This window comes from Novosphingobium organovorum (assembly GCF_022832435.1).
Taxonomy (GTDB): Bacteria; Pseudomonadota; Alphaproteobacteria; order Sphingomonadales; family Sphingomonadaceae; genus Novosphingobium; species Novosphingobium organovorum.
In genome coordinates this window covers 1-47,624 of the sequence record NZ_JALHLF010000022.1, presented here as the reverse complement: position 1 = coordinate 47,624, position 47,624 = coordinate 1, and the positions used below count along the sequence as shown (strand labels likewise).

At 66.5% G+C, this 47,624-nt stretch carries 45 protein-coding genes, 1 tRNA gene and 2 pseudogenes; 20 read left to right on the top strand and 28 right to left on the bottom strand.

What is annotated here, in order from left to right:
* Nucleotides 1-233 precede the first annotated feature (233 nt).
* The 6 genes from MTR62_RS08230 to MTR62_RS08205 all read right to left on the bottom strand — a co-directional run bounded on the left by MTR62_RS08230 (nt 234) and on the right by MTR62_RS08205 (nt 7,839).
* Nucleotides 234-566, bottom strand: coding sequence for a hypothetical protein (locus tag MTR62_RS08230; protein WP_244018842.1), 333 nt, complete (start codon nt 564-566; stop codon nt 234-236).
* Between the two features lie 395 nt (nt 567-961).
* On the bottom strand, nt 962-2,719 hold the full coding sequence (gene ggt, locus MTR62_RS08225; protein ID WP_244018840.1) for a gamma-glutamyltransferase: 1,758 nt from the start codon (nt 2,717-2,719) through the stop codon (nt 962-964).
* A 29-nt stretch (nt 2,720-2,748) separates the two neighbouring features.
* Entirely contained in the window at nt 2,749-3,402 is a 654-nt protein-coding gene (locus MTR62_RS08220) for a hypothetical protein (RefSeq protein ID WP_244018837.1), read from the bottom strand.
* A 3-nt stretch (nt 3,403-3,405) separates the two neighbouring features.
* The gene (locus tag MTR62_RS08215) at nt 3,406-6,309 is read right to left on the bottom strand and encodes an FAD-dependent oxidoreductase (RefSeq protein WP_244018835.1); all 2,904 of its coding nucleotides are present in this window, start codon (nt 6,307-6,309) and stop codon (nt 3,406-3,408) included.
* Nucleotides 6,306-6,590, bottom strand: a complete 285-nt coding sequence (locus MTR62_RS08210) for a sarcosine oxidase subunit delta (protein WP_244018833.1) — start codon at nt 6,588-6,590, stop codon at nt 6,306-6,308. The genes MTR62_RS08215 and MTR62_RS08210 overlap by 4 nt, the downstream gene beginning before the upstream one ends.
* Nucleotides 6,591-6,603: 13 nt before the next feature.
* Entirely contained in the window at nt 6,604-7,839 is a 1,236-nt protein-coding gene (locus MTR62_RS08205; protein WP_244018831.1) for an FAD-dependent oxidoreductase, read from the bottom strand.
* Between the two features lie 256 nt (nt 7,840-8,095).
* Here MTR62_RS08205 and MTR62_RS08200 point away from each other — a divergent pair, with 256 nt between their 5' ends.
* On the top strand, nt 8,096-9,055 hold the full coding sequence (locus MTR62_RS08200) for a LysR family transcriptional regulator (protein WP_244018829.1): 960 nt from the start codon (nt 8,096-8,098) through the stop codon (nt 9,053-9,055).
* A 78-nt stretch (nt 9,056-9,133) separates the two neighbouring features.
* Here MTR62_RS08200 and MTR62_RS08195 read toward each other — a convergent pair whose 3' ends face one another.
* Nucleotides 9,134-11,776: a TonB-dependent receptor plug domain-containing protein gene (locus MTR62_RS08195; RefSeq protein WP_244018827.1), complete on the bottom strand. Its 2,643-nt coding sequence runs from the start codon at nt 11,774-11,776 to the stop codon at nt 9,134-9,136.
* 362 nt (nt 11,777-12,138) lie between these two features.
* Here MTR62_RS08195 and MTR62_RS08190 point away from each other — a divergent pair, with 362 nt between their 5' ends.
* From MTR62_RS08190 to MTR62_RS08170, 5 genes are all read left to right on the top strand, one after another.
* The gene (locus tag MTR62_RS08190; protein ID WP_244018825.1) at nt 12,139-13,479 is read left to right on the top strand and encodes a sodium/glutamate symporter; all 1,341 of its coding nucleotides are present in this window, start codon (nt 12,139-12,141) and stop codon (nt 13,477-13,479) included.
* 69 nt (nt 13,480-13,548) lie between these two features.
* A complete protein-coding gene (locus MTR62_RS08185; protein WP_244018823.1) occupies nt 13,549-14,184 on the top strand; it encodes a hypothetical protein in 636 nt (211 codons plus the stop codon).
* Between the two features lie 202 nt (nt 14,185-14,386).
* On the top strand, nt 14,387-15,190 hold the full coding sequence (locus tag MTR62_RS08180) for a nucleoside/nucleotide kinase family protein (protein ID WP_244018821.1): 804 nt from the start codon (nt 14,387-14,389) through the stop codon (nt 15,188-15,190).
* 9 nt (nt 15,191-15,199) lie between these two features.
* Nucleotides 15,200-16,000 (top strand): nucleoside/nucleotide kinase family protein, encoded by an 801-nt coding sequence (locus tag MTR62_RS08175; RefSeq protein ID WP_244018819.1) that lies wholly within the window; start codon nt 15,200-15,202, stop codon nt 15,998-16,000.
* 14 nt (nt 16,001-16,014) lie between these two features.
* Nucleotides 16,015-17,352, top strand: a complete 1,338-nt coding sequence (locus MTR62_RS08170; RefSeq protein WP_244018817.1) for a lipopolysaccharide biosynthesis protein — start codon at nt 16,015-16,017, stop codon at nt 17,350-17,352.
* 58 nt (nt 17,353-17,410) lie between these two features.
* Here MTR62_RS08170 and MTR62_RS08165 read toward each other — a convergent pair whose 3' ends face one another.
* Nucleotides 17,411-17,707, bottom strand: a complete 297-nt coding sequence (locus tag MTR62_RS08165) for a helix-turn-helix domain-containing protein (RefSeq protein ID WP_244018815.1) — start codon at nt 17,705-17,707, stop codon at nt 17,411-17,413.
* 152 nt (nt 17,708-17,859) lie between these two features.
* Nucleotides 17,860-18,171: an NUDIX domain-containing protein gene (locus MTR62_RS08160; protein ID WP_244018813.1), complete on the bottom strand. Its 312-nt coding sequence runs from the start codon at nt 18,169-18,171 to the stop codon at nt 17,860-17,862.
* Between the two features lie 330 nt (nt 18,172-18,501).
* On the opposite strand from MTR62_RS08160, the pseudogene MTR62_RS08155 reads away from it, so the two are divergent.
* A pseudogene (locus tag MTR62_RS08155) lies at nt 18,502-18,786 on the top strand (Tn3 family transposase); the annotation flags it as partial.
* Between the two features lie 154 nt (nt 18,787-18,940).
* Complete coding sequence (locus MTR62_RS21470; RefSeq protein ID WP_327194392.1) at nt 18,941-19,066, top strand: hypothetical protein; 126 nt, start codon at nt 18,941-18,943, stop codon at nt 19,064-19,066.
* Nucleotides 19,067-19,246: 180 nt separating this feature from the next.
* Here the strand turns inward: MTR62_RS21470 and MTR62_RS21465 are convergent.
* From MTR62_RS21465 to MTR62_RS08135, 4 genes and pseudogenes are all read right to left on the bottom strand, one after another.
* Nucleotides 19,247-19,471, bottom strand: a pseudogene (locus tag MTR62_RS21465) (ArdC-like ssDNA-binding domain-containing protein); the annotation flags it as partial.
* A 522-nt stretch (nt 19,472-19,993) separates the two neighbouring features.
* Nucleotides 19,994-20,248 (bottom strand): site-specific integrase, encoded by a 255-nt coding sequence (locus MTR62_RS08145; RefSeq protein ID WP_244018811.1) that lies wholly within the window; start codon nt 20,246-20,248, stop codon nt 19,994-19,996.
* Nucleotides 20,249-20,269: 21 nt separating this feature from the next.
* Complete coding sequence (locus MTR62_RS08140) at nt 20,270-20,845, bottom strand: tyrosine-type recombinase/integrase (protein ID WP_407672646.1); 576 nt, start codon at nt 20,843-20,845, stop codon at nt 20,270-20,272.
* A 217-nt stretch (nt 20,846-21,062) separates the two neighbouring features.
* Nucleotides 21,063-21,149 (bottom strand) — tRNA-Leu (locus tag MTR62_RS08135).
* 281 nt (nt 21,150-21,430) lie between these two features.
* Between MTR62_RS08135 and MTR62_RS08130 the strand changes: the two genes are divergently transcribed.
* Nucleotides 21,431-22,060: a c-type cytochrome gene (locus MTR62_RS08130; protein ID WP_244018807.1), complete on the top strand. Its 630-nt coding sequence runs from the start codon at nt 21,431-21,433 to the stop codon at nt 22,058-22,060.
* 185 nt (nt 22,061-22,245) lie between these two features.
* On the opposite strand, the gene MTR62_RS08125 is transcribed toward MTR62_RS08130, so the two are convergent.
* Both MTR62_RS08125 and MTR62_RS08120 read right to left on the bottom strand, forming a co-directional pair.
* On the bottom strand, nt 22,246-22,539 hold the full coding sequence (locus MTR62_RS08125) for an EthD domain-containing protein (protein ID WP_244018805.1): 294 nt from the start codon (nt 22,537-22,539) through the stop codon (nt 22,246-22,248).
* A 43-nt stretch (nt 22,540-22,582) separates the two neighbouring features.
* The gene (locus MTR62_RS08120; RefSeq protein WP_244018803.1) at nt 22,583-23,092 is read right to left on the bottom strand and encodes a rhodanese-like domain-containing protein; all 510 of its coding nucleotides are present in this window, start codon (nt 23,090-23,092) and stop codon (nt 22,583-22,585) included.
* 234 nt (nt 23,093-23,326) lie between these two features.
* Here MTR62_RS08120 and MTR62_RS08115 point away from each other — a divergent pair, with 234 nt between their 5' ends.
* Together MTR62_RS08115 and MTR62_RS08110 are read left to right on the top strand one after the other, a co-directional pair.
* Nucleotides 23,327-24,151, top strand: coding sequence for a quinoprotein dehydrogenase-associated SoxYZ-like carrier (locus tag MTR62_RS08115; protein WP_407672645.1), 825 nt, complete (start codon nt 23,327-23,329; stop codon nt 24,149-24,151).
* Nucleotides 24,148-25,107: a quinoprotein relay system zinc metallohydrolase 1 gene (locus MTR62_RS08110; RefSeq protein WP_244018801.1), complete on the top strand. Its 960-nt coding sequence runs from the start codon at nt 24,148-24,150 to the stop codon at nt 25,105-25,107. The genes MTR62_RS08115 and MTR62_RS08110 overlap by 4 nt, the downstream gene beginning before the upstream one ends.
* 54 nt (nt 25,108-25,161) lie before the next feature.
* On the opposite strand, the gene MTR62_RS08105 is transcribed toward MTR62_RS08110, so the two are convergent.
* The 4 genes from MTR62_RS08105 to MTR62_RS08090 form a co-directional block, all read right to left on the bottom strand.
* Nucleotides 25,162-25,680 carry a cytochrome b gene (locus MTR62_RS08105; RefSeq protein ID WP_244018799.1) on the bottom strand — a complete coding sequence of 173 codons (519 nt, stop codon included), beginning with the start codon at nt 25,678-25,680 and terminating at the stop codon, nt 25,162-25,164.
* 6 nt (nt 25,681-25,686) lie between these two features.
* Nucleotides 25,687-27,747 carry a TonB-dependent receptor gene (locus MTR62_RS08100; protein ID WP_244018797.1) on the bottom strand — a complete coding sequence of 687 codons (2,061 nt, stop codon included), beginning with the start codon at nt 27,745-27,747 and terminating at the stop codon, nt 25,687-25,689.
* Between the two features lie 159 nt (nt 27,748-27,906).
* Nucleotides 27,907-29,340: a porin gene (locus tag MTR62_RS08095; RefSeq protein WP_244018795.1), complete on the bottom strand. Its 1,434-nt coding sequence runs from the start codon at nt 29,338-29,340 to the stop codon at nt 27,907-27,909.
* A 146-nt stretch (nt 29,341-29,486) separates the two neighbouring features.
* Nucleotides 29,487-30,476 (bottom strand): PQQ-dependent catabolism-associated beta-propeller protein, encoded by a 990-nt coding sequence (locus MTR62_RS08090; RefSeq protein WP_244018793.1) that lies wholly within the window; start codon nt 30,474-30,476, stop codon nt 29,487-29,489.
* 156 nt (nt 30,477-30,632) lie between these two features.
* Here MTR62_RS08090 and pedF point away from each other — a divergent pair, with 156 nt between their 5' ends.
* The 5 genes from pedF to MTR62_RS08065 all read left to right on the top strand — a co-directional run bounded on the left by pedF (nt 30,633) and on the right by MTR62_RS08065 (nt 36,540).
* On the top strand, nt 30,633-31,091 hold the full coding sequence (gene pedF / locus MTR62_RS08085; RefSeq protein ID WP_244018792.1) for a cytochrome c-550 PedF: 459 nt from the start codon (nt 30,633-30,635) through the stop codon (nt 31,089-31,091).
* 5 nt (nt 31,092-31,096) lie between these two features.
* Nucleotides 31,097-31,984 carry a substrate-binding periplasmic protein gene (locus tag MTR62_RS08080; RefSeq protein WP_244018790.1) on the top strand — a complete coding sequence of 296 codons (888 nt, stop codon included), beginning with the start codon at nt 31,097-31,099 and terminating at the stop codon, nt 31,982-31,984.
* A gap of 265 nt (nt 31,985-32,249) precedes the next feature.
* Nucleotides 32,250-33,998: a methanol/ethanol family PQQ-dependent dehydrogenase gene (locus tag MTR62_RS08075; protein ID WP_244018788.1), complete on the top strand. Its 1,749-nt coding sequence runs from the start codon at nt 32,250-32,252 to the stop codon at nt 33,996-33,998.
* Between the two features lie 128 nt (nt 33,999-34,126).
* A complete protein-coding gene (locus MTR62_RS08070; protein WP_244018786.1) occupies nt 34,127-34,798 on the top strand; it encodes a response regulator transcription factor in 672 nt (223 codons plus the stop codon).
* Nucleotides 34,799-35,025: 227 nt separating this feature from the next.
* The gene (locus MTR62_RS08065; protein ID WP_244018784.1) at nt 35,026-36,540 is read left to right on the top strand and encodes a hypothetical protein; all 1,515 of its coding nucleotides are present in this window, start codon (nt 35,026-35,028) and stop codon (nt 36,538-36,540) included.
* Between the two features lie 63 nt (nt 36,541-36,603).
* On the opposite strand, the gene MTR62_RS08060 is transcribed toward MTR62_RS08065, so the two are convergent.
* From MTR62_RS08060 to adh, 6 genes are all read right to left on the bottom strand, one after another.
* Nucleotides 36,604-38,823 (bottom strand): hybrid sensor histidine kinase/response regulator, encoded by a 2,220-nt coding sequence (locus MTR62_RS08060; protein WP_244018844.1) that lies wholly within the window; start codon nt 38,821-38,823, stop codon nt 36,604-36,606.
* Nucleotides 38,824-38,927: 104 nt separating this feature from the next.
* Complete coding sequence (locus tag MTR62_RS21460) at nt 38,928-39,425, bottom strand: FIST C-terminal domain-containing protein (RefSeq protein ID WP_327194391.1); 498 nt, start codon at nt 39,423-39,425, stop codon at nt 38,928-38,930.
* On the bottom strand, nt 39,341-40,171 hold the full coding sequence (locus MTR62_RS08055; protein WP_327194390.1) for an FIST N-terminal domain-containing protein: 831 nt from the start codon (nt 40,169-40,171) through the stop codon (nt 39,341-39,343). The genes MTR62_RS21460 and MTR62_RS08055 overlap by 85 nt, the downstream gene beginning before the upstream one ends.
* A 216-nt stretch (nt 40,172-40,387) precedes the next feature.
* Nucleotides 40,388-40,789 carry a DUF779 domain-containing protein gene (locus MTR62_RS08050; RefSeq protein ID WP_244018782.1) on the bottom strand — a complete coding sequence of 134 codons (402 nt, stop codon included), beginning with the start codon at nt 40,787-40,789 and terminating at the stop codon, nt 40,388-40,390.
* The gene (locus tag MTR62_RS08045) at nt 40,786-41,094 is read right to left on the bottom strand and encodes an EthD family reductase (RefSeq protein ID WP_244018780.1); all 309 of its coding nucleotides are present in this window, start codon (nt 41,092-41,094) and stop codon (nt 40,786-40,788) included. The genes MTR62_RS08050 and MTR62_RS08045 overlap by 4 nt, the downstream gene beginning before the upstream one ends.
* A 207-nt stretch (nt 41,095-41,301) precedes the next feature.
* Nucleotides 41,302-42,822 carry an aldehyde dehydrogenase gene (adh, locus tag MTR62_RS08040; protein ID WP_244018778.1) on the bottom strand — a complete coding sequence of 507 codons (1,521 nt, stop codon included), beginning with the start codon at nt 42,820-42,822 and terminating at the stop codon, nt 41,302-41,304.
* A gap of 203 nt (nt 42,823-43,025) precedes the next feature.
* Between adh and MTR62_RS08035 the strand changes: the two genes are divergently transcribed.
* The 4 genes from MTR62_RS08035 to MTR62_RS08020 all read left to right on the top strand — a co-directional run bounded on the left by MTR62_RS08035 (nt 43,026) and on the right by MTR62_RS08020 (nt 45,462).
* Nucleotides 43,026-44,492 carry a helicase HerA domain-containing protein gene (locus MTR62_RS08035; RefSeq protein WP_244018776.1) on the top strand — a complete coding sequence of 489 codons (1,467 nt, stop codon included), beginning with the start codon at nt 43,026-43,028 and terminating at the stop codon, nt 44,490-44,492.
* A gap of 12 nt (nt 44,493-44,504) precedes the next feature.
* Nucleotides 44,505-44,720 (top strand): DUF4169 family protein, encoded by a 216-nt coding sequence (locus tag MTR62_RS08030; protein WP_244018774.1) that lies wholly within the window; start codon nt 44,505-44,507, stop codon nt 44,718-44,720.
* Nucleotides 44,720-44,923, top strand: a complete 204-nt coding sequence (locus MTR62_RS08025) for a hypothetical protein (protein ID WP_244018772.1) — start codon at nt 44,720-44,722, stop codon at nt 44,921-44,923. The genes MTR62_RS08030 and MTR62_RS08025 overlap by 1 nt, the downstream gene beginning before the upstream one ends.
* 86 nt (nt 44,924-45,009) lie before the next feature.
* The gene (locus MTR62_RS08020; RefSeq protein WP_244018770.1) at nt 45,010-45,462 is read left to right on the top strand and encodes a hypothetical protein; all 453 of its coding nucleotides are present in this window, start codon (nt 45,010-45,012) and stop codon (nt 45,460-45,462) included.
* Nucleotides 45,463-45,485: 23 nt separating this feature from the next.
* On the opposite strand, the gene MTR62_RS08015 is transcribed toward MTR62_RS08020, so the two are convergent.
* The 3 genes from MTR62_RS08015 to MTR62_RS08005 form a co-directional block, all read right to left on the bottom strand.
* The gene (locus tag MTR62_RS08015) at nt 45,486-45,983 is read right to left on the bottom strand and encodes an autotransporter outer membrane beta-barrel domain-containing protein (protein ID WP_244018768.1); all 498 of its coding nucleotides are present in this window, start codon (nt 45,981-45,983) and stop codon (nt 45,486-45,488) included.
* A gap of 186 nt (nt 45,984-46,169) precedes the next feature.
* Complete coding sequence (locus MTR62_RS08010) at nt 46,170-46,820, bottom strand: SDR family oxidoreductase (protein WP_244018765.1); 651 nt, start codon at nt 46,818-46,820, stop codon at nt 46,170-46,172.
* Between the two features lie 98 nt (nt 46,821-46,918).
* Nucleotides 46,919-47,624, bottom strand: a 706-nt coding sequence (locus MTR62_RS08005; RefSeq protein ID WP_244018763.1) for an ATP-binding protein, incomplete at its 5' end; no start/stop codon positions are given.

Here is a 47,624-nt window from a genome sequence, read left to right as displayed (position 1 = left end):
TCGGCGGCCTGTGCCGCCGGGGCCGATCCGCCCGCCGCCGCGACCGCCTGGTCGAGCGTCAAAACGCCCGCAGGGGCCTGCGCCATGGCCACGTGCGGCGCGTACGCCACGGCGGCGCACGACGAGGCAGCCAGCAAGGCTGCAAATAATCGCTGCATGAAAAATCGTCCTGAACAAAGGGCATGGAAGGCCGTCCGCCGCAAAAGGGCGAAAAACGGCCGTCTATGGCTTTGTCAGGCGATCGGCGGGCGCAAATCCGGGCCTACGGCCGACAGCGCCGTCCCCGGCGCATCGAACGCACGGTTCACCAGCCGGACCGGACGCAGCACCAGCAGGTCGTCGGTGCTGTGCGGTGCGGGGCCAAAGCTGGTGTGGCAGCTGGTGTGATGGTGCGGCGCGGCCCTGTCGGCATCGCCCTGCGTTTCATCGCTGTCGCCTTCGCTATGCACGAAGCCCGAACAGTCGACCGTCTCGCTACCGGGGAATTCCTGCGCATGGAGCGCCGACGTCGTCATCAGCGACGCCGCCAGAAGCCACAAGAGGAAAAGATGCCCGATCGCACGCATGGATCGCCCCTAGGGCAAAACCCGATAGAAGTCACGGCGCTATCGGCCAGCCCCCCAGTGCCGGGGCGATCACCTGCGCCAGCACCTGGGGCCAGCCAGAACAGTCCAGGCCGCGTGGACGAATTTGGCGGTGATCGCAGCGCGAGAATTGGGTCGGTTCCCGCCCACCCCGTCCGGCTAGGGCCCATCGGTCCCAAGCCTTCCGGCCCTCCCGCTTGCGCGAGGGGCAGCGAGACTTGGGGAGCGTCGCGAACCTAGTCGCAGCGGGGTGGGCGCACCACCACGCCCGCAAAAGGGTAAAACCGGACGTTTGAATTTGCCCACGCCGCCTGACATTCCTATCCGGGCCTTGCCTATCCGGGCCTTGCCTGTCCGGGCCTTGCGTATCGGGGCCTTCAGTACCCGGCCGCCAGGGCTCCGGGGCGCCGCGGGTCGGCCGCGCCGTAAAGGACACCGCCCGATTTCATGATGCTCTGCGTGCTGCCGATGGTCATCGAGGATTCCTCGAGCCGATAGCCCATGCGCTTGAGGATGGCGATCGTGTCCGGGCTGAAACCGTTGGGTTCCAGATAGACTTCGTCGGGCAGCCACTGCTCGTGGAAGCGCGCCGCGTCGGTCGCATCGGCGATGTTCATGTCGTAGTCCATCACGTTCATCAGCACCTGCATGACCGCGGTGATGATCCGGCTGCCGCCCGGACTGCCGGTCACGACATAGGGTTTGCCATCCTTGAAGATCATCGCCGGGGTCATCGAACTGAGCGAGCGCTTGTGCGGCTCGATCGCGTTGCGCTCGCCCCCGACGAGGCCATAGCCGTTGGGCACGCCCGGCCGCGCCGAAAAGTCGTCCATGCCGTTGTTCATCAGGATGCCGGTGCCGGGAACGACCACGCCGTTGCCGAACGAATAGTTGAGCGAATAGGTGTTCGAGACGACGTTGCCCTGCGCATCCCAGATCGAATAGTGCGTGGTGTTCGGGCTTTCGGCCATCGGAGCAAGGCCAGGGGCCACGTCGCGGGACAGGCGCGCCTTGTCGCCCGAGATCGCGGCGCGGGTCTGCCGGGCGTAAGCCTCGCCATCGAGCCAGTCGATCGGGATCTTGCTGAAGTCGGGATCACCCAGGTACTTGCTGCGATCGGCATAGGCCTGGCGCATGGCCTCGATGGTCAGATGCATGGCCGCCGCCGAATTGTGCCCCATGCCCTTGAGATCGAACCCTTCGAGCGCCTTGAGCATCTGGATGATGTGGACGCCGCCCGAACTCGGCGGGGGCATCAGCACCAGTTCGTAACCGCGGTAGGTGGCGCGCAGCGGTTCACGGATCACCGCCTTGTAATCGGCCATGTCGCGCATCGTGAGATAGCCGCCCTGGGCCTGCTGGTCGGCGACCATGCGCCGCGCGATCTCGCCGGTGTAGAAGGCCCTGGCGCCGCCTTTGACGATCTGTTCGATCGACCAGGCGAGGTCGGGCTGGCGGATCACCTCACCGGGCTGGTACTCGCTGCCGTCGGGCTTGAAGAAGGCTTTGGCCGCAGCCGGATTGCGCGCCAGCTTGTCGTGCGCGAAGTGGATCGAATCGGCGTAGTCGGGCGTGACGACGATACCCTTGCGCGCCAGCTCGATCGCTGGCGCGGCGACTTGCCCCATCGTCATCGTGCCATAAGTCTTGAGCGCCAGCTCGAACGCGGCCACCGTCCCCGGCACGCCCGAGGCCGAGCGCTTTTCGCGCGCGGCGGCGAGGTCCACCTTGCCGTCCGGAGTGAGGAACATGGTCCGGCTGGCGGCGTAGGGCGCCAGCTCCTTGTAGTCGATGGTGATCGTCTTGCCGCTCTTGGCGTCATAGATCATCATGAACCCGCCGCCCGCCAGGTTGCCCGCCTTGGGCAAGGTGACGGCGAGTGCGAAGCCCACCGCGACCGCCGCGTCCACCGCGTTACCGCCACGCTCCAGAATGCCGCGCCCGACCTCGCTGGCGATCGCTTCCTGGCTCACCACCATGCCGTGGCGCGCCACGACCGGATGGTGGATCGCGGCGTAATCGAGCAAGGGGGCGGAATTGCCGCTAGGCGCAACGGCCGGAGCCGCCGCGTTTGCCGGCTGCGCCGCCACCAGCGCCAGCGTTGCGGCCTGCAACAGGAAATGCCTCATTTTCATCGCGGCGCTCCTTTCAAGGAAGCAAGGGGTCAAAACTGGGCCAGGGGCTCGGCGCCGTCCATCGCCAGCTGCCCCGGCGTCAGAACCGCCCCGCCATAGCGCGCCATCAGGTTCTGCATCGTCTTTTCCATGTGCTGGGCGTAGGAGCCACAGCCCAGCAGGTGGTATCCGGGCCGGCCGCCCCAATCCTCGCGCAGCACCAGCACCGAGGTTGCGAAGAGCCGTGTCTGGCACACCGAAAGGTCGCCAAAACACCCCGGCCGCATGTCCGTTTCGCACCCGTGGCGAAACAGCGCCGGAGCGCTCGCCCCGACGCAATAGAGCCAGTAGCCATGGGCGAAACCCGGATCGCAGGCCGGTCCCGGAGCGATCGGCCAGGCGGCCTCATCGCCGCGCGCCTGCACCGACAGGGGCGCCTGCGTGGGCGATGGCAGCGCGATCACCCCACCGGCGGACAGCCGGGCCACAAGCCAGCCGTGCCGGCCACGCAGCGCCGCTCCGGGTACGGGCAAGGAGACGGCCGGATCGGCGGGCGCGAGGACGGTGCGCAAGCGCGGCGCGCACGACAGATCGAGGATATTGAGGCCACCCTCGACCAGCGCAGCAGGGGCCGCGTCGTCGGGACGGTGCAGTGCAACGAACGGACTGGTGCGCGCGCAAAGCGGCGGGGCGAGCGTGGTCATGGGTCAGGCCTGCCTTTCGCCGGCGGGATCGTAGGGGGCGTGGTCGAGAAAGCGCACCTTGGCCCCGGCCGCTTGCGCGCCCCACAGCCGCACCGTGCCCGCCGCTGCGGCCGGATCGTCGAGCAGCGCGAGCCCCACCACGCGCCCCAGCGTTGGCGAATAGGCGGCCGAAGTCACCCGTCCGATGACCCCGCCCGGCCCTTCGAGCAGGCGGCACTCCTCGGGCGCCTGGCGCTGGCTGGCGTCCAAGCAGAACGGGCGCAGCGCCTTGGCCGGTGCCGCTTTCGTACGCAGTTTGGCGATGGCCGAGCGGCCGAGAAAATACGGCTTGTCCATGGCCACCGCCGCGCCCTTGCCGATATCGTCCGGCCCGGTCGCGTGATCGGTGTCCTGGCCGATGATGAAGTGGGCCTTTTCCAGCCGCAGAACGCGCTGGGCGAGCACGCCGAAAGGGCGAATGGCGAACGGCGCTCCGGCCGCGAGCAGCCGGTTCCACAAGGTGAGCGCAAAGCCCGAACCGACGTGGAACTCGAAGGTCGTCTCGCCCACGAAATCGCCGCGCAGGACGATCGCGGGAATGCCCTCGAGAGTGCACTGGCAAAACCCGTGGAGCGCCAGCGCGTCCAGTTCGCCCGCATGGGCCGGCCAAAGCGCGGCGATGATCGCGCGCGCCTGCGGTCCGCACAGGTTGAGCACGCTCATCGCGCCCTGGAGCTCGCACACCGTCACGTCGAAGCCGTGTTCGACGATCAGCTTGCGCAAGGTGCGGTTGGTGGCCGCCGCCGCCGCGCTCGAGGTGACGAGGTAGAGCCGGTCCGCGTCGAGCCGGCAGGCGACACAATCGTCGATCACCGCGCCCAGTTCATCGACCATCAGCCCGGCGCGGGTCGCGCCGCAGGCAAGGTCCGAAAAATCCTGCACGTAAGCCGCGTTCAGCAGCGCCAGGGCGTCGCGTCCGGCCAGCTGGAAACCGCCGTGGGTCGAGGCATCGAACAGACCGGCGCGCGCCCGCACGGCGCGGACTTCGCGCTCGACCGAACCCTCTTCATCGCCCTCCCCACCGTAATGGGCCGGGCGCAGCCAGGCCCCGGCGGGCATCATCACCGCCCCGTTTTCGCGGTGCCAGCGGTCGAGCGCGCCGCGCCTTTGCGGGGGCGATGTGTCGACCGCGAGATTGGCGAAGGGTTCGGGTTCGAACGGGGGGCGCTGGGTGGTCATGCGCAAGTGCGCCAGGTCCTGTCCGCTCGCCCCGGCAAAGACCCGCAGCGCGTTGAGCGCGGTGGTGCGCCCTTGCGAAGGGCCCATGCCCGTCGTCGTGAAGCGCTTCATCAGTTCCATGTGGCCAAAGCCCGCCTGCACCGCGGTTTCGATGTCGCCGATCGTCTGGTCCTCGTCGAAATCGACGAATTCCTTGCCCTTGCGATGGGGAAAGACGGTCCAGGGAAAGTTCACGGGCTCACGCGCGGGCTCGGGCCGTAGCGATGCGGGCTTGCCGCAAGCCACGTCGGCGGCGCGCTGTCCGTCCTGGCAGACCGCGTCGAAATCGTAGATCCCGTTGAGACTGCCGCACACGCTCGAATTACGGGGGCTCCTGGTGATGCGCAGCGCGGAAAGCGCGGTGTCGTAGATCGCCTCTCCGCCCGAATGGCAGGCGAGCTGGACGAGCGGGGTAAAGCCCACCGAACAGACCAGCGTGTCGCAGCGCCAGCGCGTAACGGGGCCGGTGGGATGGCCGTTCGCGTCCAGCGACCGCGCGCTGACCGCCCCCAGATGCTGGCCCGCGCGATGCGCTTCGACCACGCTCAGGCCGTGCAGCACCGCAATGCCCAGCGCCGCGCACTGCGCTTCGAGCGCAGCGTCGACCGGTTGCGCACGCATGTCGAGGACGGCAAGGACGGTGCAGCCCGCCTCGGCCAGCGCGAGCGCGGTCTCGTAACCGAAACGGTTGGCGGTCTGGACCACGCAGCGTCGGCCGGGGCACAGCGCGTAACCGGCCATCAGGCGGTTGACGCTCGAGGCAAGGAAGATGCCGGGCAGATCGTTGTTGCGCAGCACGAGCGGCTGTTCGACCGAGCCGACCGCGGCGATGACGTGGCGCGCGCGAACATGGTAGTAGCGCTCCCGCGCGTGCGCGGTGAGCAGGTTGCCCTCGAACCAGGCGGCGCAGGTCGTGGAGGTCAGTACGGTGATCGCCGGGTGGCGTTCGACTTGCGCGATCAGCGCGGCCAGATCACGGCGCTGCGCTGGGGAAAGCCGCGCAAAGGCCGAGCGACCGCCGAGCGCCTCGTCACGCTCGATCAGGATCACCTCGCGGCCTTCGCGTGCCGCGCCCAGCGCCGCGCTGAGCCCGGCAACGCCCGCCCCGATGACCGCGACGTCGCTGAACAGATGGTGCTTTTCGGGCTCCGGCTCCTCCGGTCCGAAGGCATCGAGCGTGGGATCGAGCCGGCCAAGCCCCGCGACGCGGCGGATGATGCGCTCCCAGAACGGCCAGCTTCCCGCCGGGCGGAAGAAGGTGTCGTAATAGAAACCCGCGGGCAGGAAGCGCGCCAGCGTACCGAGCAGCGCCCCCCTGTCGCGGGCGAGCGATCCCGCCACGTTCTGCGAACGCACCTGCGCGCCATCGCGCGCGCGTGTCCCGTCGGCGGCGACATTGGGCGTACCGTCGAGCGTGACGTACTGGTTCGCGTCCATCCCGTTGGCGAGCAGCGGCCCGCGCGGGCGGTGGTACTTGAACGAGCGGGCGAGGAAATCGCCGTGACGCGGATCGGCCAGGATCGCGCTGGCAAGGGTATCCCCGGCAAAGCCCGAGACCGGGCGGCCATCGAAGTGGAACGCGACCGGCGTCGCGCGATCGAGGCGCGAGCCCCAGGGTTCGGGCAGGCGGAACAGGCGCTTGGGGCTCATCGCGTCCCCCCTTCGCGCTGGCGGGCAAGGCAGGCCTGCGCGGGTTCGAGCGTGACGAAACGCTCGCTCGCGGCATCGCGAAAGCCGATGTACCATTGCTCGGACGGATGGTGGAACCACCACTCGCCCTGAACGCCGCCAGGCTTGCCGCCCCACAGGTGGCGGCGCCATTCAGGGGCGCAGACCGCGTCCTCCTGGCTTGCGGCGCTGTCATCCAGGTAGCCGCCCCAGCGAAACTCGCTCTTGGGCCGCTCGCCAATATCGGTGCAGGGAAAAAGCACAGGGGACCTCGCCTCAGTGACCCACGGCCGCGGCCGCGCGCTCTCCGACGAGCGAGAGGGTGGAAAAGCGTTCAAGGGAGAACGGTGCGATCAGGTCGGGCACGCGCCCGGTGGCGACCATTTCGGCCATCGCGTAACCGCCCGCCGGAATGGCCTTGAACCCCATGGTGCCCCACCCTGCGCTCAGGAAGTAGTCCTGGACCGGGCTTGGCCCCATGATCGGGCTGTAATCCTGGGTGACATCGGCGATCCCGCCCCACTGACGCAACAACTTCATGCGCGCCAGGAAGGGAAACAGCTCGAGCATCGGGCCCATCATGTCCTCCTTGATGTCGTGCGAGGAACGCGAGGAGACGCACGGGTAAGCGTCGATCTCGCCGCCCATGACGAATTCGCCGCGCGCCGATTGCGAGATGTAGACCGCCAGGTTGCCCGACACCACGATCGGGTCGAGCACCGGCTTGACCGGTTCGGAGACGAAGGCCTGGAGCGGAACGACCCGGATCGGCAGGTCGAACCCGGCCATTTGCGCCAGCGCCGGACTGGCGCCGGCCACGCACTGCACGATCCGTCCCGCGCGCAGCGTGCCCCGGTTGGTGTGGAGGCGCGCGATGCGCCCGCCTTCCCGGTCCATCCCGATGACCTGGGTCTGGGTGTGGATCTCGACCCCCATTTCGCTCGCGCGCCTGGCCAGCCCCCAGGCCACCGCATCGTGGCGCGCGGTCGCCCCGCCGGGGTGGTAGAGCGCGCCCAGCACCGGATAGCGCACGTCCTCGCGCATGTTGAGCTGGGGGCACAGCCTGGCCACGGCCTGGCGATCGATCACTTCGGAATGGACGCCGTTCAGCCGGTTCTGCTCGGCGCGCCAGCGCGCGGTGCGCTTGCCGCCATCGTCGTGGAACAGCGTCAGGTGCCCGCGCGGCGAGAACATGATGTTGTAGTCCAGCTCGCTCGACAGCGTGCGATAGAGTTCGACCGACTTGCCGAAGAAGCGCACGCCCGCGTTGCTGAGGTAGTTGGCGCGGATGATGGTGGTGTTGCGCGCGGTGTTGCCTCCCGCCAGCCAGCCTTTCTCGAGCACCGCGACCTTGCGCACGCCCCAGTTCTTCGCAAGGTAGTAAGCGGTCGCCAGACCATGCCCGCCACCGCCGATGATGACCACGTCATAGCCGCTCCCCAGCGCGCGCGGGGCGGGCAGGACGGGTGCCCGGCGCTGCCCCAGTCCATACTTAAGCAATTGAAGGGGCATGAAGACCTCGGAAAAGCCGACGCCGCTGGAACGCGGCGGTGCCAGGACTTTCTATGCCGAGCGCGGCGCGATCGGGTCAAGGCGATGCGCGGGTCCGGAAGCAAAGCTTATGGCGCGAATTAGGGAAAGTATGACTGGCATTGCGCGCGCACCTCGGGCACTTTGCTGCAGGGCAGCAAAACCGGCGGGTCTGTACCAGCGACAGGCCTGCAAGACCGGCACGACGGTAAGACCGGCAAGACAGGGCGAAGGGACGATGGCGAGCGAACCGCAGGGCGAACTTCCGCTACGCGCGCTGCGCATCTTCGTGACACTGGCGGAATGCGGCGTGATGTCCGAGGCGGCCGGACGGCTGGGCATCACCCAGGCGCGGGTCAGCCAGACCATCCGTTCGCTCGAGGAGCGTTTCGGCATCCAGCTCGTCAGCCGCGATCGCCGGCCGGTGGCGCTGACCCGTCCGGGCCAGATCCTCCACCAGAAGGCGCTCGAACTGCTCGATCTCGAAGGGCACGTCCACACCGCGCTGCGCGATGCCGCGCTGATCAAGCGGCCCGCGCTGCACCTCGCCGCCGCGACCAGCTTCGTCGACGTGGTCGGCGGCCATCTGGTGCCGATGATCGAGGACCTGGCCTCGGGCTGGCGGATCACCGCCGGGCTCAGCCCCGATCATGTCGCCATGCTGCTCTCGCGCAAGGCCGACATGATCGTCACGGTCGATGACCTGATGGAAGACCAGGCCGACCTCGCCCGCTTCGAACTGGTGCGCGAACCCTATGTTCTGGCGCTGCCCCATTCCGCGCGCGAAGTGCCCGATCTGGCCGAACTGGTGCAGACCAAGCCGCTGATCCGCTACGGCGCCTCGGGCAGCACCGGGCGCCAGATCATGCGCCATCTGGCGCGCATGAACCTCAAGCCGGTCAAGACGGTGGAAATCGAATCGGTCCTCGGCCAGATGACCATGATCGCCAACAACCAGGGCTGGGGGCTGACCACGCCGCTGTGCTACGCCAGCGCGCCTTCGTTCCACCGCCGGGTCATGCTCGCGCCGATTTCCAAGGGCGCCTTTCGCCGCCAGCTCACCCTCATCTGCCGCGAGCGCGAGGACGAGGAAGCCGCCGCCCGCATCGCCGAAGCCGCGCGCACCGTGCTGCGCGGGGAAGTGCTGGCCCGCATGCTCGAGGATTATCCCTGGCTCGAGGACAAATTTCTCGTATGACCAAGGCCTTGCGCCAGACCCGAAAGGGAGGGCCGTTGCCAGCCCTCCCCATCGCTGTTCCGGTTGGCGCGGCGCGGATCAGAAATTGTAGCCCAGCCGCGCGTAGATGTAGCGCCCCTGAAAGCCATAGGGCGAAAAGCCGGGATAGGGCGAGATGAAGTCGAACTGCCCCGCGTTCTCGACCCCGGCCGTCTCCACCGCCGACTTGGGATACTTGTCGAAGATGTTGTTCGAGCCGATCGCGAAATCGATCCGGTCGTTCAGCTTGACGCCGATGTCGAGGTCGAAGAGGAACGCGGGGTCGACCGTGAGATCACCCGCGGTCGTCGTTCCGGGCTGGGTGACCTTGCCGTAATAGCTCGTGCGCAGCGTCGTCGCGACCTTGCCAAGCGACCAGGTGGTTGACAGGTTGCCCTTGATGCGCGGCGCCGCGTTCTCCAGCCGGGCGCGTTCGCGCCGGGCGAAGAGCTGCGAAGGCTCGAACAGCGAGGCCGGGCCGACCGTCGCGATGACGTCGCTCACCTGCGTCTTGTTCCAGTTGATCCCGCCCACGAAGTCCAGCTTGCCAAGGCTGCCAAGGCCCAGGCTGTACGTCGCGGTGGCATCGATGCCCTTGGTCGTGCTGTTCACCCCGTTGATGAAGAAGCGCGTGGCGCCAATCCCCTCGATCCCGGCCGAGGCGAAGACCTGCGCGACGATCGCCGCCTCGTCGGTGTCATCGCCCAGCGTCTCGGACAGCACGATACGGTCATCGATGCGGATCCAGTAGGCGTCGAGCGTGAAGACGAGATCGGGAACGCCGTTCCAGGTCATGCCCACGCTGACGTTCTTGGACTTCTCGGGCTTGAGCGGGGTACCCCCCAGCGCCTGCGCGGCCGCGCTCGTCGATGGCAGGGTGCCGATGTCGTAGGCCACGCCATTGATGAAGTTGGTCGAGATCGAGGTGTAGTATTGCTGCTGGAGCGAGGGCGCGCGAAACCCGGTGCTGACCGAGGCGCGCAACGCGAAGCTGTCGGTCAGCGCATAGCGTGTCGCCAGCTTGACGTTGAAGGTGCTGCCAAAATCGCTGTAGCGCTCGTAGCGCCCGGCCAGCGTCACGTCCCAGGGATCGGTGATGTTGGCGTCGAGTTCGCCATAGAGGCCGATGGCGTTGCGCGCGACGTCGACGGCGGATTCGTCGCTGTAGTAGATCGAGCCTTGCGCGAAGGAATGCGATCCCACCGGCAGCAGCGAGTCTCCGTAAAGCGGCGCGCCGCTCGAATCGTAGACGATGTTGCCGTCCGCATCGAGCAGGTAGGCGTTGGTGTAGGCGCGCTCGTCGCCTGCGAAGATCTCGTAGTTCTCGCGCCGGTATTCCATGCCGAAGGAGACCGACAGCGGCGAGGCGAGGAAGCCGGTGTCGAATTCGCGGCTGAAGTCGGCGTTGAGCGTGGTCTGGCCGAACTTCGTGCCGCCGCCGTAGAATTCGGTCGGAGTGGCGTCGAGGTAGGTGGTGTTGGCGGTATGGGTGTTGAGGTAGGTCACCTTGTTGGTGCCCCACACCGCGCTCAGGTCATAGTCCCAGCCTGCGACCTTGCCGCGCACCCCGCCCTGGACCGCGTAGTCCTCGATCGTCGAGTTGATCAGCGGGGTGAAGCCGTCGGGGTAGATGTCCTGAATGCCGTACCCTTCGTCAGACGCCTCGCGGTAGAACGCGCCCGATGTCGCTTCACGGTGCTGGAACGTGGCGGTGCCGTAGGCTTCGGCATCGCCGCCAAGGTCGTAACGCGCGTTGAGCAGGCCGGTATAGGATTCGGTTTCGGGGTTGCCGTAAAGGAAGCGGTTGCGGTTCACGGTCAACTCGCGCGGGTCGAACTGGCCGTTGGCGAGCAGCGGGTAAGTATCGCCGTCATCGGCGCCGCCGCGGTTGGTGCGGTTGGCGTTGATGTATTCGAACGTGGCGTTGACGAAGCCCTTGTCGTTGAGGTTGAAGCCCTGGTTGTACGCGATGGTGATCGATTCGCCGTCGCGCCGCTTGATGTCGTCGCCGTAGATGCCCTTGACCCGGCCCGTACCGTTGGCGACCGGATAGCCATTGGCGTCGGTCTCGATCCCGGTCATTTCGGGAACCCCGTCGAGCGTGGTGACGTACATCCCCACGTTGACCGAGATACGCCCGCCTTCGGGGGCATCGCGGGTCACGATGTTGATGACCCCGGCGATCGCGTCCGAGCCATATTGCGCCGCCGCACCGTCGCGCAGCACTTCGACCTGCTTGATCGCGGCCGAGGGAATCGCGTTGAGGTCGACCGAAACCGAGCCACGCCCCGCTGACCCGTTGATGTTCAGCAACGAGGTCGGATGGCGGCGCTTGCCGTTGATGAGCACCAGCGTCTGATCGGGCGCGAGACCGCGCAGCGAAGCCGGCTTGATGTGCTCGGTGCCGTCGACCAGCGAGGGCTGGGGATAGTTGAAGCTGGGCACCAGCGCCTGCAACTGGCGGTTGATGTCGGTGTAGCCCGCCTTTTCGATCTGGTCGGCGCCGATCACGTCGACCGGAACGTTGCTTTCGAGCACCGTGCGTCCGGGCCGGCGCGACCCGATCACGGTGATCGCATCCTCGGCAATCGTGGTGTCATCGCCGGGCTGGCTGCGCGGCGCGCTGTCCTGAGCTTTCGCATCGACCGCACAAAGACTGACCCCCGCAAGAAGAAGCGGGAGCAATTTCGATAAATTGCTCATAAAATACCCCTGAATTTGTATTATTTATGCGCCAGGGTTCAGACCCTCTCCGATCGTGGCCTCGCTTTTCATTTTGTGCGGTCGAGTATCTCTGCGCCCCTTGCGCAAAGCAACCCGCCAACGCGCGCTAAAAACCGGCCGAACAGCCAGAAGATTTTCCATCAACACATTGAACAATCATAATTTTATGATGACATTGCGGAGCAGATGGCACGCCATATTAAGGCTAATTTATCTGGATCATTAGGCCGATCCATGTAACTCCTTGGCCGGGCCGCAAGACAGCGCCCCCGGCTGCGGAGCCGGGGCGCGGGGGGCCTTTCGCGCAGCGTACGCTTGCGCGTTTCCCATTCCCCAACCGCGTGGAGGCCGCGATCACACTCTGGAACCTGGTCATCGATGCCGGCCTCGCAGGCTGCCTGCTGCTTGTCGCCAAGATCCTGCGCAGCCAGGTCACCGTGCTGCAACGCCTCTTCGTGCCCAGCACGCTGCTCGCCGGGCTGATCGGCTTCGTCGGCGGGCCTTCGGTGCTCGGCTGGCTGCCCTTTTCGGCATGGTGCGCGCAATATGGCGGGGTGCTGATCTGCGCTGTGTTCGCGGGTCTGGGCATGACCGCGCGGTTTCCCGACCTCGACACGCTAATTCACCGCACCGGTCGGATGTGGGTGTTCAACCAGATCGTCTTTCTCTCGCAATGGATCGTGGGCGTGGGCTTTGCCATGGTCACCGCGCACAGCGTGTTTCCGGGGCTCGTTCCGGCCTTCGGGCTCATCTTTCCAGCCGGTTTCATGGGCGGACACGGGACGGCGGCGGGCCTCGGTGTCGTGCTGCAGGGGCTGGGCTGGGAGGATGCGCTCAGCCTCGGCCTGACGTCCGCGACGATCGGGGTATTTCTCGCGATGCTGGGCGGCATGGTCATCATCAACCTGTTCGGTCGCCAGGGACGGCTCAAGGACGTGCGCCGTTTCGAGGAGCTCGACCGGCATTTCCGACGCGGCCTCGTCGCGCTCGAGGATCGCCGCAGCATTGGTGAGGAAACCGTCGTCGCAGCCTCGCTGCACGTGCTTTCGCTGCACGTCGGGCTGCTGGCGGTGATCACGTTCGCCGCGTTCGAACTGGCTTCGCACCTCTCCGCTCTGGTCTCCTATCTCTCGGTTCCGGTCTTCGCCTGCTGCTTCCTGCTCGGCGCGCTGATGCGGCTCGTGCTCACCCGAACAGGGATGATCCATTACGTCGACGAGCGGATCATCGGTGCGCTTGCCAGTTGCGCGACCGACTTTCTGATCTTCTTCGGGGTCAGCTCGATCCAGCTGGCGGTCCTGCTCTCCAACACCGCGCCGTTCCTGGCGATCATGCTCATCGGCACCGCGCTGTGCCTTGTCCTGACCATGCTCGTCGCGCCGCGGGTGCTGGGCGATCACTGGGCGGAAAAGGCCGTATTTTCATGGGGCTGGATGACGGGCACGGTGGCGCTGGGCATCCTCCTGCTGCGGGTCTGCGACCCGGAGGGACAGTCGAACGCGCTGGAGGACTACGCCATCGCCTATGTGCCGGGATCGATCGTCGAGATCCTGCTGGTTTCGCTTGTCCCCGGACTGGTCACGATGGGCTACGCACCGCAGGTCCTGGGCGTCTTGCTGCTCGCGATCCTCGCCATCCTGGCGCTGTTCCAGTTCGTCATCCGCCGCCCGGCGCGAACCTGACAGGCCCGCCGTTCCGGCCCCTGCAAGGGGTGAGCGGAGCCAACCAGCGCCAATCTGGGAAATCTGGGCATGGTCCGCGCACAGGAAGTCGAAGGTTTCGTCGAAAGCCTGTTCAATGGCGAAGAGGAAGCCGGGCTACCCGAACGCGCGCACGAAGCGGTTACACATCTTGGGGAAATCAGAGCCATGATGGCGGGCGTCGCCGATCTCATCGAACGCACCAGGGACGAACCTGAAGATCGCGGGCAGATCAAAGAGACGATCAAGCATCTGCGCGTCATGACCGAGATCATCGAGGCCGAGATCCATGCCGCGGTTCTGGCCTGTACGCGCGCGCGCAAGACCTCCCCGGTATCACTACGCCGTTGGGAACGCGGCATTGAACCAGAATTCGGATGCGGAGCAGCGTCTTCGCGAAAAGCTGCGCAAGATCGAAGCCCTGTTCGCCGGCGCCGCCACGGCAGGCGAAAAGGCCGCAGCGGGTGCCGCGGCAGAACGTATCAGGCGCCAGTTCACCGAAACGAGCCGCCGCATCTCGGGACTCACCTGCGTGGCCTCCCGCAATTTGAAGGTCAGCGCATCGATCTATTCCGAGAGAGTATCGATCTACGCGATATAAAGGCGAGCGACCTCCCTGACGCTGCCAGGCAAATCCATCTCCTCATTTTCGATTGCTTCACGGATTCCGCACTCAGCCGGAACTGACCCCAATTATTTCAGCGGAACCCCGCCAGAACGCAGACAAAAGGGGGGCACGTTGCGGTTCGTCCCGAAACGCGCGTGTAACATTTGTGTAAGAAAATGTGGCTGCTTCAGCTTGGCGGGATAATGGCAGTGAATGAGGGCCATGCGTTCGTGGCTGCCAGCTGGAAAACGGGCGACAGGTGTCAACGAGGCCGGGAAGATTATGTCGGATTACCATTTCCCGCGCGACTTTCCGACACCGGGCAAGCCCGATCGTGTTCGCGCTGTCGATGGCCCGGGCGCAAGGGGCGCCCATCCGCCATCCGATACCGCCCCCCCAGCCCCTGCCCGGTGTGTCGCGCTTGTCGGGTGCGATGGCTCGGGCAAGTCCACGCTGGCGCACGATCTGGTCGCGCGGCTTGGCCAGCACGCTCCGACAACCTCGGTCTATCTCGGGCTTGGAACCGGCGAACTGGGCCGGCGTCTGGCGCGGATGCCGGTGATCGGCCCGCTGGTGGGGCGCTTCTTCACGCGCAAGGCGGCCGGGGTGCATGACAACCCTGAGGGGCGCCTGCCCGGTCCGGCCACCGCGCTTGTGATGCTGGGCTTTTCGCTGGCGCGCCGGCACCGGTTCCGCCGGGTCGCGGCCTTGCGGGGCCGGGGAATCCAGGTTGTTACCGATCGCTATCCGCAAGCCGAAGTGGCCGGTGCGTTCGACGGGCCCGGGCTCGCCTGGACGCGCAAGGGCGCGACGCTGAGCGAAGCGCTCGCCCGCCGCGAGCGGGCCATCTACCAGGCGATGGCCGCCCTTCCGCCCACACTGGTCATCCGCCTCAACGTCGACATCGATACCGCGCTCGCCCGCAAGCCCGACCACGACCGTGCTCTGCTCGAAAAGAAGGTGGCCGTCATGGCGAAGCTGACCTTCGGCGGTGCGCGCATCGTCGAAGTCGATGCCACCCGCCCTTACCCGGAAGCGCTTGAAACCGTTCTGGATCTGCTCAGACGTTGTGGAGTCCCCACGTGAGAAGATTTGATGATGCGTAAACCGAAGACTTCGCACGCCGCCGTCGGACCGGAGGGCCAGGCGCGCCCCTTGCTGATCGCCGTCGTGGGATGCGACGGTTCGGGTAAGACCACGGTGACCGAGGCCTTGCGTTCCTGGCTTTCCGATTACGGCCGGCCCCGGTTGTGTCATCTGGGCAAGCAGTCCGGGACGATCGGTCGCCAGCTGGTTCAGCTGCCGTTCGTGGGCAAGCGGGTCAACAAGACCCTCAAGGCCCGTTCGGGCATGACCCGTGCGCCGGGGGGCCCGGACACGGTCTCGACGTTCGTGATATGGCTGTTCGTCCTGCGCCGAGTCCTGCGATTCAAGCGCATGCTGCGCCTGCGCCGTGCGGGCTTCTGGATCATCGCCGATCGCTTTCCCCAGATCGCCAAGCCGGGCGCGATTGATGGCCCGCGGCTGATGGGCGTGACGCAGGCCCCCGGATTGATTGGCTGGATGGCGCGCTCCGAGCAGCGGCATTTCGAAACCATGGTCTCCCACGTTCCCGATCTTGTGCTGCGGCTCAACGTCTCGGCGGAGGTCGCCATCGCGCGCAAACCCGATCACCGCCCTGCGGCTCTGACGCGGAAAGTGGTGGACGTTTCGCAATTGACCTTCCAGGGAGCGCCAATCGTGGAAGTCAACACCGATCTGCCGCTCGAAGAGGTCCTCAGCCAGGCGCGCAAGGCCATTGCGGAGCGCTTCCTGCCAGCCCTCGCCTTGCCATCGGACTCGTCGCCGCCGCAAGCGTTGCCGCCCGCTGCAACCGCCGGGGGGCTGGCCGAATGAAGCGGCGCTTTGCCGTGAAGCAGTGGTTCGCGGACGGGGTGTTTCGGACGATCCTGCGCAACTGTTCGTATCTGCTTTCGGGCAAGCTGGGCGGGGCGCTGTTCGGGCTGGTCGCGCTGGCCTGCACCGGGCGGGGGTTGACCCCGGTCCTGTTCGGGACGCTGGTGCTGATCCATTCCTACGCCAGCGGGGTGGGGGCAGTGGCCAAGTTCCAGACCTGGCAGCTGCTCGTGCGCTATGGTGCGCCCGCGCTCGAACGCGGTGACGTCGGCGAATTTCGCCATGTCGCCTCGTTTGCCTTCGGACTGGATATCCTTAGCGGGCTGTTCGGGCTGGTGGGCGGTCTGGCGTTGATCCCCTTCCTCGCGTCGTGGATGGGCATTCAGGCGGCGGATTTGCCGCTGGCCATGTTCTACTGCACGCTGATCCCCACGATGGCGGCGGGGACGCCTTCGGGTATCCTGCGCGTGTTTCGCTGTTTCAACCGGATCGCCGGCCTCCAGCTGGTCACGCCGATCCTGCGCGCGATTGGCGGTGCGATTTCCTATTTCGGGCACTTGGGTTTCGTCGGTTTCGTGCTTACCTGGTACGTGGCCGATCTGGCTGGCGACCTGTGCATGTGGTGGCTCGCGGTTCGCGAACTGCGCCGTCAGCGCATCCGCGGCGCCTTGCGGCCGGGGCTGTTCGGTCCGGCCCGCCATCTCGACAAGGCGTGGGAGTTCGTCTGGACGACCAATGTCGCGCACTCAGTGTGGGCGGCCTGGGGGCCTCTGAGCAACCTTATCGTGGGTGGTATGATGGGGCCGGCCGGCGCGGGCCTGTTCAAAGTCGCCACGACCTTCTTCAATTCGGCGACCAAGCCCGCAGACCTGCTGGCGCGCAGCTTCTATCCCGAGATCATGCGGCTCGATCCGACCAGCGGACACCCCTGGCAGCTGGCGCTGCGCAGCGCCTTCTTTTCCGGCGCGGCCGCTCTGGTGCTGCTGTTGCTGGTGATGCTGGGCGGGGCGCCGGTAATCGGCGTGGTGTTCGGCAAGCGCTATATTGCCGCTCTCGACCTACTGCAGATCATGACCGGATCGCTGATCGTGACGATGGCCTGCTTCCCGCTCGAAAGCCTGCTCTACATGGCGCACCGGCAACGCGCCGCGCTGGTGGCGCAAACCGGCTCGGCGATCGGCTACGCGCTGCTGCTGTTCGTGCTCATCCACGCCTTCGGGCTGGCTGGCGCGGGGCTGGCCTATGTCGGCGGGGTGGTGATCCGGGCGCTGCTCATGCTGGTGCCGACCCTTGACGCCTATCGCCGGCGCGAGGCCATTCCTTACGTGGCGGTACAGGAAAGCCCGGCCTGAACGCCTGCCCCGTGGCGCTGGGTGTTGCGCCGCGTGGTGTCGGGCCACGCAGACCCGGTCACCGGGTGTCGAGAATGTAGCCCGCCGAGCGCACGGTGCGCGGGAGGAGTGGGACGCCCTGACGTTGCAGGCTGCGGCGCAGGCGGCTCATCCAGGTATCCACCGTACGCTCGGCGTGGACTTCGCTCCCCTTGCCCAGCACACCGATCAGGCTGGCGCGCGTGAAGATGCGGTTCGGATTGCGGAAGAAGTGTGCCTGCAGGCGGAATTCGGGAGTCTTGAGCGCGATCGCCCGCCGGTCATAGCGGGCAAGATAGGCGTTGGTGTCCACGGTCATCCGGCCGATGGGGAGCACGGGCTCCCCGGGCCGGTTAGGCCTCAGTGCATTATTGGGACACAAATGTACGGTAGGATTGAATGTCCACGCACAGGCAGCTTTCGGAAGCCCGATAGGCGGCTCGAACGGCCGGAATGTCGGGGTGAGCGGAATCGTCAAAAAGTGAGGGGCTACCAGGTTCCAAAGCCAACCGCGCCGCTTCGGTATACTGCTATGCGCCTGCTCGTGGCCGGAGAAACCGTATCGGGCGTTGCGTCGATGGGAAACCAGCGAACATCTTCAATTTCCATCAGATCAGTGCGACGCAAATCCTGCGTCAAGTCATCAGCCACCCTCACAGCGAAGATGACAATATGATCGTCTTTGGCTTCTCGGCGACTATGGTAGATGCCCAGAATACACTCGATCGAGACATTGCTGAGCGCAACTTCTTCCTGAAGCTCGCGAAATAGGGCCGTTTCAAAGCTTTCGCCCTTTTTCACACCGCCGCCCGGAAGAGCCAACTGTCGGTATAGGTGTGCCGCACGAGTGCGATACGATCATCTTTATCAAGTACAACGGCACGAACTCCAAGAGTGCGTGGCTTGCGCACTCGCCAATACAATCGCGCAATTCTGCCGATAAGCCGATGATGCAACGCCATCAGTGCCTCCTACTACAGACGCTACTCCTGGGAACGATCACTGCCAATCCCTCGCACCCCTGCAAGCAGAGCAACTGAGAGGTCGATGTCAGCTATGGCGGCGTGTTCGGAAAGTCCGTTTCCAGATTAAAATCTTGAAAAGCCGTCCTTCCGCTGAACGGCCGACGCCTACTGTCGCCTTCCGTGTCAGGCGTGGCGGCCGACAGGTCGGGCCAACAAGGGCGAAGCACGCAACGTGCTTGCCCGCTCACTTTTCTTCAACCAGCTCGGCGAGCTGCGCGACCGGCGCTTCGAAAATCAGAGCTTTCGCGCCTCCGGCCTGAATGTGCTGGTGGCGGCCATCATCCTGTGGAACACCCGCTATCTCGAACAGGCAATCGGGGCGCTATCTATTCCCGATGACCTGGCACACCACATAGCACCGCTTGGGTGGGAACATATCTCGCTCGCTGGAACGTCGAAAGCCGCCCTGACCCGAACCAGCTTCGCGCGCTGCGCGTACCCTCATCCCTCCTGGCAGCGTGACAACGCAGGCGCCGTTCGCCTGTCGTTCTTATCTAGCGTACACAAAATGCACTTTCGTGTAGTCAGCCGAGAAGGGTGGTGATGTGATCGTCGGCCAGTACTGGGTGTTCTCGAGCGACCGCAAGCGCCTGACCCGCTGGGGCGTGGGCAAGGCTCCCGACGGGCAATCGAAGGCGTTCGTGGAAACGTTCGAGCGGGTCGAAAAATAGGTCGTACCGTCTGTCTGCACCCCAATGATGCGGTGGATGCCCACTGCTAACTGAGCAAGAAATCGATGTCTGCGTCAGTCGGGCTGGACGCACCAGCGCTCGCCTTCTCGTCCCACAACATGTCGGCAAGGCCCTGCTTTCGCTCCTGCTAGTGCAAGGATCTTTTCTTCGATCGGCCTGCTTGTAAGTAAGCCAGCGCTGCGACGTGAACTGACGCTCCACCGCCTCGCGCCACAAGATCAGCACATTAATTCCGGAATAAACTCGTCCGGACACCGCGTTGTGCGGCACCGTGCATGCACACCGGGCCTTGTCCCAAGGCTGCACCCACGCAAGGCGTCCTTCTTCCAGCTCGGCGATCACCCGTGCGGTCACCTCGCCATAAAGGCTCTGACGGTCGGCCATAACTCCTGCTCCTTTCCTCAACCGCCATTGACCGGCGCCAGGGTGGCGGGGGGCGGCAGGAGCAGACCAGAAGCCCCGCCGGATAATGGGGGGGCGCACCCGATGGGGCTAAACGATGAGGAGCACCCGGCAGCGCAGCGGACGGGTTGCGCGCCGTCGAGGCGGGGCTAGAGGGCCGCGACGCCCCCCGCCACCACGGAGCCGTCAAGGCTCAACGCCGCCGCGCCTCACGCGCGGCGACTATTGACGGGATGCCAGGAGCAGCCCAACCGACCCGCCCAAGGCAGGGCGGAACGCGTCATGCGATCGTGACGGCTATGCCGACGAGACGCCGCAAGGTGGCTCGGCTGGAGCGGCAGCGGAAGTAGAGCGCGGTGAGGCCGTTAGGGCTGGGACGCCAGAACCCACTGACCTTGCCGTTCACGCCTTCGATATGACCGCACACATCAACGCGGAATAGAGCTTCGAAAACATGCCTCTTCTGACAATCCGGCGAAAACTGAGAGGATCACAAAATGACCCTTACCCATTCTTGGCAGCTGAACTCGCCTGCATCAGGTGCCTCTGCCAATCTTCCAACAGCTTACGGCGTTTGGCGAGCCGATCGCTGCGCTGATAGGCGCCCACCACTCCGACATCTACAGCGTGACCAAGGCATGCCTCCTTCGTCTCAAAATCGGCCTTGGTGCATTCCTCAGCCCATGTCCTAAAGGTGCTGCGAAATCCGTGTAGCCGCGCGCTATGCCCCGCCCGGTCCATCAGCGCGGTCATGGCCATGTCGGAAAGCGGCTTTCCCTTTTAGGCCGCGAAAAGATTTCCGGATCGGCCCGAGACCAGCGCTTGCGCTTCAAGGACCAGCGGAATCCGACGGCTTTCGTTCGTCTTGGTACGCTTGGCAGCCAAGCTCCAGACATCGCCTTCGATTTCGTCGCTGACGGCCAGTCGCACCTCGCTCGTGCGCGCGAAGGTGAGCATGAGAAAGCGCAATGCCCGGGAGGCGGTCGTATCAAGCGAACAAAGCCACTGATAAAACTTCGGGGCCTCGGTATAGGAAAGCGCAGGAATATGCTCCGTCTCATGCCGTTGCTTGCCGAGCAAGGCCCGCGCCTTCACGCAGGCCTGCAGGTCGACCGGCCGACCGAGCGCCGCCGCATGTGTAAGGGTAAGATTGAGCCGATTGAGGGCTTTCGCCGCCGCTTCAGGCTTCGTGTGCCAGATCGGTGCCAGCAAGTCGCGCAGGACATGTTGGTCGACGTCTTCGATCGCATGAGCACCAATTTTCGGAATGACGTGAACCTTGAGAGGGGACATCCAGCGCCCGGCCTTGCCGTCTCCCTTGAGCTGCGCCTTACGAGCCTCGAAGCAGCCGTCGATCGCCTCACGGACCTGCAGGCGCGTTACGCGCCCCGATGTGGGAGAGGATATGCTGCTTCACCGATCCTTCCAAACGGACGGAAGGGGCCTTTTCCCGGCCCCCCGTCCAGTCCCCCGTTTGGGGTGAGCTTGGAGGATACCTGATGGGCTCTTGTGAAGCAAGGAACGGCTGAATTCAGCCGTTCCTGGACTTCCTGAGCAGCCTTAAGAAGGCTGCTGGTGCGGTCGAGAAGACTCGAACTTCCACGGGCTTTCGCCCACAACGACCTCAACGTTGCGCGTCTACCAATTCCGCCACGACCGCTAAATCAAAGAGTGGTTAGTAGAACCATCCCTTGGCAGGAGCGCGCCCCTAGCAGACGATTCCGGACCCTGCAAGCGAGTCGCGTCGATTATTTTCCGACGCCCCCCGCCCAATTGGCCCATACCCCACCAAAAAACCCGGAATACAGCCATTTTAAGGCAAAAATTTTCCTGCATTTTTTCGCTTGCCACCAGGGCGCCCCGCAACGGACCAAAGTGCAATACCCGCGCCCTCGGCGAACATGCGATGACGAGGACAAGAATCGAAACGGGAGAGATTCCATGCGTTACCAACCGGCCCGCAGCCCGCGCGCGCTCATCGCGCTTGCCCCGCTGCCCCTGGCGCTCGCGCTGGCTGCTTGCTCGGGCCAGGATGCCCCGAGCGCCCCCGAAACCACGGCCAGCGCCGCACACGAAAGCGCAGCCCCCGCCGCACAAGAGGCTCCGCTGTCCTCCCCCAGCGCCCCGGATTCCCCCCTGCCCGAGCCCAGCCCGACGGCCAGCGCCACACCGATCGCCACGCCCGTCCCCACCGCCACCCCGGTGCCACCTGTGGTCAAGGCGCCCGCCCCGCCCGCGCCTGCGAAACCCGAGCCCAAACCCGAGCCCGTGGCCGCCGTCCAGCCGCCCGCGGCCTTCGCGCGCTGCGCGGTGTGCCACAACGCGGCCAAGGGCGCGCCCGACAAGCTCGGCCCCAATCTCTACGGCGTTTATGGCCACACGATGGGCCAGGGCAGCTTCGCGTTTTCGGACGCGGTCAAGAATTCGGGACTGACCATGGACGAGGCCACGCTCGACCAGTGGCTGGAAAACCCGCGCGCGCTGATTCCGGGCAACCGCATGAGCTTCCCCGGCCTCAAGAACCCCGAGCAGCGCGCGGCGATCATCGCCTACCTCAAGACGCTGCACTGATCGACACCGGCGCGACGGGCCTCCCTCGAGGCGGGGAGAGCCCGTTTGAACATTCACGCGAAAATGCGAATTTCACGGCGCCAGTCCACGCCCCCGCCCCGCCCCCGCCTTCGTAGAACCGCCCGATCCGGGTATTTCGAACAGGAACTGCGACAAAGCGCCCTTCACCGGGCGCTCTGTTCGCGTCAGGCCATGCGCGAAAGGCGTGGCAGAATATCGGTGAAGCGGGCGACGTCGGCAAACAGGCGCCGGCTTTCGGGGTCCGCAAGAACCGCCTCGAGGCAATCCGGGCGCGGGTAGCGCAGCACGATGATCGCTTCGTAAGGGTCGTTCTCGGCAATCGGGAACAGGCATTCGACATCGACCAGCCCGTGCGGCTCGCACACCGCACGAATCGCGGCAAGGTGGGCCGTGCGGCAGTAATGGCGATCGAAGCGTGCACCCTTCTTGCGCTCGAACAACACGAATATGCGGATCATGCGTCCTCTATCCTGACTTTTGCGACCTGTTTTTTTCCGGGATCTATTTTTCCGATCCCGCCGCCGCGCCTTGCGGCCGGACCAGGACGGGCGACACCGGGGAGAGAACATGCCCCGCCGCGTGCCACCCATCTATGCCTTCACCATACCAGTAGACCTGCGTAACCCCCTCATTCGCCAGGCGGCGCGCAGCGTTCCAGCCCATCCAGCAATCAGCCCGGCAGAACAACACCACCGGCCAGTCCGGATGCTGCGCGCGGACGCGGGCAACCGCTTCGCGCAGCGCGGCCCAAAGCCGGGGATCGGGCGCGCCCCGCCCGGTTTCGGGATGCCACAGCGCACCGGGAATGCTCCCGTGCGGCTCGGCCAGCCGCCAGACCCCGTTCTGCGGATCGCGCCAGCCGCTTTCGACCGGAAGAACGTCGATGAACAGCGCGTCCCGTCCAGGTACGAGGCGCAGCGCCTGATCCTGCGCGATGCGCCGCGCCGGAGCGGGGTCGCGGTCCACCGGAGCGCGGTAACGCGCGGTGCGGTAGCCCCCGGCATCAAACACCCCATCAAACACCCCGGCGACAGGACGTGCGTCATGCTGCACGTTTTGCTGCACGTCTGCCGCTGCCCCGCCTGCCGCTTGCGCACGGGCCCCTGCGCCGGGGTAGAGCGCCAGCAACGAACCAAGATGACAGAGCAGAAGGCAGGGCAAAAAGCGGGGCAACGTCCACGGATTCCGTATCGACCGAAGGTGCAATATGGAGCGTGGGCCGGGGCATCTACATTGCCAAATGGTATGACGCGAAACGCATTCCTTGGAGGGGCGCTGCTGGCGCTGGCAAACGCGGCCGGGGCGCAGGACGCCTCACCGTCAGCCGCGCAGCCACCGGCCGCATTCCCGGCCGATCCGTTGGGCTCGCCGATGTGGGTCTACCACGCCCGGCGCCTGTTTTCGGACGCGCCGGTGCACTTCGATGCGGCGGTGCGCATCCTCGTGCCGCAGATAGCCGAGAACCAGCACGCCTTTCCCGTCACGATCGACGCGCGCGCGCTTGGCACGGTGCAGCGTATCCTGCTCTTTGCCGATCTCAACCCGATCCCGCTGGCCATCGACTACACCCCCGGTCCCCTCGCCCAGCCCTTCGTCGCCACGCGCATCAAGCTCGACCAGCGCACCCCGGTGCGCGCAGCGGTGCAAACGGGCGACGGGGTCTGGCACGTCGCCGGGGAATGGGTCGATGCGGCCGGGGGCGGCTGTTCGGCCCCTCCGGTGAGCCGGGTCAAGGGCGACTGGGCCGACCATCTGGGCGAACTGCACGGGCGCGCCTGGCCGGGCGCGGACGACACGCGCCTGCGCATCGCGGTGCGCCACCCGATGGACACCGGGCTGGTCGAGAACATTCCCGCCTACAACCTCGAAACGCTGACCATCGCCGATGCCGGCGGCGCGGTGCTGACGCGGATGGCGATGCACGGGTCGGTGGCCGAGGACCCGGTGTTCACGCTGCTGCTCAAGGGGCATCAGTCCGCCTACGCCGTCACCGCGCGCGATACCTCGGGGCTCGAATTCAAGGGGATCATCCCCGGCGAAGGCGTCTCCAGCCCCCGGACCCCGTCATGACGTTGTCGCGCCGCACGCTGATCGCCGGATCGCTGGCACTCCCCGCCCTCGGGCCGCTTGCCGCCCGCGGCGAGACGTTTGCGGGCACCTACCAGCCCAAGGCCCAAGCCATCGCCCCCGGCGTATGGATGGTGCGCGGCGTCGATGCGCCGATCGCCTTTGCCAACGGCGGGGCGATCGCCAACCGCGCGATCATCGCCACCGATGCCGGACCCGTGCTGTTCGACCCCGGTGTCTCGCTCGCCGATGGCGAGGCGATGGCCGCACTCGCGCTCCGCCTTACCGGCAAGCCCGTGGCGCGCGTCTACGTCAGCCACCTGCACCCCGACCACGCGCTGGGCGCGGTAGCCTTTGCCCCGCAGATCGTCCACGCGCTGCCCGGCACGCGCGAAGACCTGCTGCGCGACGTCGAGGGTTTTTCCGATGCCATGTACCGCATCCTCGCCGACTGGATGAAGGGCACACAGATCGCTATCCCGCAAGGCGACGTGCGCGCAGGAGAAGTGACTTTCGGCGGCCGCGCGTTGCGGCTGCTGGCGCTCTGCGGGCACAGCCACGCCGACCTCGCGCTGCTCGACACCTCCACCGCGACACTGCTCGCCGGCGATCTGGTGTTCCATGACCGCGCCCCTTCCACCCCGCACGCGAACCTGGCCGCGTGGCCGCGCGCGCTCGACACGCTGGCCGCAACGCCGCACCGTGTGCTGCTGCCGGGCCACGGCCCGCTCGACGACAAGGGCCGCGCGATCGCGCAGACGCGCGACTGGCTGCGCTGGCTCGAAAGCGCGCTCAACCAGGCCGCCGACAGCGGGCTGACGATGAGCGAGGCGGGCATGATCGCGATTCCCGAACGCTTCGCCTCGCTGGCCTGCGCGCGCTACGAACTGCAGCGCAGCGTCTCGCACTTCTACCCCGCGCTGGAAATGAACGTGCTGCCCGCGCTCAAGCCCGAATAGGCGGCCTCAGCAAACGACCCGCGCGAAAGGGGAGGCTCCCTGCCCCCCTCACCGTCAGAGCATTCGCCGCAGGATACCGTCCTTGAGCACGAAGTGGTGGCGCAGCGCGGCAAGGACATGGCCAAGCACCAGCGCGATCAGCAGGTAGCCACCGACTTCGTGCATCTCGTGCGCGATACCGGCGATCGGGCTGTCCTTGACCACCGGCAGCTTGGGCAGGTCGAACAGGCCGAACCACGACAGCGGGTACTTGCCCGCCGAGGACATGATCCAGCCGCTGAGCGGCATGGCGATCATGAACAGGTAAAGCACGCCATGCAGGAGCTTGGCCGCCCGCGTTTCCAATGCGGTCATCGAGGCCGGATAGGCAGGCGCGGTCCAGGCCATGCGCCAGCCCAGCCGCACCACCGAGAGCGCCAGCACGCTCATCCCGATCGCCTTGTGCGCGGGCATGAGCGAGACCACTTCTTCAAGCGGATCGTGAAGCAGGCCGAGCGCGATATTGACGACAATCAGCAGCGCGATCAGCCAGTGCAGCGCGCGCGCACCGGCGTTGTACTTCGTATCCGTCATGGCGTGTCACATCCCCCAACGCAGGCCCGCCCACAGCGTCCGGGGCGCGCCAAGGTCCATCGATCCTCCTTGGTTGCGGGTAATGATGGTTTCGTCAAAGAGGTTTTCCGCGCGCAGCACGATTTTCGCGCGCGCGGCGAGCGGGAACTCGGCAAAGAGGTCGAGCGTGGTGGCCGCGGGCAAGATGTCGGTCTCCTGGTCATCCTCGTACTGCGCGCCGACATGGCGCAGCGTGGCCGAGAGTTTCCAGCCTTGCGCGGGCACCACGCCGAGCGTGCCCGAAGCGACGAAGCGCGGGGTCTGCGCGGGCCGCATCCGGTCAAGATCGGCCGAGGCACCGCGCCCGTCGACCCGCGCCTCGTTCCACAGCAGCGACCCATCGAAGCGCAGCACCCCGCGCGCAACGTGGGCGCCCAGCTCCACCCCTTGCGCATCGATCGCGGGCAGGTTCTGGCGCTGGCGCAGGTTCGTTCCGATCGTCACGTTGGCAATCGCGTGGCGCACGCGGTTGTCGAACCCGGTCAGTGAGAAACGCACCCCCTCGAGCGGGGTCAGGTCGAGCCCGGCCTCGTAGCCGACCAGCCGTTCGTTGCGCAGCTCGGCGTTGGCGAGCGTGGTCACCGGAAAGACCGTGAAGGGGCGGTAGAGTTCGTTGAGCGTGGGCTGGCGCAGCCCCGAATAGGCCGCCGCGCGCAGCTTCACCGCGTCCGACAGCGCGACCAGCGCGCCGCCACGGGCGGTCAGCCCCCAATCGGCCTGCCGCGCGTAATCGGTGCGTCCGGTCAGCGTCCCGTCGGCGCTGCGCGTCGCGTAAGTGCCATTGGCGATGATCGAACGATCGGCGCGCACCCCGCCGGTCAGCGTCAGCGCACCCAGCCGCCAGTCGTCCTCGAGGAAGAAGCCCAGGTCGGTGTTGTCGCCGCCCGCCTTGCGCCGTTCGGTGACCTTGGAGGTCATCGCGCTGATCGCGGTCTCGTTCATCGTGCCCGAAGCGCGGCGGGCATCGAGCCCCAGCCGCAGCGTATGCGCCTCGCCCACCGGCGGGCGCAGTTCCAGCTTGCCACCGATCCCGGTCGCAGGGGTCTTGTACTGGTCGAGCACGGGCACGAAGCGGGTCGAGGAAACGACGACGTTGGAGAAATTGCGCATCTGGACATAGGCCAGCGCGTCGAAGGCCCAGGCCCCGCGCCCGACGAGGCGCAGGCTCGCATCCTGCCCCTCGCTCGCGCTGTCCGCGCCGGCAAAGCGCAGCGTGCGGTTGTCGCGAAAGACCAGCGCGCGGGCCTGAAGTTCGATGTCGGGGGTCAGCGGGGCGACAGTGCGCAGGCCAACCGACCATGATTCGTATTTCGCCCGCACGCTGGCGTCCACGCGCTGGTCGGCGGGCGTGGTCCAGAACCCCTTGCCCCGGTCCCACCGCCCGGTGAGCACGGCAAAGCCGCCACCAAGGCGCGGCGCAAAACTGGCGCTCGCCTCGCTTTCTCCGCGCTGGTCGCCAAGCAGGCTGGCGGTGACCAGGCCGAGCTGATCGGCGTCGGCGCTTTCCAGCGCGATCGTGCCCGACAGCGCGCCTGCGCCGAACGGCCCCGAACCGCCGCCGCGCGTGATGCGCACCGAACCCAGCGCATCGGGCGAAAGCGCGGTAAAGGGAATGTAGCCGAAGAACGGATCGGCCATCGGCACCCCGTCGAGCAGGATCAGCGCCCGGCTCGAGGCGTTTCCGCCCAGCGCGCGCAAGGTCACGCCTTGCGCCGAAGGGTTGGAGGAACGGCTGTCCGAACGGCGAAACTGCTGGAAGCCCGCAATCGCGGACAGCCCATCCTCGATCCGCCCCGAGGACGCCGAGACGAGCGCGTCGCGCGCAAGGATCTGCGTCGAATAAGCCGGTGTGCCCGGCGTATCCTTGAGCCCCTTGCCGGTAACGAGAATAGCCTCACCCGCGACATCGGCGGCCTCTTCGGCGCGAACCGGGGCGGGAGCGAACGTGGCGGCGAACAGGGCGATGGCCAGCCCCCCGACGACAGGCGTCGAGGCGGCACGCCCGCGCGGCAAATTCCGGTCAACCATAATTTTCTGCGACTTTCACGGATGACGAGTGGGATTGCGGAGAGCACGGTGGGTAACCGGCGGCCCCGCCTTCATCGCGAGAGAGCAACGATGAAAGGCAAGGGCCGTCGGACGGCGGCCCCGCGGCGTCAGGGGAAAGGCCGCGGAGCCGGGGACCTGTCAGAAGAAGAGGATACCCCCAAGCGCGAGCGCGTCGCTCGAAGCCGAATTGCCCGAATGGGCCTTGGCCTTCGAGTGGACGTATTCGCCGATCAGCGTGACCCAGCTGGTCAGGCTGTAGCGCACCTGCCCGACGGTGCTGGCGTTGGTCTTGACCAGATCGGGGTTGGCCAGCGCATCGGCGGCGTTGGCGTAGTCGAGCGAGCTTTCGCCGTAGCTGCCGCCCACCGCGAACTTGCCGAAAGTAGCGAGCCCCTGGACATAGAAACCATCGCTCGAACGGGTGTTGCCCGAGGCGTCGGTGTCGAACAGCCCCAGCACCGTCGTACCGAGCCCTTCGGCGGTGTAGTAGTAGCCGGTCACCGCGATCGGGCCCGCGGTCACCTTGGCGCCGACGTCGAGGCCGCGTCCGGTGTAGTCGCCGCCCGCCGTCATGTCGTGCTTCTGGCTCACGCCCGAGGCCCACAGGTGCGCGCCCACGCCCCCGAACGTGCCATCATAGGTCAGCTTGCCCTGGAAGCCCGGCTGCGAGTTGGCCTGCGCGGGTCCGGTCAGCGAGGACAGCGGCTGGAACACCCCGACCGAGGCCTGGAAGCCGCCGAGCTTGGGCGTCGAGTAGGTCATCTGTGGCTGGAAGTCGGTGTAGATGTAGCCCGATCCGATGCGCCCCAGCGTGGTGTTGGCGGGCGCCACGTTGCCGCCGGGGGAACCCGAGGAGAGCAGCGTGATGTCGTTGAGGATCGCATCCGAACCGAACAGCCCGATGTCGCGCCCGATCTTGATCGTGCCGAACTTGGGCTTGCCGAAGGTCATGTAGGTCTGGCGGGCGTCGATACCGGCGGTGGCCAGCGCGGTGGGCTGGCCACCGTTGTTGGCGCCCAGCGCGCCCCAGGCGGCCGAGTTGATACCCGGATAGAGCCCGAAGAAGGCGTTGACGTCCCAGCCCGCCTGCTGGGTGGAAACCGAAACGGTCAGGAAGCCGGGCAGCAGGCCGTTGCGCACCGCGCTTGAATTCTTGGTGCCCACGCTTGCGATACCGCCCACGACCGAAGTCGTCGCCGAAGCCGTGGCGGGATTGTCGTGGACGTAGAAACCGTTGACCGAACCGGCAAACTTGATCGTGGCCGGTCCGACCTCGAAGCCGATGCCGCTGTCGGTCATCTTTACGAACTTGTCGTGGTCGAGCGCGCCCTGCGCCTTCTCGGTGGCCGTCGCCGGAGCTTCGGTCACCGCGATCACCGCGTTCTGATGCGCCTCGCGCTGTTCGGACTGCTGCTCCTCGGCAAGCAGTTCGTTGTATTCCTCATCCGTCAAAATGCCTTTTTCGTGAAGGCGCTTGAGCAGAATTTCGCCCGTACCGGCAAAGGCCGGCGCGGTGGTCATGGCAAGAGCCCCCAGCGCGACCGTGCCGCGCAGCATGATCTTTGCGATCATCGTCCATCCCCTCCTGAGGTCTATGTGTGTCGTCTATTCCTGCGACTGTTCACGAACATGGAGGGGCGGGCGGGCCTGCGATATTGGACTTTAGACCGTAGTACTTTGGACTAAGCGGGTGTTGGGAAAAGGCGCACCGGCGCGCTTCAATTGCCCAGCGCCACGCCCCAGGGGCCCTTGCCCGCCGGGATCGTGGCGATGACCTTCATCGCCGCGATGTCGACCAGCGAGAGCGTGTCGCTCGCCCCGTTGGCGACCAGCGCGCGGCGGCCGTCGGGCTCGATCGCGAGGTGCCAGGGCCGCTCGCCCACCGCGACATAACCGCGCACCGTAGCGCTTGCCACATCGACGATCGCCACCGCATCGGCGCGGCCCAGCGCGACCAGCGCGGTCTTGCCATCGGGCGTGAAGCGGATACCGCAGGGCATGACCTTGTAGGCCGGAACGCCCGGTGGCGCGAAGGTCAGCGTCTTGACGATGCTGCGGCTGGCGACGTCGGCGATGTGGACCGTGCCCGCCATTTCCGCGCCGACCCATACCCGCGCGTCGGTTTCCATCTCCTCGACCACTTCGTGGCTGGCCGTGTCGACCCAGGCGACGACGTTGTCCTCCTCGCTGGTCACCAGCAGCCACTTGCCGTCGGGGCTCTGCGCGATGCCTTCGGGCTCCTCGCCGACCGCGACCTGCCAGGCCACCTTGCCCGCGGCGAGATCGATCGCGGTCGCCGCCGCGTTGTCCTCGTTGGCGACGAACAGCAGGCGTCCGTCGTGGCTGGGAAAGAACTGTTCGGGATCAGCGCCCGAGGGCAGCGTGCGGATCAGCGCACCGCTGTGCGGATCGCGCACTTCCACCGCGTTGTCGAGACTGACGCAGATCAGCAGGTACTTGCCGTCGCGCGTCATCGCGATGCCGCGCGGGCGCTGGCCGACGGGCCACTCGGCAATGACCCGGTTGCTCGCCAGATCGACGACGGTAACGCTCGAGGAACGCTCGTTGCTGACGTAGGCGCGGGTGGGCACGGCCGGTTCCGAACTCCCCCGCCCCGAATCGTCGGCGGCCCGTACCGGCAGGCTGAAGCTAAGAGCAAGCGACAGGGCGCAACCAAGAAGCGCGCGGCTTTTCAGACGTCTCTCCATAGTTGCGCAAACCTAGACTTTAGCGTGACAAAGGGAATTGCACCTTGGTCTTGTACCATGGTCCAATTGGGGTGCGGCGCAGCATCGCGTTACATCGCAGGCAACAAACGGGGACAGCTCGATCGAGCCCCGATGTCGCAGAGGATGACTGAACCCATGACGATTTCCACCGGCCGCGCGGCCCTGATCGCGGCGGCAGCCATCACGGCGCTGAGCGCCGCCTCCACCCTGCTCGCCCATGGCAACGTGACCCCCCAGGCCGTCGACACGTCGGCGCTGCCCGATCTGGCCGGTGGCAACGAGACCTGGCTTACGGAAAACCCCTATGCCAACGCCGCGCCCGAAGTGAAGGCCAAGGCCGCCCAGATCGGCGAATCCGCCTATGGCCAGAACTGCGCGCGCTGCCACGGGCTCGAGGCCATCTCGGGCGGAATCGCGCCCGACTTGCGCTACCTCGAACTCGGTCCCTCGGGCGACGAATGGTTCGTCGAGCGTTTCCAGCACGGCTCGAGCCACGACGGCAAAGTCTACATGCCGCCCTTCGGCGAAGTGCTGGGACAAAAGGCGGGCTGGGCGATCCGCACCTGGCTCGAAACCCAGCACACCGACGAGTAAGGCCGATGGAGGGGTGTCGCAGGTCCCTCCTGAAGGGTCTGATCGCTACCGCAGGAACGCTGGCTGTGCCCGCGCTCCTGCGCCCGGCTCCGCTGCTCGCCGCCCCGCTCGCTAAAGTGCGCGAGCTGGGCGTTCTGCGCGTGGGGCTCTACACCGACAACCGGCCCTGGTCGTGGGATGAGGGCGGCAAGCCCGCCGGGATCGACGTCGATCTTGCCCGCGCGCTGGCCGAAAGCCTGAACGTACGCGCGGACATCGCGCTGTTTCCCGCAGACGAGGAACTCTCCGACGATTTGCGCAACGTGGTGTGGCGCGGTGGCCTGCTCGGCTTCCAGCGCTGCGACGTCATGCTGCACGTGCCGTTTGATCGCACGATCATGCAGCAAGAGGACAACGTCGTGTTCCTTGCGCCCTATTACCGCGAGAATTTCGGCGCCGCCTGCGCCGCCGATGCGGGCAATTGCGAGGTCGTGCCCGCGCAATTCAAGGGCCGCCCGGTCGCCGCCGAACTCGATTCGGTGCCCGACTTCTACCTCCTCGGCCACGCCGGCGGCGCGCTTGCCAAGGACGTGGTGCACAAGCGCACCGGCTACGAGGCGATCGCCGCGCTTGGCGATGGCGAGGCCGACTTCGCCGTCGCCACCCGCGCGCAGATCGAGGCCGTACTCGCCGACGAACCCAACGCCGGTATCCGCAAGCGCAAGGGCCCGCTGCCCATGATGCTTTCGCCGGGATGGGACATCGGCATCGCGGTGCGCGAGGATTCGCGCAACCTGGGCTTTGCGCTCGAGGAAACGATCGACGCGATGATCGCCGATGGCCGCATGAGCGCGCTTTTCGCTCGGCACGGAGTCGGCTGGCAACCCGCACTGGCAAGCCAGCCGAAATCGTGAACAGGGGGACGGGGGTGCCGACTGCGACCGGCGCCCCCCGAACCACCTGGGCCGGGACGCACCAGCCCAGGGTGGGCCAGACCGTTTGCGTGCCGTTCGCGCGCCGTTTGGCGCCGTTTGCTGCGCAGCAATACCTACTTCATCCTCCCAAGGTGCAATTGTTCGCGCACCGCCAGTGCCTAGTCTGCTGGCCAGCGACCGGGGACATGGGGGGCATTTTCCCAAGAACGAATCCCCGGCGGTTACCCCAACAAGGAGGGATAGGATGAAGCGGCGTTTTACCCAATTCATGGCCGGCCTGGCGGCTGCCAGCGCACTCGTCACGGCGCCGGTGCTGGCCGATGCGAACGGCCCGACCAGCAGCGACCTGATGAACGATGCCGCAACGCCTGGCGACGTGCTGAGCTACGGCATGGGCCCCTGGCAGCAGCGCTTTTCCTCGCTCGACCAGCTCAATTCGTCCAACGTGACCAAGCTCGTGCCCGCCTTCGCCGCCTCGCTCGGCGGGGAAAAGCAGCGCGGCCAGGAAGCCCAGCCGCTGGTCTACGACGGCACCATCTACGTCACCGGTTCCTATTCGCGCCTGTTCGCCTTCGACGCGCGCACCGGCGAGAAGAAGTGGGAATACGACGCGCGCCTGCCCGACGGCATCATGCCCTGCTGCGACGTGGTAAACCGCGGCGCGGCGATCCACGGCGACAAGATCATCTTCGCCACGCTCGACGCGCACCTCATCGCGCTCAACCGCGAGACCGGCAAGGTCGTGTGGAACAAGAAGACCGCCGACTACCAGGCCGGCTACTCGGCCACCGCCGCCCCGCTGATCGTCAAGGACATGGTCATCACCGGCAATTCGGGCGGTGAATTCGGCATCGTTGGCGAAGTCCAGGCGCGCAGCGTGGAAACCGGCGAACTGGTCTGGACCCGTCCGGTCATCGAAGGCCACGTCGGCACGCTCAACGGTCAGCCCAACGGCATGACCGGCAAGCTCAACGCCACCTGGCAGGGCGACCTGTGGAAGACCGGCGGCGGCGCGACCTGGCTGGGCGGCACTTACGATCCCTCCACCAACCTGCTCTTCTTCGGCACTGGCAACCCGGCGCCCTGGAACAGCCACCTGCGCCCCGGCGACAACCTCTACACCTCCTCCACGCTGGCGATCGATGCCGACACCGGCGTCATCAAGTGGCACTACCAGACCACCCCGCACGACGGTTGGGACTTCGACGGCGTGAACGAATTCGTGCCGTTCGACGCGACGATCAACGGCAAGGCGATGAAGCTGGGCGCCAAGGCCGACCGCAACGGCTACTTCTACGTGCTCGACCGGAGCAACGGCAAGCTGCTGGGCGCGCACAAGTTCGTCATGCAGACGACCTGGGCCGACGGCATCAACCTCAAGACCGGGCGCCCCAACTACATCGAGGCGGGCCGTCCCGGCGCGCCCGGCAGCGGAGAAAAGGGCACGCCGGTGTTCTCCAGCCCGTCGTTCCTGGGCGGCAAGAACTGGATGCCGATGGCCTATTCACAGGACACCGGACTGTTCTACATCCCCTCCAACGACTGGGGCATGGACATCTGGAACGAACCGATCGCCTACAAGAAGGGCGCGGCGTACCTGGGCGCGGGCTTCACCATCAAGCCGATCGCCGAGGACCACATCGGCGCGCTGCGCGCGATGGACCCCAAGACCGGCAAGATCGTGTGGGAATACAAGAACAAGGCCCCGCTGTGGGGCGGCGTGCTGACGACCAGGGGCAACCTCGTCTTCACCGGCACGCCCGAAGGCTATCTCAAGGCCTTCGACGCCAAGACCGGCAAGGAGCTGTGGAAATTCCAGACCGGCTCGGGCGTGGTCGGCTCGCCGATCACCTGGGAGCAGGACGGCGAACAATACGTCGCGGTGATGTCCGGCTGGGGCGGCGCGGTGCCGCTGTGGGGCGGTGAAGTCGCCAAGACCTTCAAGGAAATCAGCCAGGGCGGCATGCTCTGGGTGTTCAAACTGCCCCGATAGTCCCAGTAACCAGGTACGAAGGAAACGCGATGGTAACCGGAGCGCCGCACAGTGGAGAGCCCTTCCCGACCGTAGGGCAATCCCGCGCTGGCGCTCCACCCCATCCTCGGGATATGACGATGACTGCAATGGCCGGATTGGGAGCCACGATGGGCGATATGACCAGCCCCGACAAGGTTCTGATTGTCGATGATCACTCGCTCGTGCGCGATGGCCTGCGCTCGATCTTCGACGATGCCTTCCCGTCCTGCGAAATCCTCGAGGCGGACAGCCTCGAAAGCGCGCTCAGCGCGCTGGCGGGCGGGGGCGATGTCGATCTGGTCCTGCTCGACCTCAACATTCCCGACGTCTCGCACCTCTCCGGGCTCGAAGCGCTGCGCGACCGGTTCCCGGCCACCCCGGTGGTGATGGTCTCGGGCGTGACCGACCGCAACGTGGTGCGCGACGCGCTCCAGGCGGGTGCGGCGGGCTTCGTGCCCAAGTCGCTCAAACGCCCGGCCATCGTCGAGGCGCTGCAACTCGTGCTCTCGGGCGAAATCTACATGCCCGAACTCGAAGGCGACGAGACGCAAAGCGCAGAAGAGGACATGATCCGCGCGCGCATCGACACGCTCACCCCGCAGCAGCGCGTGGTGCTCAGCCACCTCGTCGCCGGTCGGCTCAACAAACAGATCGCCTACGAACTCGACGTCTCGATGACCACGGTGAAGGCGCACGTCTCGGCGATCCTCCAGAAGATGAACGTCTTCTCGCGCACGCAGGCGGTCATCATGGCCGGCAAGGTCGGCTTTCGCGGCTGATTGAGGGCGCCTGCGGGTAAGAACGGCTCCAGACCCTTGCAGGAGCAAATTCACGGCGCTTCACGTCCCTCGATCTTGCGCCACATCTCCGCCAGGAAATTTTTCATTTACAAAGATTAACACCATTTTTCTATACACTGTAGGTTCAGAACCCGGTTGCACCCCCCCCTGATTTCGCTCAAGACAAGCGTGGAGTGAAACGCACGTCGGCAATTTTGGGGTAAAGCGTGATTGTTTTCGAAGGGTGCGAAATTGTTATTCACCACCAACACAAGACCAATGATCTGGTTGTCGTCTCCTTCGCGCCCGGTGGTGTCACGCACGAAGCCTTGACCACCTTTTGGGGCATGGGCCTCTTCGACAAAATCGAGATTTCAGCGATCGGCGTCACCACAAAGGTCGACAACTGGTTCATCAGCCCTGACGAAGACGCGTTTGTCGCCAAGATCGAAGAACTGATCACGCCATACGAAACCGTAGTCCTGATGGGCTGCTCGATGGGAGCGCACACCGCCATTCGGCTGTCGCGTCGTCTGCGCGCGCGCGCCACGCTCGCACTCGCACCGAAATTCTCGCTCGACGAGACCGAATTTCCCCAGATCGAACGGCGCTACGTCGACACCTACTTTCGTGAGGATATGCGCGGAATGGGCCTGCGGCGCGAGGATGCTGCGGGCATGGTCTTCATCGCCTACGACCCTCTCTACGAGGCCGACAAGCAACACGCGCTACGCATTCTCGACGAGATGCCCAACGCCATACCAGCCCCGACCTTCTACACCGAACACGGCATCGCCGACCATCTGTCGGGCAACGACAATATGCGCCGAATTACAATGGCCATGGCCCACGGGCTTCAGGCTGACGTGCTGGCCACGCTGCTGGACGTCAGGCGCCGGCATTGGCGTACCGTCCAGCGGATCATCGACACCCGCATGGAACGAAAGCCAGTGCTCTGCGCCCGGCTGCTGAACAATGCGCTGCGGCGCCAGGGCAAATATGAGAACCTGCGGCACTGGGACCGCCGCTTCGGGCGGCTTTACTACCACCTGCGCAGGGCCGGGCGTGGCGACCTGGCGCCGCAGATCATCAATCTCAAGCTGGGCGACACCCCGCTTGATCCGGGTAGTTCGCGGCAATACCTGATGTCGTTTCACGGTGGATTGCTGTGCTACGACACCCTGGCGAAAACCATGTGCATGGCGCAACAAATCCAGCCCGAAGCGCATCAGCATCCCATCTTCGTGCGACTTCAAGGCGAAGACGTCCATCTGCAGACCGAAATCGACGGCAAGGCCTTCTTCCTCTCGATCGACACCGGTCGTGTGCGCCTGACCGACACGATTGCCGACCACGCACCCGTGAAACTAGTCGAATCGCGCGCGCGCGAATGGATTTTCAGTTACAACAGACCCCGCGTGGAGCGCGGCCATGTCGCGATCAGCGCCTACGGCTACGTCATGCCCACCGAGGACGGAAACGTCATCTTCACCAGCCGTAACGACCTGGTTTTCGAAAGCTTCGTCCTGATCGGCGAATGTCCCGGCTGGCGACGTCCGGCCCCGGCCAACGCCAGTCCGGACACGGCGTCGGCAAAGGCGCTCCCGCCAGCTTCGGCCGTCGCGCTGGCACAACGCCAACCCAACGCGACCGGTCACGCTCCGAAAAGGAAGCTGCCCACCCTGCTCGGCCGGCTGACCCGCAAGCCGCGCGCCGCAGCGCAGGAGCGCACCCGCCTCTAACCACCGCCACGGTGCCCGCGCAGTCCATGCCGATCGCCTGAACCGATAGCCCGTCCGTGCCTTTCAGAGCACGTCCAGCTGGCGCAGCAAGGCCCGCAAGCGCGCGGGCTTGACCGGCTTGTTGAGCACCGGCAGGCCGAGCCCGGCGGCCATTTCGGCCACCTCGTCGCTGCGATCGGCGGTGATGAGCATCGCCGGGATCGTGCGCCCCGCCCTTTCGCGCAGCATCGCCACCGCGCGCTCGCCGGTCAGCGCATCGTCGAGGTGGTAGTCGACGATCAGCATCGCCAGGTCCTGTTCGAGCGCCGCCGCCGCCGCCGGGTCGGACGGGTCGGTCACCGTCACCACGTCGAGCCCCCAGTTCTCGAGCAGCGCCTCCATGCCGAGCAGGATCGCGGGGTCGTTGTCGACCACCAGCACCATCCCCCCCGCCCGCGCGGCAGTTCCCTGCAGCGCCAGCGGCGCATCGCTCGCGCGTGCCTCAGGCGCGCACGAGGGCGCGCAGATCGTGAACGCGGCGCCCTTGCCCGGCGCGGTATCGAGATGGATCGCATGATCGAGCAGCGCGGTCACGCGGCGCACGATCGCCAGGCCCAGCCCCTTGCCGGGAATCTTCTGCGTCTTGCCGACCCGGCGGAATTCCTCGAAGATCTGGTCCCGATCGTCCTCCGCGATGCCCGGCCCGGTGTCGCGCACGGTGACACAGACCTCGCCCCCGTTCTCGCGCACTTCGACCCGCACGCTGCCCTGTTCGGTGTAGCGGATCGCGTTGGAGACGAAATTCTGCAGCACGCGGCGCAGCAAACGCGCGTCCGAGCGCACCCACAAGTCGGTCTGCGCGATCGTGAAATCGAGCCCGCCCGCGCCCGCCAGCGGCGCAAATTCGATGCGCAGCGCGCTGAGGATTCCTTCGAGCGCGAGCGGCTCGATCTCGGGCTGGACGGCGCCGGCATCGAGCCGCGAAATCTCGAACAGCGCCTCGAGCAGGTCTTCCACCGAATCGAGCGCGGTCGAGGCCTGTTCGACGAGGCTCGACTGGCGCGGCGGCATCGCCATGCCGTCCATCGCCGAAACGAACAGCCGCGCGGCGTTGAGCGGTTGCAGCAGGTCGTGGCTGGCCGAGGCGATGAAGCTGGTTTTCGAACGGTTCGCGGTCTCCGCCTCGTTCTTGGCCTCGATCAGTTGCTGGTTGACCTCGACCAGTTCGGCGGTGCGTTCGACGACGCGCCGTTCGAGCGTCTCGGCGGTCTCGGTCAGCGAACGCTGGAAGCGCACGTGGTCGGTCACATCGTCGAAGGTGAACACCATACCCCCGTTCTTGAGCGGGACCGAACGGATGACGATGTGCCGATCGGCCATCATGCAGGCGGTTTCGAGCTGCCCCGCCGCGCGCGCCTCGCCGCCCTCGCGCCAGTCGAGCGCCTCGGGGCAGTCGAGCCCGTGCTTGCCGATGCACCAGCGCCGCAGCATCTCGTGGTTCTCGATCCCCGGATTGCCCTCTGCATTGCTGCGCACGTCGTCGAGCCCGAGCAGCGAGAGCGCACCCTCGTTCCACGCCTGGAGCCGCCCCACCGCGTCGAACAGGCACACGCCTTCGGACAGCGTGTCGAGCGTCGCCTGGAGCGCGAGATTGCGTTCGGCCAGTTCGCGCGCGCGCTGACGGGCGTCCTCGGCCTTGACCGAGGTGATGTCGGTATAGATGCCCACCGTACCGCCCTGGCTGGTGCGCAGCTCGTTGATCTGGATCCAGCGCCCGTCGGACAGCGCCTGGACATGCGCCCCCTGCGCGCGGCGATGCTGCGCAACACGATCCTTGAGCCAGCGTTCGGGAGCCTGATGCGCCCCCAGCGTCGCCCCCGCACGCGCCAGCCGCGAAGCAAGCTCGGAAAATTCCGGCGCGCTTTCGGAAATCGATTCGAAATAGGGAAAGATCTTCAGGAACGCGCGGTTGCACAGGATCATGCGATCTTCATCGTCGAACAGCGCAAACCCGTCCGAGAGCGATTCGATCGCATCGCGCAAGAGCACGCGCGCCGCGGTGGCATCGGCGTGGGCCTTGGCCAGCTCGGCGTTGGCCGCGTTGAGCCGCTCAAGCGCGATTTCCAGCGCGCCGGTGCGATCACGCACCATCGCCTCGAGCGAGATCGCGGTCTCGAACATCGAAAAGGCGCCGCCCTGGATGTCGGTCGACCGCTCGACCCGGTCGATCAGCGCGGCGTTGATTTTCTCGAGCTGCGCCACACGCTTGCGCAGCGCCGCGACTTCGCCGTCGGGCTCCACCATGGCCTTGCCTCCCGCCCCCTTTCCGGCGCGGTCCGCCCCTTGCACGCTGCGGCTGTCTCCGAGCATCGAGCGCCTGTCTCCCGTCCCCTGTCCTCCAGTGCGAATCAGCGCCCTATCGCCAGACCACTGAAAGTCTGGTTCATGTGCGCTGCGAGGAATTGCTCACCATAGGTATTGAAACCGATAATCTTGTTGTCGACGTAAAGCCGCGAGAGTTCGCGCACGATCTGACGGTCCTCGGCGTCGAGCCGGTTGAGCACGCAGTCGAAGCCGATGACGTGATCGATCGTGCCGACCTCGCGCGAGACCGTCTCGACCAGTTCGCGCATCCACTCGATCCGGTCGATCGGCTCGCCCACGGTGAGCACCACGCCGCTGTCGATCGCGCAGTAGAAGGTCAACGATCCGTCCGGGTTGGCCGACTGGATCGAGCGCACGTGGTACTGCCCGCCAGTGCGCACCATCGGCGGGTGCGCGGCAAAGAAATGCGCGTCGAGCACTTCGGGCGACTGTCCGGTCAGCCGCACGTATTCCTCGGCGGCGGGCGCGGCGTTGATCTCGAACACGGTGCGCGTCTCGGGATCGGCTTCGGTGATGACCATGCGNCGGTCAGCCGCACGTATTCCTCGGCGGCGGGCGCGGCGTTGATCTCGAACACGGTGCGCGTCTCGGGATCGGCTTCGGTGATGACCATGCGCGCGGGGCCGGGGCGGTAGGGGCTCTGGCAGAACACGTGCATCGGGCGGCGACTGGTGAGCACCGCGACCACCGCGCTGTCCGAATGGAACGCGCCCCCGTGCAGCACCCCGGTCTGGCGAAACGACAGACCATCGCCGCTCGACCCGCCGATCAGCTGGATGTCGCCCAGCGCGTGCTGCGCGGTCATCGTGAGCAGTTCCTCGCGGTGCGAGAGCCCGTCGACGAAGAACAGCGCGACCTGATGCAGGTCCTGCACCGCACCATGATCGAGCCGCGCGCCCGCGACGAGCTGGCGAATCTGGCCTTGCGCCTCCTGCGGATCGAAATGGTCGAGCGCGTCGAAGCGCAGCGAGACCATCGAGAAACTTTCCGCCGGAAAGCCGACCAGCAGCACGCTTTCGGTGTCGTAGCCACGCTCGGTCAGCTCGCCCGCGCTGGTGCAGCCGATCAGCGGCACGCCGGGCAATCCGGCACCGAGCGTTTGCGCCAGTTCGTCACGGGCAAAGCGCTGCGAGCAGAACACCAGCGCACCGGCCAGCTCCACCCCGTCGATCGCCGCGACGAGTTCGCGCACCACCTCGTCCACGTCCTGCGCGCGTGAGGAACAGGTGACCAGGGGCCTGTCGCCATGCTCGAGCTGGGTCTGCATGCGTCTCGTTCTCTCCCGATGCCGTCGTCTCGTTGCGGACGACGTGGCGGCGGCGATCCTCGTGGGCCTCAAACCCCCGCAATCGCTACGTGAACCTGTTTCTTACGCTGCCCGGCAAGGATCGCCAAGCGCTTTGCGAGACACGCTGGCGCGCTGTCCCGGCGGGATACACCAGCGGCGGTTCGGGCCGCCCGATCGCCCGGCCTGGAAAAGGCTCTAATCGGTGCCCCGCGGCGGTTCGCCCGCCGCTTCGAGCGCGGCGTTCTCGGCATCGCTGAACACCCGGCTGCGGATCACGAAACGCACCCCTTCGGGCGCCTCAAGGCTCATGCCCGACCCGCGTCCCGGCACCACGTCGATGGTGACCTGGGTGTGGCGCCAGTATTCGAACTGCGCCGCGCCGATCCAAACCGGGGTCTCGCCGGTCAGCGTGCCCAGCAGCACGTCCTGCCCGCCGACGCGAAACTCGCCCGCCACGAAGCACATCGGCGCCGAACCATCGCAGCACCCGCCCGACTGGTGGAACATGAGATCGCCGTGGCGCGCGCGCAGCCGCTCGATCCAGCTTTCTGCCTCGGGCGTTGCCAGGATGCGCGGCGGCGGTGCCAGCGTGGTCATGCGACTTCGGCGACCAGCACGCGGACCCCGCCGCTGGCGAAATTCGCCAGATCCGCCACCGCCGCCTGCCCCTGTTCGGAGCCCATCGCAGCGGCCATCGTCTCGGCGTCGGCGAAGAACAGCTGCGCCATGCGATAATAGGGCGGCGCGCTGCCATCGGGGCCGGGCACGCCCTTGAGCAGCACTACGTTGGCGAGCGAGGGAATCGCCTGCGCGATCGGCAGATGCGTGCTGGCGTAGTATGCCTCGAACGCAGCGGGATCGGCGGGCGCGTTGTAGAGCACGTTCAGGACAACCTGGGGCATCGTTCATCTCCTCCGGGCGCCGTATGGGCACGGCATGATGGCGTCGGCGTGCGCCTCCAACGCCATCTGTGCAAACGAAAAAGCGGTGGATGGCACGAAGGCCATCCACCGTCTCGAGAATCCCGGCGCCACTGGACTGGTGGAGTGAGAGAGAGGGCGCCGGGATAGAATTGTGGCCGTATCGAACCTCGATCGGTCGCCCCTGCCTCAGAAGAAGCCGAGCGCCTTGGGGCTGTAGCTGACCAGCAAGTTCTTGGTCTGCTGGTAGTGATCGAGCATCATCTTGTGCGTCTCGCGACCGATGCCCGACTGCTTGTAGCCACCGAACGCGGCGTGCGCGGGGTACATGTGGTAGCAGTTGGTCCACACGCGGCCCGCCTGGATGCCGCGCCCGAAGCGGTAGGCGCGCGTCCCGTCGCGGGTCCACACCCCGGCGCCCAGGCCGTAGAGCGTGTCGTTGGCGATCTCCAGGGCTTCCTCGTCGCTCGAGAACTTGCAGACCGAAAGCACCGGCCCGAAGATTTCCTCCTGGAAGATGCGCATCTTGTTGTGGCCTTCCAGCACGGTGGGCTGGACGTAGTAGCCCCCCGCCATGTCGCCTTCGTGCATCGCGCGTTCGCCGCCGGTCAGCACCTTGGCGCCCTCGTCCTTGCCGATCTGGATGTAGGAGAGGATCTTCTCCATCTGGTCGTTCGAGGCCTGCGCGCCGATCATCGTCGAGGGGTCGAGCGGACTGCCCAGCTTGATCGCCTCGACGCGCTTGATCGCCTTTTCGATGAAGGCATCGTAGATCGATTCGTGGACCAGCGCGCGGCTCGGGCAGGTGCAGACCTCGCCCTGGTTGAGCGCGAACATCGCAAAGCCTTCGAGCGCCTTGTCGAGGAAGTCGTCGTCCTTGTCCATGACGTCGGCGAAGAAGATGTTGGGGCTCTTGCCGCCCAGCTCCAGCGTGCAGGGAATGAGATTTTCGCTGGCGTACTGCATGATGAGGCGGCCGGTCGTCGTCTCGCCGGTGAACGCGATCTTGGCGATGCGCTTGTTGGTGGCGAGCGGCTTGCCCGCCTCGATGCCGAAGCCGTTGACGATGTTGAGCGTACCGGCGGGCAGGATGTCGGCGATCAGCTCGGCCAGCACGAGGATCGACATCGGGGTCTGCTCGGCCGGCTTCAGGACCACGCAGTTGCCCGCGGCCAGCGCCGGAGCAAGCTTCCAGGCGGCCATCAGGATCGGGAAGTTCCAGGGAATGATCTGGCCCACGACGCCGAGCGGTTCGTGGAAGTGGTAGGCCACGGTGTCGTGGTCGATCTCGGCGATCGAGCCTTCCTGGGCGCGCACGCACGAGGCGAAGTAGCGGAAATGGTCGATCGCCAGCGGCACGTCGGCGGCCATCGTTTCGCGGATCGGCTTGCCGTTGTCGATCGTCTCGGCGAGCGCGAGCTTTTCGAGGTTGGCCTCGAGCCGGTCGGCGATCTTGAGCAGCGTGTTCGAACGCTCGATCGGCGAGGCCTTGCCCCAGGCGTCCTTGGCGGCGTGGGCCGCGTCGAGCGCCAGTTCGATGTCCTCGGCGGTGCCGCGCGCCACGCGGCACACCACCTGGCCGGTGACCGGCGAAACGTTGTCGAAATACTGCCCCTTGACCGGGGCCACCCACTGGCCGCCGATGAAATTGTCGAACGTGTCGCGGATGAGCGATTCACCCGAGAACTTGCTCATGGCCTGTTCCAGCATCCCCATATCTCCATCTAGTCGTATCGCTGCGATGCGATTTTTCGCGCTCCACATTGGGACGCGGACCGGGGCTCGCCAATTGTACCTTGGGACGATAGCGCGCGGCCGTGCCGCAAGGGGCAAAGGGCAAGGCTGCGGAAAAAACCGGTCCTCGCGCCGCGCTGCCCTTGCCTTCCCCCCCACCCCTTTGCCATGAGCGGGCGGTGAGCGCGCAAATCGTCATCGGTGACGGGCCGCACGGCCAGCCGACAGAGATCGACATCAAGGAACTTCTCGCGACCCGCCTGCTGGTGCAGGGCAATTCCGGGTCCGGAAAGTCGCACCTGCTGCGCCGCCTGCTCGAAGAGAGCGCCTCGATCGTCCAGCAGATCGTGATCGACCCCGAGGGCGACTTCGTCAGCCTCGCCGAGGAATTCGGCCACGTCGTGATCGACGGCGCGGCCTATGGCGAGGCCGAGATCGTCAAGCTGGGCGCGCGCATCCGCCAGCACCGCGCCTCGGTCGTCCTCGCGCTCGACGAGCTGGAGATCGACCAGCAGATGAAGTGCGCCGCGCAGTTCCTCAACGCGCTGTTCGATGCCCCGCGCGACCAGTGGTTTCCCGCGCTCGTGGTGGTCGACGAGGCGCAGATGTTCGCCCCCGCCGCCGCCGGCGAGGTGTCCGAGGAAGCGCGCCGCATTTCGCTGGGCGCGATGACCAACCTCATGTGCCGCGGGCGCAAGCGCGGCCTCGCCGGCGTGATCGCCACGCAGCGCCTCGCCAAGCTCGCCAAGAACGTCGCCGCCGAGGCTTCGAACTTCCTCATGGGCCGCACCTTCCTTGATATCGACATGGCCCGCGCGGCGGACCTGCTCGGCATGGAGCGGCGCCAGGCCGAGGAAATCCGCGATCTTGGGCGGGGGCAGTTCCTGGGGCTCGGCCCGGCGATCTCGCGCCGCCCGGTCAAGACCCAGATCGGTTCGGTCAAGACCGGCGCCAAGTCGGTCACGCCCGGCCTCATGCCGCTGCCCGAAGCCTCGCAGGAGGACATGCGCGAGCTGCTCCACGACAACTTGCACATCGAGCCCGAAAAGCCCGATTTCGTGCGCCCGGTGCGCCGCCGCATCGAGGTCGAGGAGCTGTCGCGTTCGATCACCACCGGCCCTGCGGCCGAAGCGCTCCCGCCGCGCCCCGAACGCCCCGAGCCCGAGCCCGAGGAAAACCGCGAGGCGATGCTCGAAATCCTCAACACCATGGCCAAGGACGAGGACAGCCTGTTCCAGTCCTCGACCACGCTGTTCCAGGACTTCACCATCCGCTGCCGGATGAAGGGCATTTCGGTGCGCGGGCTCGACGCGACGATGTTCCGGCGCGGGTTCGCCGCGGCCATCGCCGGGATCGAGGACCCCGAGGACGAACAGTGGTTCGACCTCGTCAACCTCGCCAAGCACGTCCCCGACGACGCGCTGGCCCCGTTCTACGTCATCGCCCGCGCGGCGATGAACGGCGAGCCCTGCCCCGACGACGAGTATCTCGCCAAAATCTACGGCACCAGCTCGCCCCGGCGCATCCAGCGCCTGCTCGACTATCTTGAAAAGGACGGGCTGATCGTCGTGCGGACCGATTTTTCGGGCAAGCGCTCGGTCGGCATTCCCGATCTGGGCGTGACAACCGCCGCGGTCGAAGCGTAAGGTTCGAAGCCGATGGCCGAGATCGTCAATCTTCGCCTGGCCCGCAAGGCCAGGGCACGCGCCGATGCGGGCGCCAAAGCCGAGGCCGCGCGCGCGCGCCACGGCCAGACCAAGGCCGAACGTCAGATCACGCAAGCCGAACGCGCCCGGCGCGAACGCACGCTCGACGGCGCCCGCCTCAACGATACCAGCCTCGATGGCACCGCTCACGAAACGGACGAAAACTGATGCGCACGACCTATGGCGAGGCAACCGTGCGGCTCTACCACCTGAGCGATGCGAGCGAGGGGGGCGCCGCCGAAACGCTGTTCTACGGCCCGCTCGACGAAGCCCTGCGGATCGCCGCGCAGCAGGCCGAACAGGTCCAGGACGGCCTGTTCCTCGCCACCGACAACGACGTCGTCGCCTACCTCGATCTGCTCGAAGGCTGATCACGCGTCGCCGGACGCCCAAGCTTCGCAAACTTACCGCAAACAGCCCATGGCCTTGGCGCGGCCTTGCGCGTATCAGCCGCGCCATGTTGGAGCGTATTTGGCAATTGCGCGGGGTTCTCGTGCTGCATCCCGGCGTTTCGGACGACCTCGTCTTCGCGCGGATCGAGAGTTTTCTGGACGCACAGAACAAGCGGGTGACCCGCGGCGGAGCGAACTACGCCGAATTCGCGGGACTGCCCTTGCCGCGCCGCCACCGCGCGCTGTCCTTTTTTGACCGGGGCCGGTTCTGGATTCGCCACAACCACGACGGCAAGGAGCTGCACTTCGAACTGCGCAGCCTCTACCGCCTCGCCCTGTGCCTCGTGCTGGTCACCGCGCTCCTCGCCACGCTCGCCGCGCTGGACTGGTTCGACACCCGCGCGCTGATCGCAGGGACCGCGCTCGCGGTCGCGCTTGGCGGGCTCTACACGCTCAACGCCGGTTTCGCCCGCGCCCGCGCGCCGCGCGCGATCTATGGGGCGATCAGCGGGGAATGACGAGGCCGGGGGCTATCCCCGGCTCAGAAACGCGCGAGCAGGCCCGCCGAAAGGTAGCCGTCGCCCACGTTCACCTTCGCGTCGATACGCGGCATCACCGGCATCGCGGCGGTGCCGTAGGCGCGCACCGAATCGCCCATGTAGCGCGCGCCCACGCCGAGCGAGACCATCGGCAGCGAATACATCGCCTCGATCCGGCCATAGGCCTTGAGCCCGGTGCCGTCGCAGTGGCTGTCCTTGACCGCCACGTCGTCCGCACGGCGGTAGCACACCCCGCCATCCTCGGCGTAGCGCGGGTGATCGCGGTCGTAGACGAAGGCGCCGACCGACGGCGTCACGCTGAAACCGCCGTCCTGGAGGATCGGGTAGCCCACGCCGACTTCCCCGCCCCACTGGCCCTGCCACTTGGCGACGTTGGCCTCGGCGGTGACTTGCGCGGCGGCGGGGCTGGCGAGCGCGACGAGGCCCGCAGCAAGCCCGGTCAGGGCGGTGAGGGCAACGAGAGGGGTCGGGCGCGGCATGGCGGTTCCTTCAGTTCGCAATACAGGGTCGTGCCGAGCGCACCCGGACGGTCCCCCCGCTGTGACCCAGGCCGGCACCGTCCGGCAAGCCGAAGCGGCTCCATCTGTCTCCGACGCGAATCGCTTCGCCGTGACTTGGCCGGATTTTACGATGCGCCGCGCCAGCCCCCCCCACGCGGCCTTGCTTCAGGACACCATCGCATCGAGCGCGGCGTTGATCGACGTGTCTCCTTCGGTCAGTTCGAGAATCACCTGCGAGAGCCCCGGCCGCTCGAGAATGCCGAGCAAGGTGGCCGCCACGTCCTGGCGCGAAACCGAACCGTAGGGCAGCGCCAGTCCCAGACGGACCGTACCCGTCCCCTCCCCGAGCGTGAGCGTACCGGGACGCAGGATGACCCAGTCGAGCCCGCTCCGGGTCAGCTTCCAGTCGGTCTCCTTCTTGACGCGCATGTAGTTCTCGAACCCCTCGCGCGGCGGCGCGTTGCGCCCGGCCTCGGGGAAAGCGGACACCAGCACGAACCGCGCCACGCCCGCCCGCTTCGCCGCGGCAATCGCCTTTACCAGCCCCTCCCCGTCGATGGCGTTGGTCAGCGCGATGCCCGCGCCGCCCGCGCCAGCGGTGAAGACCACCGCATCCGCGCCCGCCATGCGCGTGGCGAGCGCCTCTTCATCCAGCGCAACGATATCGCCCGCCACCGGAACCCCGCCCGCCTCGGCAAGAGCCTCGGCCTGTTCGGGCTTGCGGTGCATGGCCAGCGGCGCGTGCCCGGCCTGTGCCAGCAGGGGAACCAGCCGCGAGCCGACCTTGCCCGCCGCCCCAATGATAAAGACCTTCATGAAATGATCCTGCCTGTTCGTCCTTGGGAATACCCGCAGGCCCATGTGGCCCCGCAACGCCCGATCGCAACCGCAACCGGAACCGCATCCCGGTCCGGTCAGCCGCGCGATTGGTACGGCAGGTGCAGGCGCGCCTCGAAACCGCCCTCGCGCTGGGCGAAGCGGACCTGCCCACCGTGCGCCAGCGCCACGCGTTCGACGATGGCCAGGCCAAGTCCGGTTCCATCGCCCCCGCGCGCGCTGTTGCCGCGCGCGAAGGGGCGCAGCAACCGCTCGGCGCTCGCCGCATCGAAGCCGGGGCCGTGATCGCGCACGGTGATGACCACGCCCTCGCCCGTCCGTTCCAGCCGCAGGCACACCCCCGGCTGACCATGGCGCAGCGCGTTGCCGAGCAGATTTCCCACCGCGCGCGCCACCGCCACCGGGCGCAAGGCGGCGTGCAGCGTCGCGGGCAGATCGGTCTCGACCACGCCTTCGGGATCGGCGTCGCGCAGGGCGGCTTCGAGCACCGCCACCAGATCGCAGTCGCAGACCGGCTCCTGCGCAAAGCCGCGCGCCATGTCGAGGAACTGCTCGAGCATGGCCTCGATCCGGTCGACCTGCCGGTTGGCGGTGGTCTCGAGCTCGTCATCGCTACAGCGCATCATCGCCAGGCACAGCCGCAGCCGGGTGAGCGGCGTGCGCAGATCGTGGCTGACCCCGGCCAGCATCAACGCGCGCTCGGCCTCGTCGCGGCGCAGACGCTCGGCCATGCGGTTGAACGCGCCGCCGACCGCCGCGATCTCGGCCGGGCCGCGCACGTCG

What these genes read in the sequence shown, in the direction of transcription:
- MTR62_RS08130 (WP_244018807.1), top strand. Translation starts at nt 21,431, where the DNA reads ATGCGTTACCAACCGGCCCGCAGCCCGCGCGCGCTCATCGCGCTTGCC.
- MTR62_RS08125 (WP_244018805.1), bottom strand. Translation starts at nt 22,539, where the DNA reads ATGATCCGCATATTCGTGTTGTTCGAGCGCAAGAAGGGTGCACGCTTC.
- MTR62_RS08080 (WP_244018790.1), top strand. Translation starts at nt 31,097, where the DNA reads ATGGAGGGGTGTCGCAGGTCCCTCCTGAAGGGTCTGATCGCTACCGCA.
- MTR62_RS08105 (WP_244018799.1), bottom strand. Translation starts at nt 25,680, where the DNA reads ATGACGGATACGAAGTACAACGCCGGTGCGCGCGCGCTGCACTGGCTG.
- MTR62_RS08045 (WP_244018780.1), bottom strand. Translation starts at nt 41,094, where the DNA reads ATGCCCCAGGTTGTCCTGAACGTGCTCTACAACGCGCCCGCCGATCCC.
- MTR62_RS08030 (WP_244018774.1), top strand. Translation starts at nt 44,505, where the DNA reads ATGGCCGAGATCGTCAATCTTCGCCTGGCCCGCAAGGCCAGGGCACGC.
- MTR62_RS08205 (WP_244018831.1), bottom strand. Translation starts at nt 7,839, where the DNA reads ATGCCCCTTCAATTGCTTAAGTATGGACTGGGGCAGCGCCGGGCACCC.
- MTR62_RS08070 (WP_244018786.1), top strand. Translation starts at nt 34,127, where the DNA reads ATGGCCGGATTGGGAGCCACGATGGGCGATATGACCAGCCCCGACAAG.
- MTR62_RS08200 (WP_244018829.1), top strand. Translation starts at nt 8,096, where the DNA reads ATGGCGAGCGAACCGCAGGGCGAACTTCCGCTACGCGCGCTGCGCATC.
- MTR62_RS08075 (WP_244018788.1), top strand. Translation starts at nt 32,250, where the DNA reads ATGAAGCGGCGTTTTACCCAATTCATGGCCGGCCTGGCGGCTGCCAGC.
- MTR62_RS08095 (WP_244018795.1), bottom strand. Translation starts at nt 29,340, where the DNA reads ATGATCGCAAAGATCATGCTGCGCGGCACGGTCGCGCTGGGGGCTCTT.
- MTR62_RS08110 (WP_244018801.1), top strand. Translation starts at nt 24,148, where the DNA reads ATGACGTTGTCGCGCCGCACGCTGATCGCCGGATCGCTGGCACTCCCC.
- MTR62_RS08195 (WP_244018827.1), bottom strand. Translation starts at nt 11,776, where the DNA reads ATGAGCAATTTATCGAAATTGCTCCCGCTTCTTCTTGCGGGGGTCAGT.
- MTR62_RS08010 (WP_244018765.1), bottom strand. Translation starts at nt 46,820, where the DNA reads ATGAAGGTCTTTATCATTGGGGCGGCGGGCAAGGTCGGCTCGCGGCTG.
- MTR62_RS08015 (WP_244018768.1), bottom strand. Translation starts at nt 45,983, where the DNA reads ATGCCGCGCCCGACCCCTCTCGTTGCCCTCACCGCCCTGACCGGGCTT.
- MTR62_RS08180 (WP_244018821.1), top strand. Translation starts at nt 14,387, where the DNA reads ATGTCGGATTACCATTTCCCGCGCGACTTTCCGACACCGGGCAAGCCC.
- ggt (WP_244018840.1), bottom strand. Translation starts at nt 2,719, where the DNA reads ATGAAAATGAGGCATTTCCTGTTGCAGGCCGCAACGCTGGCGCTGGTG.
- MTR62_RS08175 (WP_244018819.1), top strand. Translation starts at nt 15,200, where the DNA reads ATGATGCGTAAACCGAAGACTTCGCACGCCGCCGTCGGACCGGAGGGC.
- MTR62_RS08025 (WP_244018772.1), top strand. Translation starts at nt 44,720, where the DNA reads ATGCGCACGACCTATGGCGAGGCAACCGTGCGGCTCTACCACCTGAGC.
- MTR62_RS08090 (WP_244018793.1), bottom strand. Translation starts at nt 30,476, where the DNA reads ATGGAGAGACGTCTGAAAAGCCGCGCGCTTCTTGGTTGCGCCCTGTCG.
- MTR62_RS08060 (WP_244018844.1), bottom strand. Translation starts at nt 38,823, where the DNA reads ATGGTGGAGCCCGACGGCGAAGTCGCGGCGCTGCGCAAGCGTGTGGCG.
- MTR62_RS08100 (WP_244018797.1), bottom strand. Translation starts at nt 27,747, where the DNA reads ATGGTTGACCGGAATTTGCCGCGCGGGCGTGCCGCCTCGACGCCTGTC.
- MTR62_RS21460 (WP_327194391.1), bottom strand. Translation starts at nt 39,425, where the DNA reads ATGGTCATCACCGAAGCCGATCCCGAGACGCGCACCGTGTTCGAGATC.
- MTR62_RS08050 (WP_244018782.1), bottom strand. Translation starts at nt 40,789, where the DNA reads ATGACCACGCTGGCACCGCCGCCGCGCATCCTGGCAACGCCCGAGGCA.
- MTR62_RS08145 (WP_244018811.1), bottom strand. Translation starts at nt 20,248, where the DNA reads ATGGCCATGACCGCGCTGATGGACCGGGCGGGGCATAGCGCGCGGCTA.
- MTR62_RS08220 (WP_244018837.1), bottom strand. Translation starts at nt 3,402, where the DNA reads ATGACCACGCTCGCCCCGCCGCTTTGCGCGCGCACCAGTCCGTTCGTT.
- MTR62_RS08230 (WP_244018842.1), bottom strand. Translation starts at nt 566, where the DNA reads ATGCGTGCGATCGGGCATCTTTTCCTCTTGTGGCTTCTGGCGGCGTCG.
- MTR62_RS08215 (WP_244018835.1), bottom strand. Translation starts at nt 6,309, where the DNA reads ATGAGCCCCAAGCGCCTGTTCCGCCTGCCCGAACCCTGGGGCTCGCGC.
- adh (WP_244018778.1), bottom strand. Translation starts at nt 42,822, where the DNA reads ATGCTGGAACAGGCCATGAGCAAGTTCTCGGGTGAATCGCTCATCCGC.
- MTR62_RS08020 (WP_244018770.1), top strand. Translation starts at nt 45,010, where the DNA reads ATGTTGGAGCGTATTTGGCAATTGCGCGGGGTTCTCGTGCTGCATCCC.
- MTR62_RS08115 (WP_407672645.1), top strand. Translation starts at nt 23,327, where the DNA reads ATGACGCGAAACGCATTCCTTGGAGGGGCGCTGCTGGCGCTGGCAAAC.
- MTR62_RS08185 (WP_244018823.1), top strand. Translation starts at nt 13,549, where the DNA reads ATGGTCCGCGCACAGGAAGTCGAAGGTTTCGTCGAAAGCCTGTTCAAT.
- pedF (WP_244018792.1), top strand. Translation starts at nt 30,633, where the DNA reads ATGACGATTTCCACCGGCCGCGCGGCCCTGATCGCGGCGGCAGCCATC.